General features: G+C 59.7%; 39 protein-coding genes. 15 read left to right on the top strand and 24 right to left on the bottom strand.

Going from position 1 to position 47,499, the window contains the following annotated elements:
• The 15 genes from bshA to PLJ71_13000 all read right to left on the bottom strand — a co-directional run.
• Nucleotides 1–1,076 (bottom strand): N-acetyl-alpha-D-glucosaminyl L-malate synthase BshA (bshA, locus tag PLJ71_13070; protein ID HQM49612.1); only part of this gene is annotated, 1,076 nt, incomplete at its 3' end.
• Nucleotides 1,073–1,795, bottom strand: a complete 723-nt coding sequence (gene bshB1, locus PLJ71_13065) for a bacillithiol biosynthesis deacetylase BshB1 (protein HQM49611.1) — start codon at nucleotides 1,793–1,795, stop codon at nucleotides 1,073–1,075. The genes bshA and bshB1, both read right to left, overlap by 4 nt.
• Nucleotides 1,792–3,342: a bacillithiol biosynthesis cysteine-adding enzyme BshC gene (gene bshC, locus PLJ71_13060; protein ID HQM49610.1), complete on the bottom strand. Its 1,551-nt coding sequence runs from the start codon at nucleotides 3,340–3,342 to the stop codon at nucleotides 1,792–1,794. Before bshC ends, bshB1 begins: the two co-directional genes overlap by 4 nt.
• Nucleotides 3,343–3,346: 4 nt before the next feature.
• Nucleotides 3,347–4,102 (bottom strand): class I SAM-dependent methyltransferase, encoded by a 756-nt coding sequence (locus tag PLJ71_13055; GenBank protein ID HQM49609.1) that lies wholly within the window; start codon nucleotides 4,100–4,102, stop codon nucleotides 3,347–3,349.
• Nucleotides 4,103–4,105: 3 nt separating this feature from the next.
• Nucleotides 4,106–5,554 (bottom strand): pyruvate kinase, encoded by a 1,449-nt coding sequence (gene pyk / locus PLJ71_13050; GenBank protein HQM49608.1) that lies wholly within the window; start codon nucleotides 5,552–5,554, stop codon nucleotides 4,106–4,108.
• Between the two features lie 7 nt (nucleotides 5,555–5,561).
• A complete protein-coding gene (locus PLJ71_13045; GenBank protein HQM49607.1) occupies nucleotides 5,562–6,875 on the bottom strand; it encodes an aspartate kinase in 1,314 nt (437 codons plus the stop codon).
• Between the two features lie 139 nt (nucleotides 6,876–7,014).
• A complete protein-coding gene (locus tag PLJ71_13040; GenBank protein HQM49606.1) occupies nucleotides 7,015–8,706 on the bottom strand; it encodes a site-2 protease family protein in 1,692 nt (563 codons plus the stop codon).
• A 107-nt stretch (nucleotides 8,707–8,813) separates the two neighbouring features.
• Nucleotides 8,814–9,974, bottom strand: a complete 1,161-nt coding sequence (locus tag PLJ71_13035; GenBank protein ID HQM49605.1) for a 1-deoxy-D-xylulose-5-phosphate reductoisomerase — start codon at nucleotides 9,972–9,974, stop codon at nucleotides 8,814–8,816.
• A 62-nt stretch (nucleotides 9,975–10,036) separates the two neighbouring features.
• Nucleotides 10,037–11,803 (bottom strand): phosphoenolpyruvate--protein phosphotransferase, encoded by a 1,767-nt coding sequence (gene ptsP, locus PLJ71_13030; protein HQM49604.1) that lies wholly within the window; start codon nucleotides 11,801–11,803, stop codon nucleotides 10,037–10,039.
• A gap of 4 nt (nucleotides 11,804–11,807) precedes the next feature.
• A complete protein-coding gene (locus PLJ71_13025; GenBank protein HQM49603.1) occupies nucleotides 11,808–12,080 on the bottom strand; it encodes an HPr family phosphocarrier protein in 273 nt (90 codons plus the stop codon).
• Nucleotides 12,081–12,401: 321 nt separating this feature from the next.
• Nucleotides 12,402–13,271: an RNase adapter RapZ gene (gene rapZ / locus PLJ71_13020; GenBank protein ID HQM49602.1), complete on the bottom strand. Its 870-nt coding sequence runs from the start codon at nucleotides 13,269–13,271 to the stop codon at nucleotides 12,402–12,404.
• Nucleotides 13,264–14,232, bottom strand: coding sequence for an HPr(Ser) kinase/phosphatase (gene hprK, locus PLJ71_13015; GenBank protein ID HQM49601.1), 969 nt, complete (start codon nucleotides 14,230–14,232; stop codon nucleotides 13,264–13,266). The genes rapZ and hprK overlap by 8 nt, the downstream gene beginning before the upstream one ends.
• Nucleotides 14,233–14,267: 35 nt before the next feature.
• On the bottom strand, nucleotides 14,268–14,828 hold the full coding sequence (gene raiA / locus PLJ71_13010; GenBank protein ID HQM49600.1) for a ribosome-associated translation inhibitor RaiA: 561 nt from the start codon (nucleotides 14,826–14,828) through the stop codon (nucleotides 14,268–14,270).
• A gap of 159 nt (nucleotides 14,829–14,987) precedes the next feature.
• Nucleotides 14,988–18,257, bottom strand: a complete 3,270-nt coding sequence (locus PLJ71_13005) for a glycoside hydrolase family 2 TIM barrel-domain containing protein (GenBank protein HQM49599.1) — start codon at nucleotides 18,255–18,257, stop codon at nucleotides 14,988–14,990.
• A 96-nt stretch (nucleotides 18,258–18,353) separates the two neighbouring features.
• Nucleotides 18,354–18,866 carry a DUF456 domain-containing protein gene (locus tag PLJ71_13000; GenBank protein ID HQM49598.1) on the bottom strand — a complete coding sequence of 171 codons (513 nt, stop codon included), beginning with the start codon at nucleotides 18,864–18,866 and terminating at the stop codon, nucleotides 18,354–18,356.
• Between the two features lie 120 nt (nucleotides 18,867–18,986).
• On the opposite strand from PLJ71_13000, the gene PLJ71_12995 reads away from it, so the two are divergent.
• Nucleotides 18,987–19,856, top strand: coding sequence for an ARMT1-like domain-containing protein (locus PLJ71_12995; protein ID HQM49597.1), 870 nt, complete (start codon nucleotides 18,987–18,989; stop codon nucleotides 19,854–19,856).
• A gap of 21 nt (nucleotides 19,857–19,877) precedes the next feature.
• Here PLJ71_12995 and PLJ71_12990 read toward each other — a convergent pair whose 3' ends face one another.
• From PLJ71_12990 to uvrC, 3 genes are all read right to left on the bottom strand, one after another.
• Complete coding sequence (locus PLJ71_12990) at nucleotides 19,878–20,798, bottom strand: sugar phosphate isomerase/epimerase family protein (protein HQM49596.1); 921 nt, start codon at nucleotides 20,796–20,798, stop codon at nucleotides 19,878–19,880.
• 176 nt (nucleotides 20,799–20,974) lie between these two features.
• Complete coding sequence (locus PLJ71_12985; GenBank protein HQM49595.1) at nucleotides 20,975–22,279, bottom strand: alpha/beta hydrolase; 1,305 nt, start codon at nucleotides 22,277–22,279, stop codon at nucleotides 20,975–20,977.
• Nucleotides 22,280–22,295: 16 nt separating this feature from the next.
• Nucleotides 22,296–24,203 (bottom strand): excinuclease ABC subunit UvrC, encoded by a 1,908-nt coding sequence (gene uvrC / locus PLJ71_12980; protein HQM49594.1) that lies wholly within the window; start codon nucleotides 24,201–24,203, stop codon nucleotides 22,296–22,298.
• Between the two features lie 139 nt (nucleotides 24,204–24,342).
• On the opposite strand from uvrC, the gene PLJ71_12975 reads away from it, so the two are divergent.
• Nucleotides 24,343–25,086 (top strand): small multi-drug export protein, encoded by a 744-nt coding sequence (locus PLJ71_12975; GenBank protein HQM49593.1) that lies wholly within the window; start codon nucleotides 24,343–24,345, stop codon nucleotides 25,084–25,086.
• 162 nt (nucleotides 25,087–25,248) lie between these two features.
• Here PLJ71_12975 and PLJ71_12970 read toward each other — a convergent pair whose 3' ends face one another.
• On the bottom strand, nucleotides 25,249–26,550 hold the full coding sequence (locus tag PLJ71_12970; GenBank protein HQM49592.1) for a nucleoside permease: 1,302 nt from the start codon (nucleotides 26,548–26,550) through the stop codon (nucleotides 25,249–25,251).
• Between the two features lie 380 nt (nucleotides 26,551–26,930).
• Between PLJ71_12970 and PLJ71_12965 the strand changes: the two genes are divergently transcribed.
• The 3 genes from PLJ71_12965 to PLJ71_12955 all read left to right on the top strand — a co-directional run bounded on the left by PLJ71_12965 (nucleotide 26,931) and on the right by PLJ71_12955 (nucleotide 32,014).
• A complete protein-coding gene (locus PLJ71_12965) occupies nucleotides 26,931–28,334 on the top strand; it encodes a Gfo/Idh/MocA family oxidoreductase (GenBank protein ID HQM49591.1) in 1,404 nt (467 codons plus the stop codon).
• 405 nt (nucleotides 28,335–28,739) lie between these two features.
• Nucleotides 28,740–31,055, top strand: a complete 2,316-nt coding sequence (locus PLJ71_12960; GenBank protein HQM49590.1) for a hypothetical protein — start codon at nucleotides 28,740–28,742, stop codon at nucleotides 31,053–31,055.
• A gap of 35 nt (nucleotides 31,056–31,090) precedes the next feature.
• Nucleotides 31,091–32,014, top strand: a complete 924-nt coding sequence (locus tag PLJ71_12955) for a hypothetical protein (protein HQM49589.1) — start codon at nucleotides 31,091–31,093, stop codon at nucleotides 32,012–32,014.
• Between the two features lie 140 nt (nucleotides 32,015–32,154).
• Here PLJ71_12955 and thiL read toward each other — a convergent pair whose 3' ends face one another.
• Together thiL and PLJ71_12945 are read right to left on the bottom strand one after the other, a co-directional pair.
• A complete protein-coding gene (gene thiL / locus PLJ71_12950; protein HQM49588.1) occupies nucleotides 32,155–33,144 on the bottom strand; it encodes a thiamine-phosphate kinase in 990 nt (329 codons plus the stop codon).
• On the bottom strand, nucleotides 33,141–34,028 hold the full coding sequence (locus PLJ71_12945; GenBank protein HQM49587.1) for an NAD(P)H-hydrate dehydratase: 888 nt from the start codon (nucleotides 34,026–34,028) through the stop codon (nucleotides 33,141–33,143). Before PLJ71_12945 ends, thiL begins: the two co-directional genes overlap by 4 nt.
• A gap of 183 nt (nucleotides 34,029–34,211) precedes the next feature.
• Between PLJ71_12945 and rlmD the strand changes: the two genes are divergently transcribed.
• A complete protein-coding gene (gene rlmD / locus PLJ71_12940; protein HQM49586.1) occupies nucleotides 34,212–35,438 on the top strand; it encodes a 23S rRNA (uracil(1939)-C(5))-methyltransferase RlmD in 1,227 nt (408 codons plus the stop codon).
• A gap of 33 nt (nucleotides 35,439–35,471) precedes the next feature.
• Here the strand turns inward: rlmD and PLJ71_12935 are convergent, their stop codons facing one another.
• Nucleotides 35,472–36,143 (bottom strand): single-stranded DNA-binding protein, encoded by a 672-nt coding sequence (locus tag PLJ71_12935; GenBank protein ID HQM49585.1) that lies wholly within the window; start codon nucleotides 36,141–36,143, stop codon nucleotides 35,472–35,474.
• A gap of 203 nt (nucleotides 36,144–36,346) precedes the next feature.
• Between PLJ71_12935 and PLJ71_12930 the strand changes: the two genes are divergently transcribed.
• The 6 genes from PLJ71_12930 (at nucleotide 36,347) to ispF (ending at nucleotide 40,842) form a co-directional block, all read left to right on the top strand.
• The gene (locus PLJ71_12930; protein ID HQM49584.1) at nucleotides 36,347–37,315 is read left to right on the top strand and encodes an acetyl-CoA carboxylase carboxyltransferase subunit alpha; all 969 of its coding nucleotides are present in this window, start codon (nucleotides 36,347–36,349) and stop codon (nucleotides 37,313–37,315) included.
• Nucleotides 37,300–37,611, top strand: a complete 312-nt coding sequence (locus PLJ71_12925) for a DUF167 domain-containing protein (protein ID HQM49583.1) — start codon at nucleotides 37,300–37,302, stop codon at nucleotides 37,609–37,611. The genes PLJ71_12930 and PLJ71_12925 overlap by 16 nt, the downstream gene beginning before the upstream one ends.
• Nucleotides 37,612–37,652: 41 nt before the next feature.
• The gene (locus tag PLJ71_12920; protein ID HQM49582.1) at nucleotides 37,653–38,483 is read left to right on the top strand and encodes a purine-nucleoside phosphorylase; all 831 of its coding nucleotides are present in this window, start codon (nucleotides 37,653–37,655) and stop codon (nucleotides 38,481–38,483) included.
• A 117-nt stretch (nucleotides 38,484–38,600) separates the two neighbouring features.
• Nucleotides 38,601–39,677, top strand: coding sequence for a hypothetical protein (locus PLJ71_12915; GenBank protein ID HQM49581.1), 1,077 nt, complete (start codon nucleotides 38,601–38,603; stop codon nucleotides 39,675–39,677).
• Nucleotides 39,674–40,363: a 2-C-methyl-D-erythritol 4-phosphate cytidylyltransferase gene (gene ispD / locus PLJ71_12910; protein ID HQM49580.1), complete on the top strand. Its 690-nt coding sequence runs from the start codon at nucleotides 39,674–39,676 to the stop codon at nucleotides 40,361–40,363. Before PLJ71_12915 ends, ispD begins: the two co-directional genes overlap by 4 nt.
• Nucleotides 40,363–40,842, top strand: a complete 480-nt coding sequence (gene ispF / locus PLJ71_12905) for a 2-C-methyl-D-erythritol 2,4-cyclodiphosphate synthase (protein ID HQM49579.1) — start codon at nucleotides 40,363–40,365, stop codon at nucleotides 40,840–40,842. The genes ispD and ispF overlap by 1 nt, the downstream gene beginning before the upstream one ends.
• A 103-nt stretch (nucleotides 40,843–40,945) precedes the next feature.
• Here ispF and PLJ71_12900 read toward each other — a convergent pair whose 3' ends face one another.
• Complete coding sequence (locus tag PLJ71_12900; protein ID HQM49578.1) at nucleotides 40,946–41,836, bottom strand: alpha/beta hydrolase; 891 nt, start codon at nucleotides 41,834–41,836, stop codon at nucleotides 40,946–40,948.
• Between the two features lie 232 nt (nucleotides 41,837–42,068).
• Here PLJ71_12900 and PLJ71_12895 point away from each other — a divergent pair, with 232 nt between their 5' ends.
• Nucleotides 42,069–43,448, top strand: coding sequence for a hypothetical protein (locus PLJ71_12895; protein HQM49577.1), 1,380 nt, complete (start codon nucleotides 42,069–42,071; stop codon nucleotides 43,446–43,448).
• 34 nt (nucleotides 43,449–43,482) lie between these two features.
• Here PLJ71_12895 and PLJ71_12890 read toward each other — a convergent pair whose 3' ends face one another.
• On the bottom strand, nucleotides 43,483–44,892 hold the full coding sequence (locus PLJ71_12890) for a neutral/alkaline non-lysosomal ceramidase N-terminal domain-containing protein (GenBank protein HQM49576.1): 1,410 nt from the start codon (nucleotides 44,890–44,892) through the stop codon (nucleotides 43,483–43,485).
• Nucleotides 44,893–45,672: 780 nt separating this feature from the next.
• Here PLJ71_12890 and PLJ71_12885 point away from each other — a divergent pair.
• A complete protein-coding gene (locus PLJ71_12885) occupies nucleotides 45,673–46,695 on the top strand; it encodes a prepilin-type N-terminal cleavage/methylation domain-containing protein (protein ID HQM49575.1) in 1,023 nt (340 codons plus the stop codon).
• Nucleotides 46,696–46,778: 83 nt separating this feature from the next.
• Nucleotides 46,779–47,150: an ankyrin repeat domain-containing protein gene (locus PLJ71_12880; protein ID HQM49574.1), complete on the top strand. Its 372-nt coding sequence runs from the start codon at nucleotides 46,779–46,781 to the stop codon at nucleotides 47,148–47,150.
• The last annotated feature ends 349 nt before the right edge of the window (nucleotides 47,151–47,499 follow it).

Genomic DNA, 47,499 nt, shown 5'->3' with positions numbered 1-47,499 from the left:
ACGATTTTCTCTTCGGCAAACAGTTCGCGGGCGCGCGCGCGGCCCTTGATGCCCATCTCGCGGGCTTTTGCTTCGTTCTGAAGGACTTCGAGCGCGCACCGTGCCATCGCATCGGTGTCGCCAACCTCGCAGAGGTAGCCCGTTACGCCATGCTCGACTACCTCGCACACGCCCCCGGAGGCCGTCCCCAGGACCGGCACGCCGGAAAGCATGGCTTCGAGCGGCACCAGGCCGAAACTTTCGTGTTCGCTGGGCTGAAACACGAGGTCCGCGAGCGGCAGGATGCTCTCGACCGCTTCGTTGTTGCCCAGGTAGGTGATTTTGTCGCTGACGCCGAGCTGGCGGGCCACGCCAGCGGCCGAAATGCGTTCCGGACCGTCCCCAACCATGATAAGCCGCGCATTTACACGGTCGAGGATCTTCTTGAACGTGCGGACCACGTCCGTGACCCGTTTGACGGGGCGGAAATTCGAGATGTGCATGACGATCTTCTCGTCGTCGCCCGCAAGACTCTGACGGTTCGCCAGGGGCGCGTTAAACCGGTCGAGATTCACGAAATTGTAGATCGTATGGATAGGCTTGGATAGTTCAAAGGCCGCCTGCGTTTCCTTGGCGAGCCAATTTGAAACGGCCGTGATCCGGCAACTGCGCTCCATGGCGAACTTCGTGAGATGGAAGTAGGAGGGGTCGCTCCCCACAAGGGTGATGTCGGTGCCGTGCAAGGTCGTCACGATATGAAAACGCTTGTCCGCGGGCATCATCTCCCGTGCGATGACCGCGCACGCCGCGTAGGGGATGGCATAGTGAACGTGCCAAAGCTCGATATCGTGCTCTTTCGCCACCTCGAACATCTTTGCCGAAATCGCCAGCGTAAAGGGAGGATACCGAAAGAGCGGATACGGCACGACGTTGACCGTGTGCGAGAAGATGTTCCGATAGAATCCGCGAAGGCGGAATGGAGGCTCGGTGGTCACGAAGTGGATGGTGTGGCCCCGTTTCGCCAACGCAATGCCGAGTTCCGTGGCAAGAATCCCACTGCCCCCCGCCGTCGAGTGGCAGGAAATGCCTATTCTCATTCGATCATCTCCAAGTTCGGCAGCGTGTCAATCCCAAGAGGACGGGTGATGTACAGGGGCTCTCCGTACCGCACGCCGATGCGGTTGCCCCAGTAGGCGGCCCGGGTGCGCACAAAGTCCCAGAACTCCGGGCTCGATACGTAAGTCGGGAATCCCCCATACTCGGGGTTATAGAACTGCGACTTGTATTGCTGGAGCGCCGCCATCTTCGCGTCCATGTGCTCCGAGATGTCCATAACCAGTTGCGGAGGCGTGGGATCGCCATAGACCCGGTAGAAATAGCGCCGCATGACGCGATGGGGTTCCCGCTGGGCGTCCGGGTCCATATGGCGCAAGCCTGCAAAATAGTTCGCATCGCGAATGAGCTCGTGGGCCGCGCCGTGGTCCGGATGACGGTCATCGGTCATGGGAGCAATGAGAACCTTGGGCCTGAAAGAGCGTAAATAGGGTATCAGCTTCTTTTGTTGCTCGTTGGTGTTGGCGACCTTGCCGTCTTTAAGCTTTGCGGACTCGCGCCGCGCGACTCCAAGGATTTCAGCCGCCGCCGCGGCTTCCTGCGCCCGCTCCGCGGGGGAGCCGCGCGATGCCAGTTCTCCTTCCGTGAGGTCCAGAATTCCTACTGAGTACCCCTTCGAGGCCATCTTGTGGATGAGCCCCCCCATTCCGACCTCGGCATCGTCAGGGTGTGCGCCTACGACCAGAATATCGACCGCTGTCATAGTTCCACCTCCTGCAGTTGGAAAGACCCGATGTCGATTTCTTTGAGCAGGCGCGCCGCCAAGCCCCAGCCGTGCTCAAACATGAACGAGAACACAGTATACACACGTTCCTGGGGTTTTCGCCATGGCACGAGACACTGCTGCAGGCGGACTACCTGTCTGCGCACAGCCTCGACCCGTTCCTCGTCCCGGCGGGTCAGCACATCCCTGATACGGTCAAACTCCGAATCCACTCGCAGACCCATCGACTCCGTCATCTCACGTGCAACGGGATCCGTTTGCTCCAGAATGGCAAGAAGCTCTCGAAAACGGTTTCGAACATCCTTTTGCGCCACGGTAATCGCCCCATACGAGGGCTCTTCGGCGATATGGCGGAACACTTTCTGTTCCAACTGTTCCAGTGGCCGTTCCAGGTCCCGCGGCGACAGCGATAACTTCTCCATCAGCTTCCTGATTCGCGTCGTCACCAAGGCGCACTGTGCTCTCGGATACACTGCGGGGAAGGACTGGCCGAATTGCTCGAAGACCCCCTTAATTTGTCCCCAATAGCCAAGTTCTGCTGGTCCAGCCACATACGCCACCGCATTGAAGAGCCGTTGCTGGACCACGGGCCGCAGGGCGACGTTGGCACTGAACCGCCCGGGCTCCTGGGCAAGGAGTGCGAGCAACTCATCTCCGGTATAGGTTATGCCTTCTTCTGGGACGTGGAACCTGGCGTCCTCATAGGTAACTCCGCGGCGCCGCCCTCCGACTTCCAGAAAGAAGTTGCACATGTTGTCCGATTTCGTGACTTGGGGTTGGAAGCCTAGTTTTGCCAATGAGTTACCCGCATCGTTCAACCTGCGTGTCGATTCAAGGGGGTTTTGGATTTCAACAGCCATCAGCTCGGACTGAAGCGCTCGTGCCGCTGAAAGATGCGGAACGAATAGGACCAGAGAGGTATCTCTGAACATCCGGGAAAGCAATCGTGTAAACCATTCGCACAGCGTCCGGGACTGTTCGGCGGACTCGTGCAGAAACGCGGTAACGCTATCCGTCAGTTCAGACTTTCGCATCTCCTGGGCGGCAGTGTCGATTGCCTCGTGAACCGAGTCCTCGACCGGCACCCGGTACAGGGGAAGGTCGGTGATGTCCTGCTTCGGTTTGTACGTGAGGCTGAGGGGCTCGTCCCTCTTCGTGAGAAAATGCGCTGTGGCAGCCTCCTCGAAATCGTGGTCCTCGCTTGCGGCCCAGAAAACCGGGATGCACCGCCTGCCCGAACGCGCTTCGATTTGTTGGGCCAACTTGATAGCCGTAATTGCCTTATAAATGGTGTACAGGGGTCCGGTAAACAACCCCGGCTGCTGTCCGGTGACCACCACAAGTTCCGTTCCGTCCAATGTCGCGCGTGTCCCTATGCGTTCGTTATAGGCCCGCATTTCTTCCACCAGAGGCTTTGGCCAGGAAACGGGGCCCGGAAGCCGCGCATACAACGCGGATAGGGGACATGCGTAGAACGGCATCAAGTCGGCCGCTTCGTTCAGGTACTCTTTGGAGAGGTCCCGCACCGTATCACTCCTTGAGGCCCGCCGCAATCATGCGCGGCGTCACGGAATCAAGCCCGGCCCCTGTGTAATCCCCGTAGAGCGCCTCCACCTTCAGGCCTCCCTCACGCAACAGGTCTTCAAACTCACTGGGGCTGTAAAGCCGAACGGATTCCTCGACTTCCCGGATGGCCTCGCCCCTGTAAATGACTGTTGTAAGCTTGTTTAGCCGATTCTTAACCGTATCGATCCAGCGCTGGTCACGAATCTCGTAATCCTCATGTTTCCGGATGCTCTCAGGAACCAAGCGAGTGATTGCGCTTTCCCTGTTCACATAGTCGATGAAAAACCGGCCGCCAGGTTTCAGAGCTCCAGCCAGCCCGAAGACTACCTTGAAATTGTCCTCGACCTCAACAAAATATCCAAACGAGGTGAAGAAATTGGTCACCGCATCGAAAACGCCCACGAACGGAATCGCCCGCATATCCGCCCGTACCAGAGCACAATCCCGGCCGACCATACCGCGGGCAATCCGCAGAAGCGCTTCCGAATAATCCAGACCCGTCAAGGAGGCGCACCGGTGGCGCAAGTGTTTCATGTGCCGGCCGTTACCGCAACAGAGGTCCAATACGCGCTCGTTCCCGGCCAGTCTCAACTGAGCCGCCGCGAAGTCTGCTTCCGGCTCCGCCGCTTCGACCGTCCGATGGGCATAGAGAAGAGGGTAAAGGTCGTCAAAGGCGCGGACATACCAGTCCGGCGCAATATCTCTGGGACAGTCGCTCATGAATCACCGCCCGGTCTCCGACTCACCAACCTGATGGATCTTGATAAAGTCTGTACGGCCCCCGACCAGAAGCGGGGTGCCCGCAACGATCACGACCGTATCGCCATGCTGGGCGAGTCCCTCACGGCTCAGAATATCGTCTACCTGGCCAACCATGGCGGTAAGGTCTCGGGTTTCGGCTCCCGGCAGAGTCTGAACCCCCCACAAAAGAGCGCAGCGCCTCCGGGCCTCGTCGTTGACTGTCACGGCAACTATCGGTTTGCGAGGGCGGTGGCGCGAAATCATGCGCGCACTATAGCCGGACATGGTGAAGCACGTAATGCACACGGCATTCACGTCTTCAGCGGCCTGGCTTGCCGCCAGGCCGATGGCATGTGCAAACGCGGTTTCATGACGGCTGGCATTTTCGGGCGCCACCAGGGCGCAGCGCGGGGACTGCTCGATAATTTCATCAGTCTTCAGAGCTACCTGGGCCATTGTGGCCACGGACTCGATGGGATAACGCCCGGAAGCCGTCTCGCCGCTGAGCATCAATGCGTCCGTGCCGTCGTGAATCGCGTTCGCTATGTCCGCCACCTCGGCACGGGTGGGCCGGGCGCTGGCCATCATCGATTCGAGCATCTGGGTCGCGGTAATCACGGGGAGCCCGTTCCGGTTACATTTCCGAATGATGTCCTTCTGAATTTGCGGAACCTCGTCGAGATCCATTTCCACTCCCAGGTCGCCTCTGGCAACCATCACGGCGTCCGCTACCCGGATTATCTCGTCAATGTTCGCAACCGCCTCGGGGCGCTCGATCTTGGCAACCACCGAGGCCCTGTGCCCCCCCTCTGCAATAAGCTCTTTCAGGTGGCATATGTCTTGCCCCGACCGAACGAACGAAAGTGCCACAAAATCGACGCCGAGGTCCAGAGCAAATTCCAAATCCTCGATATCCTTCTCCGTCAACGGAGCGGCGCTTACGGCTACCCTTGGCATATTGATGCCCTTGTGTTCCCCCAGCTTGCCGCCGCGCACCACTGTGCAATGGACATCCGGGCCTTTCACCTCGAGAACACGCAATTCGAGCATGCCGTCCGCGAGCAGGAGGCGGCTCCCGGGCTGTACGTCCTGCGGGAGGGATTCATAGGTCGTCGAGACGCACCGGGCATTCCCAGGCACGTCCCGGGCAGTAATGCAGAAAGAAGCGCCCGGGGACAGATTGACCGGGCGTCCGTCTTCCAAACGCCCGGTCCGGATCTTCGGTCCCTGAAGGTCGGCCATCACGGCGACAGCCCTGCCCGTTTCGCTGGCCGCGCGCCGCACCGTCTCGAATACGTTGCGATGATCGTCGTGGCTGCCGTGCGAGAAATTGAGGCGTGCGACGTCCATGCCCTCCGTCATGAGGCGCTCGATCGTTTGATAGTCGCGCGAACTGGGTCCCAGCGTACAGACGATCTTGGTCCGGCGCATAGCCTGGTTAACCCTCCGAGTGAGTGAAAACACCGTAAATTGCGCGCACTGCCGTCTCCATGTCTTTATCTTCGACGCCTACGATGATGTTGTTTTCCGAAGAGCCCTGGTCGATAACGCGTATGTTCACGCGGGCCTCCGCGAGCGCGCCCATCAGTTTCGCGGCAATACCGATGTGACCCGCCATGCCCTGGCCTACCGTTGCGATCAGCGCAAGCCCCGGCGACAACTCCACGCGGTCGGGATCGCACCGGCGCTCGATCTTCTTGATCACCGCGGGACCGTGGCTGCCCAGCAAGTCGTCCCTGACTATCACCGAAACCGTGTCGATACTCGACGGCATATGCTCGAAACTGATCCCGAACTCTTCGAGGATCATCAGCAAGCGGCGGCCAAACCCCAATTCGCGGTTCATCAGCGCTTTTTCGATTGTGATCATGGAGAAACCCTTGCGCGCCGCAATGCCGCACACGGGTTCGGTGCTCTCGCGTTTAGACACGATCATCGTTCCCGGCACCTCAGGCTTGTGTGTATTGCGGATGTTGACCGGGATGCCTGTTTCACGGACGGGGAAGATCGCCTCCTCATGCAGCACCTTTGCGCCCATGTACGAAAGTTCGCGCAGTTCCTTGTACGTCACTTCTTGGATGCGCCTGGCATGGGGCACCACTCTCGGATCGGCCATACGGAAGCCCGAAACGTCGGTCCAGTTTTCGTACAGGACGGAGTGGGTTGCCCGGGCTACGATTGCCCCGGTCACATCGCTGCCGCCCCGTGAAAACGTCCTGACCCGGCCGTCGGGCATCACTCCGTAGAAACCCGGCACAACAAACAGGCCGTCTCCTGCCATGCGTTTTGCCAAAGCACTGTAGGTCTTTTTGTCGAGCCCCCCTTCATCATCGAAGAAAACGCACTCGGCAGGGTCGATAAACGTGGCTCCCAGAAGCTCCGCCATCAGCAGGCCGTTGAGATATTCCCCGCGGGAAGCCATGTAATCCGGTTCAGCATGCTGCTCTCCCTCGGCGGCGATCCGTTCCATGTGTGCGCCCACGTCGAAGGGGATACCCAGCTCCCTCGCCAACTCCCCGAAACGTTCCGCGATGATGCCCTTCGGCTGGGACACATCCAGCCCCTGCTTAGCCAGGCTGTGCCACGCATACAACAGGTCTGTGATTTTCTTGTCCTCTTCCGTGCGTTTGCCTGGCGCCGACGGCACGATATACCGCCGCTGCGGATCGGACCGGATAATCGCTTCCGCTTTGCGGACACATGCCGCGTCTGCCAGCGACGATCCCCCAAATTTGCACGTGATGAATCCCATAACGCTCTCGGCTTCTCCTTCCCGTTGCAGGTCTATTGGGCCTGCCCGTCGTCTTGTTTCTCACGCAGCTCCGGAGGTGATTCGCCGCCCTTGGCGGTCCCACTGCCCCTCAATGTCCCCAGCTTCCCGGCCTCGAATCCTAAAGCGTGGACGTCACCCACCGGAGTATGTCGTTATATGTCACGAAAAGCAGCAGACTGATGATGATGACCAAACCCACTTGCTGGATGCGCTCCAGGGCTTTCTCGGGCAGGGGCTTCCTGCGAATGCCCTCCCAGGAAAGCAAGAGCAGGAGACCGCCGTCCAGCACTGGCAACGGCAGCAGATTGAATACACAGAGATTGACGCTGATGAACGCCGTTATCTTGAACAGCCACATCAAACCCATACTGGCCGCGGTCGTCGTCACCTGGTAAATCAGCACCGGACCGCCCAAGTCGCTCGGGCTTACCGTGCCCGTGAAGAGCATGGCGAGCGTTTTAATTGTGCGCGACAACGCCTTGAACCCTTGACGAAACGCCTCGGGAACCACCTCGCGTGCAGCGGCCCGGTGGAAAACCATCTTTTCACCCCAGACAATGCCGATGGCCGCCGACGGCACCGGAGTGATTTCGACGGTTTGTGTTTCTTCCGCTCCGGCGAGCCCGAACAGGCGCGCTTTGTGCCGAACTTTGAGCGTCAGGCTCTTGCCAGCGCTGTCCCGCTCCGCCTCGCGAAGGTTCACAGCCGTTGCCGGCTTGCCGTTCACTTCGAGAACTTCGTCCCCCCGAGCGAGGCCCGTGTCCTCTTTCACTTGGTCCGAGACATATCCGATGGTCGGCGGCCCCTCTCCCTCTTCCTCGCTGTAAAGGGAGGGTGAGAACACAACGCCTTCGAACCGTCCAATCGTTGCCGGCTTGAGCGTCACGTCGAACACCGCATTTTCGCGCTCGACCTCGAGGCTCACCGTGCCGTTGTCCCCCATGTTTTCCAGGAACTTGGTAAAGCTTGTGCTGTCAATGATTTGGCCATTCGCGGTTTGCAGAATATCGCCATCTTTGAGGCCCGATTCACAAGCAGGTAATCCAGGCAGGATCCGGCCTATCAGCGCCGTCCTGAATGGCTCGATGCCAAACTGTGTATGCTTGCTGTCTTCAACGTGTTGGGGTTCAATTCGAGACAGGTACCGGACCGTTTCCCCCTCTTCGGAACGCTCGAGCAGCACATCCAAGACTCTGCCGGCCCCCAGAATCGCCGCAAAGCCGACGTCCGAGAAGCTGCGCATGGCTTCGCCGTCAACAGAGATGATCAGGTCACCCGTCCGCCAGCCCGTTGTATCCGGTTCGCCGGCGGTTGCCGTGTTCTCCGCGGTATCGGGTATTCGGTACATCGGCGCCGTGGCCGCGGGAGACTCGGGTTTCACAAATCCTACTCGGGCGGTGACCTCGCTTTCAGGAACTTCGGTGCCGACCGCCGCCACTATTCCGTATAACAAGACCCCCAGCACAACGTTCATGACCGGCCCGGCTGTGATAACAATCATCCGCTGCCACACGGGCCTGTTGTTGAACCAGCGTTCCGGAGGGACCTCGCCGTACTGTTTCTGACGCTCCTCTTCGGTAAGGGGGGTGTCCTCTTGTCCTGCCATTTTCACGTAACCACCGATAGGCAAGGCACCTACACAGTAGTCCGTTTCTCCGAGCTTGATCCCGAACAGCCGGGGAGGCATTCCGAGGCTGAACCGGTCGACATAGATATGGCATGCCTTAGCCGCGATAAAGTGTCCCATTTCGTGAAAGAAAATGAGCACTCCCAATACGATAATAAACACAAATACGCCGCCAAAAACCATTACTTTGCACTCCGTGACCTCGCCGGACCTCTTCTTCGGCCAGCCCGTCGATCACCATATTGTAAATCAAACATGGGGGGGAAGTTCCATATTCGCGATTCTTGTGCTCATACTGTCTGAAATCTGGCCTCAATATAGCGTTCCGCCCGCTCTCGGGCGCATCCATCGGCAGCCAGAACGGACTCGAGCGACACCTCGTTCTCGATAGGGGAACTCGCCAAAACATGCTCCACCAGGGCCGGGATTTCCAGAAACGGGATTCGCTTCCGGCAGAAAGCCTGGACCGCCACCTCATTCGCTGCGTTCAACACCGTCGGCGCGGTCCCACCCTTTCTGGCGGATTTGAGAGCGAGGTGCAGGCACGGGAATTCGCTGAAATCGGGTTTGGCGAAGGTAAGCTTCTCAACCTGGGTCAGGTCAAGACGGCCCATGGGCTCTCGGACGCGCTCAGGCCATGTCAACGCGAACAGGATGGGGAATTTCATGTCCGTTGGACCCATCTGTGCCAAGATACTGCCGTCGGTGAATTCCACCATGCTGTGGACAATGCTCTGGGGATGGATGATCACGCCGATCTTATCGAGCGGCATGCCGAAAAGCCACATGGCTTCGATGACTTCCAATCCCTTGTTCATCAAGGTAGCCGAATCCACGCTGATCTTCTTGCCCATGTCCCACGTGGGATGGTTTGCCGCCTCTTCAGGGGTAACGTTGCGGCGCGCTTCGCACGGTTTGCCGTAAAAGGGCCCGCCCGACGCCGTGAGATGAATCCGGTGAACATCGTCCCTGGAATGCCCTTGCAGGCATTGGAAGACGGCGTTGTGCTCGCTGTCCACCGGCAGCACGTCCACGCGCCTGCGCCTGGCTGTCTCCATAATCAACGGGCCAGCCATGACCAGGGGCTCCTTGTTGGCCAGCGCTATGCGGTTGCCCGCTTCGATCGCCCGCAGTACCGGCTTGAGACCCGCCGCGCCCACGACAGCGCACAGCGCAACGTCCACGCTCATGGCGGCAATCTCCTCCAAACCGTTGCTGCCGCGCCACAAACGCGTATTCAGGCCCGAGAGGTCCAATCGGGCGGCGGCCGCTTCATCCGCTACCGCCACATGGGGAGGGCGAAACTCGCGCAGCTGTTCGGCCAGCAAATCGGTATTCGAGAACGCGCCGAGCGCGACTACCTCAAACATGCCGGGGTAGTGTCGCACCACGTCAAGGGCGCTTCGGCCAATCGAGCCCGTCGAGCCCAATATGGAAAGGCGTATCGGCACAACCGGATCCCTGTATCTCGAGATTCCGCGCCTACTTCAAACTTTCGGCGCCCTGCATGCGTTTATTCATTGTTATTCTGGCGGCCCAATACCCGGGAAAGTGTGTGACGGCTCTTGTACCGCTTGTAGAGCAGTTTCTTGATGGCCGATTCAGACCCCATCTTCAGTACGCGGCGGGCAAACCGCCGGGCGACGCGCATCCGGATGTTGGCGACTTCGACCCGCACAACCGGGATGGCTACCGCCGACATGCTCAGCGAGTCGATGCCCAAGCCCACAAGAATCTCCGTGAAAACCGGGTCGCCCGCCATCTCGCCGCACAGCCCGCACGGGATTCGAGCCGCCCGTGCAGCACGCACGACCTGCCGGATCAACCGCAACACCGCCGGATGGGCCGGCTCGTACATGTGAGCAATCTTTTCGTTGGCCCGGTCTACCGCCAGACCGTACTGAATGAGGTCGTTCGTGCCGATGCTGAAGAAATCCGATTCCGCCGCCAACAGATCGGCAATGACTACCGCGGACGGCACCTCAATCATTGTGCCTATCTGCACGTTCGGGTCGAACGGCACACCGCGGCGTTCGAGGTCGGCGCGCACCTCCTGGACCATATTCTTTACGCGGCGAAACTCGTCCAGGCCGCTTACGAGCGGAAACATAATCCGCACGTTCCCGTGAACGCTGGCGCGAAACATCGCCCGCAATTGAGCTTTGAAGATGTCCGGGCGTTCGAGGCAGAACCGGATGGCCCGCCAGCCCAGTTGCGGGTTGATTTCGTCCGCCAATTGAAGGTGCGAGACGAACTTGTCGCCGCCGAGGTCCAAGGTGCGCAAGGTTACCGAGGCGGGGTTCATGGCCTCGGCGACCGTGGCGTACGCATCGAATTGTTCCTGCTCGGAAGGAAGCGACGCACGATTCATGAACAAGTATTCCGTGCGGTACAACCCAATGCCCTGGGCCTTGGTCGTCTTGCTGTGCGAGATCTCCACCGGCAACTCGATGTTGGCCATGGTCGGGATCTCAAAACCGTCCAGAGTAACGCTGCGGATATCCTTCTCGGCCATCAGCAAGGCTTGGCGTTCCTCTTCGAGGCGTTTCTTCTCCGCCACGTAACGCCCGAGGGTTGTTTCCGTGGGCCTGAGAATGACGTCGCCGTGGCCGCCGTCTACGATGACGGTGTCTCCTGCGAGCGCCTGGGTCCCTACAGTCCCCAGCGCCACCACGGCAGGGATTTCAAAGGCGCGCGCGAGGATAGCCGTATGCGACGTCGGGCCGCTCAGGTCGGTCACCACCCCCAGCGTGTTTTCCAGGTCCATCTTCGCTGTGTCCGAAGGCGACAGGTCGTGGGCGACAACGACGCAAGGATGCTCAAGGTGTTCGAGACTTTCCATCTCGGCCTTCAGCAATCGCCCTTGAATACGCCGCAACACATCCACTACATCCTGGGTGCGTTCCCGGAATTTCGCATCGTCCACCGAGTCCAGCATCTGCGAGTAGCGCCCAATGAATTCCTCGACCAGCTGCTCAACGTTCCAGCCTTCGGTGCGTAAACGCTTTTCGATTTCCTCATGGAACGTGACGTCATCGAGCACCATCAAATGCGCCTCGAATATTTCCGCATGCTTGGGACCGAGATCCTGGGCGGTCTTCTGATGGAGACGTTGCAGGTCGACGCGCACGCATTCCATCGCATCGTGGAACCGCCGCAGTTCCGCCTCTTTGTCTTCAACCTGGTACTTGGGGACTTCCAGGCCGGTGAGTCCAAAAGGCAAGACGGGGCCAATAGCGATTCCGGGTGACACTCCTATGCCGCGCAGTGAAATCTCCACCTGGTCACTCTTCCCCGAAACCCGATGCCACAAGCTGCCGCACCGCGTTAATCGCCTGTTCGGCGTCGGGTCCTTGCGCCGTCACGATCATCTGGGTCCCTTGTGCTGCAGCAAGAGTCAGCAATCCCATAATACTCTTGGCGTTGACCCTTTGGCCATTTACGTTTATCTGCACGTCACTCTCGTATTGAAGGACGGTCTGCACGAGTTTTGCGGCGGGGCGCGCGTGCAGCCCCATTGAGTTCACAATGACCATTTGTTCGGTCAAGTCCGGCATTTATCATTATCCTAAAGTCCGTAACGGTGCAATCAAAACGCGGCGGTTTCTCCGGAAGCCTGTCAGGCGAATGGCCTCTCAGGGGACATGATCTTACCTACCTTGGATTCGGCCATGTCTCTTGCCTGATGCGTTCGAACCCACTGTGTTGAGCGCGCATAAAATATAGTGGATTGCGTGGGCATTTTTCAAAAGACGCCATTCTGAACCGCGTTCCGTGAGGAGCGATATGTCGAGACCACGCGGTTGCCCAAGTTCCAACCCGAGAGAAACTTATACAGGAACCGGCGGGATTGGTCGATGCCATGACGACGGGGCCGCTTATCCAGGCAGTTCCCGGTGCCGCAAACGCGCATCGTAGTTCATTTCGCGCAGCATAACCAGGATAGCGTGGGCGACCGCCACGGAACGGTGTTGGCCGCCGGTGCATCCCACTCCGATCGTAAGGTACGATTTGGGTTCAGCCGCATAGCGCGGTATCAGAAACTTGAGCAGGCCTTTCAAGCGGTCCAGGAATTCACGGCCGTCCGGGTTGGCAAGCACGAAATCATGCACGTCGGGCTCGCATCCCGTCTTGGGCCCCAGCTCGGGGTCATAGTGCGGATTGGGGAGAAACCGCACGTCAAATACCAAGTCGGCTTCCGGCGGAACACCTTTCTTGAACCCGAACGACATCACCGTGATGACCAGCCCTCGCGCTTCTCTGGGCCCTACGAACATGGACGCGATGCGCTCGCGCAGCTCCGCCACGGATGTGGAACTGGTGTCAATCACGAGGTCCGCCCGCGATCGCATCGGGGCCATCAGCTCACGCTCGCGCTGAATGCCTTCTTCAACGCTTCCCGCCGGCGAGCATGGGTGTCTCCTGCGCGTCTCACTATAGCGGTGAATCAAAACCTCGTCGGTGCTGTCGAGAAAAAGGGTCTCGACCGGAATGCCCATTTCCTCGATTTCCTGGACATAGCCCGGCAACCGCGAAAGGCCTTCGCCCGCCCGCGCGTCAAGACACACCGCCACCTTGCGCCGCGTAGATTCCGTGCTGCCCTGAACCAGTTCGGCAAACGTCGGAAGCAGCGATGCAGGAAGATTGTCGACGCAGTAATACCCCACGTCCTCGAGGAATCTCAGCGCCAGCGACAGCCCGGCGCCAGACAACCCCGTGACCAGCACGAATCTTCGTCCGCTAGGCATCGTCCGCGCTCATGAGATTCAAAAGCTTCTGATTGAGTTGCTGCGCAGGATAAATCCCGAGTTCTTTCAGGCGGTGATTCAATGCAGCAACCTCGAGGATGATCGCGATATTGCGGCCCGGCCGCACCGGAATGAGCAGGTAGGGAATCCGCGTGCGCAAAATGTCCACATACTCGTCCACAAGCCCCGTCCGGTCGTATTGGGCTTGCTCATTCCACATCTCGAGCTCCGCCACGAGGCCGATGCGTTTCGAGTTGCGCACGCAGCCCACCCCGTAGACGCTCTTGATGTCAATGATGCCCACGCCGCGGATTTCCATGTGGTGCTCGATGACGGGCGACGCCAAGGCAAAAATGATGCCCTCGCGCCCGCGCCGCATGGTCACCACGTCGTCCGCCACCATGCGGTGCCCTCGTTCGATGAGCTCGAGCGCGGTTTCGCTTTTCCCGATACCCGGCGCTCCCGTGATCAGGATGCCCACACCGTAGCAGTCGACGGCAGTCCCGTGCACGACTGTTTCCGGAGAGAATTCCTCGGCGAGAAACAGAATGATGCTGCTGATGACTTCGTCGGTGCTGCGACGCGAGCGCAAGACCGGTATTCCCCGTCGATTGCACATGTCGAGGAAGATATTCCGGGGGCGGAGACTGCGCGATAACACAAACGACGGGATTTCGAACGAAAACATCGCTTCCAGGCGATGTTCGAGCTCCGAGGTCGAGAGCTTCTCCATGAAATGGATTTCGGTGTTGCCCAGAATCTGGATGCGGTCGTTGGCGAAGTACTCGAGATACCCGCTGAGCGCGAGCCCGGGCCGATTGATGTCTGAAATGAATACAGGCCGCCCGATACCTTGAAACCCGCCGATCAGTTCCAACTCCAGGGATTCGGTGAGCTGGTCTATAAGGCGTGCGACAGCGATGCTCTCTTTTCGGTTGATCGGGAGGTTCTTGGTGTCCATTGTCTCTCCGTCTTCGCGCGAGACCTCCCGGAAACCTAGAACTGAGGCTCGATCAAGCCGAAAGTTCCATCGCTCCGGGCATATATCACGTTGATTTGCTGGGTTTCGACATTCGAGAACACGATAAACGGCTCTTCGGCCAGTTCCAGCTGCATCGACGCTTCCTCGATGGTCATGGGTTTCATCGGCAGCTTCTCGCGACGGATGATCCGGTGCCGTACCGCCTGTTCGCTATTGCTGTCCTCTTCATCCGATATTTGGCCGAAATCGAACAACTCGAGTTCAGTGGCGAGCTCTTCTCCGCCCTTGCGCGGCGAATGCCGGTTGACCCGGTCCCTGTATTTGCGAATTTGCTTCTCCAACTTTTCAACAACGGCATCAACCGAGGAATACATGTCAGGCGAGGATTCTTTGCCGTGAATGCGGATACCATTGGCCCGGAGCGTCACTTCAGCCACATGACGATGCTTTTCCACGCTGAGGACCACATTGGCGTCGAGAACGCGGTCAAAATGACCCCGAAGCTTCTCGAGCCGGGTGGTCACGTGGGACCTGAGAGCATCCGTAATCTCCATATGGCGCGCTGAAATTTCCATTTGCATAATCCGTTGACCCTCCAATACTTAGACAACAACCCGCTAGCTTTAGATCCTACCACCGAACGCCTCAGCCTGTCAATCCGGCGAACCCCTACCCGCGCTAATTTCCATACAATCAGACGCTTAGCCGCACTCACAAGTTTCAGGAAGACCCGATCACCGCCACCATTTGAAGTCCAGAGGGCTGCCTTTGGCCGATTCGATGTCGAGGCCGAAGCGGAACTCGCCGGGGACCTTCGACACCTTGACGAGTAGCGTATTGCGGCCCTGGCGGAGCAACACCCCTGTCTCGCACTCTTCAAACTCCTTATGAGGCAAGTGAATCCGCTTTTCGAACACGAGGTTTCCGTTGAGCCACACCTTGGTGGCATCCTGGACCTTCAGACGGAATACCGCTTCCTGGCGCGCGTCGCACGTGGCTTCCGCGTACGCATAGGCGGTCCCGTGATCAAATCGAGGATAATACTCGTAGACGGGGGTGAGCGCCGCCTGCAGGTCCACCACGTGTTTATCCCGGGAATGCGAATACCAGTCACGCCACGTGATCGGTTTATACCACCCAAGGTAGTCCCCGCGAAAGTCGATTTCGCGCTCCGGGGGATAGACATGGTCGTGCCCGGCGTCTCCCCAGTTTGGGAACATGCCCAGGACTTTCCAATGACGAACTTCCTGTTGGCGTTGCCGTGCCAGCCAGTCGTATGCGGCGCGGGGGAGCGTGCATGGCTCCGAGGACGGAACACTGCGCCGGACGAAGTGGCGGATCAGGTTGACGAACAGGCGGTCGGCCACCGGGTCCCATCCGAGGTTCTCAAGGATGCGAAGATGAGTGAACACGAGGCGGCCCGCCCCAAAACGACGCACGAGGATGTCGTTTCCCCACCAGGATGACTCCTCCATCATGTAATTGCCCGCGGCAATCGGCGCGGTGTCAAAACAGCCGCAAATGTCCTCATCCGTGGTTTCCAGAAATGTTTTTGGCGGCACAATATTGCGGTACGCCTGCCGCATCAGGCACCGGGCAGGCAGTTTCTCGAAGACCGGGTGCAGCTTTGCATAATGGTACACGCCGAGAAAAGCGCCAACAGCATCTTTGCTTGTCGCTGAAACATCGCCTTCCAATCGTTGCGCGAAATCGTTCCAGTCATCGGGCGGGCCGAATACCAGCGCAACCGCTCCCTCGCGCACCTCACCCAGAACGGAACACAGTTCCTCGGCGGGATAGGCGTGAATCGTGTTGGCCAGGGGCGGCACGATGTGCACCGGGGCCCGCGGACGGATTTGCCTTGCGAGGTTCGATACGAGGCTTTCCCATTCGCCGGAGGGATCGACCACGTGGACCTCCTCAGTACAAGGTTCCGCTGGAGGAAAAACGTGGAACTCGAGCGCCGTCTCCCCCAGAATTTTCATGCCCTGCATAAGGCGGACCACGAACTTGTGCGCCCCCGGCGAACCTGATGCGGATATGGTGCCGTTCCACAGTTCCTTGCCCGAGCGCGGCAGTTTTATGTTGCGCTTCTTCTTCCAGAGCACTTGGTTCGTTGGACCAACAACCTGGAGCGAAAGGTCCGCCCGGCCTTCCACACGCGGCAGGTTCACCATCAGCACGCGCACCTTGACTTCCTGGCGCGGGACCAGATTCGTCCGCTCGACACGGATCAGGGGGCGCACTTCCTGTTGTACGTTCTTGAGCGTCGCCATAACAGGTTTGGGGCGGCGCCAGCGGTCCAGTACGCCGGCGCAGAATTCATGCCCCGCGTCACAGAGCTGGGTGTAGCAATAGCCCACAAGTTTCGGGTTTGCCATCAGCGAATTGATTTGATGCTCCGCGGCGTCGCACTGAAGCTCCTGGGCCGCTTGGGCAAACCCGGAGAAAGACCCGAAGATCCGGTCCAACTCGCGGCTCTCGAACCCGCCCCGGGCCGCTTCCATCATCTGGCGGACGAGTCGCGCATCCTTGAGATGATTGCCGTCCGCCCCGTACTGCGCCAGAACATCGGGCAAGTCCTCCATGCCGCCGAAACCGAATTCCGAGAGGAAGTACAGCTTGTCCGGGTCGCCATTATGCTCGTAATACAGCTCGATCTCGCGATCTACCGGCGCCCGCTGATATATATGAAGGTCGTCGTAGGCCTCAAACTCGTCGCGGTACGGCCGAAGCAGGCGCGACGGCTCACGAGTGCTGTTGATGCCCCCCGAGTCGTCGATGATTACCCGGCTGGGATCTAGGCTGCGCGCGAGTCTGGCCAAATCATCCTTGATCAGTTGAGCGCCGCCGTTGACGTGATAGCCCGCGTTACCTGATTCGTTCAATATGCCCCACATCACTACGCTGGGATGATTGCGATCGCGCAAGACCATTTCCCGGACTTCGCGTTCGCAGCGCTCGCGCATCCAGCGCGAATTGGCTATCCAACCGATCGGAGGCTCCTCGTAGACCAGCAGGCCCAGCTCGTCGGCGATATCGAGCGATACGCGCGGCGGGGTCTTGATATGCATGCGCACCATGTTAAAGCCAGCCTCGCGCGCCAGGGTGAGTTCACGGCGCGCCAGCTCCTCGCTCTCAGGTCCCGCGAGCGTGCGCGCATAATCCGGTTGGTGCAAGACGCCCTTCAGAAATATGGGCTGACTGTTGAGGAAGAAGCGGCCTTCCTTTACTGTAAACTCCCGCATGCCGAAACGCACGGCCGTTTCATCCACCACTCGGCCGTCGTCCAGCAACTGGCAGCGCATCTCGTAAAGCGCGGGATTCTCCGGAGACCAGTATTCGAAATCCGGAAAATCGACCACAAGGGCGCCTGGCTCTCCTTCGGAGAGATACGGGGTGCCGGCAACGGTCAAACGGACCTTGCCGGGCTGTGACGCCGTCACCGTGGCGGTTACCCGTTTCCGGCGCGGGTCGGGCTCGAGGAACACGTCTGTAATATGCGCTGGATTTCGCCCAAGCAGCCGGACGCTGCCCCAGATGCCGGCAAACGAAAAGTACCCCTGTTCTTTGGCGCAGGGAATCTGTTGCGGACCAAAGTCGCCGTAGCCGTTCGGGCCATGCGGGTCGACGACACGCACAACCAGCAGGTTCTTTCCTATTCGCAGAGCACTGCTGGCCGGAAGGGAGAACGGCGTGTACCCCCCCTCATGCGAACCCACAGGCTGCCCGTTGAGCCATGCTTCCGCAAAATAGTCTACCGCCTCGAATTCCAGCGAAGCATAACGCTCCCGCCATTCCTCGCCGACCTCGAATTCGCGGTAGTACCACCCCACGCCGTCGTAGTCGGGAAACCACAAATCCCACACGCTGGGAACCGTGACTCCCCGCGCCCCGGAGGGGACGCCTTTCGCAAACCACCGCTCGTTGAGCCCCACGTCTTCCGGGTCCAGTACGAGCGGCCACTCTCCGTCCAGCACCACCCCCAAGCGAATCGAATCCATACTACCACCCTGCATGTATGCGCGTCTCTCGGCAATGAGTCCACGAAAAACAATGGCCGCCAGTCAGATCCGGAGCCCTATACACATCACTAATACCTAGTAAGTTACAAGCGCCACAATCAGCATGACAACTCCCACGAGGGTCTTGGCAATCAGGCCGGCGATTTTGCCGGCCGCGGCGCCCGTGCCTGTCCATACGGCCTCGCTTACGGTGCGCTTCATGTTAAGGTACTCGTGGAGCGCGGCTCCGGCAAAAGCCCCAATACACGCGCCCGCCAGTGTTCCAACCACCGGAAACAACGGGGTTCCTGCCACAGCCCCGAGCAGACACCCGATAATCGCCGCAAACATCGAGCCTTTGCTGCCGCCGAACCGCGAAGCGCCGAATCCCGCGGCGGCGCCCTCGAGCAGTTCTCCCAGGATGGCAAGGCCAAGCATGATCGCGAGCGCCACCGGACCAAAATGCTCGAACCCGGTTACCAGCCAGGCGATCGTGACGGCAACCAGAATGATCCAGTTGCCAAACAGCCCCACAAGATTCAGCGCAAGACCAACGATAATGGCTGCGGCAAACAGCGTCCAGCCCAGTATGGTCAGGAATAGGGTCATTTTAACACTGCCTCACCCGAAAGGTCTCCGCTTCCGAGTCTACATGAAATGCTGCTCGATATGCTATTATCCGCCCTCATTTTCTCTCTCCTACTACAAAACAGAAGGGAACTTGATTCAGTGAAAGCGACGTTGGATTGTCTCGAGTGTATCGCGGCGCAAGCACTGCGCGTAGCCCGGGTGGCCACGGATGACCCCGGGAAGCAACACCTCATTTTCCGTGAAACCGTGATGCAGATTCCCGGCATGGACCTGAACGAGTCTCCCGCGGCGTTGTCGCAGGCCGCCTACCGTATCGCGAAAGAAATAAGCGGCCAAGAGGACCCCTATGCGGCCCTTAAACATGCCCAGAATGAACAGGCTCTTGCGTTAGAACCTGAATTGCGGGCGTATCTGGCCGAAGCCGCCGACCCGCTGGAAACGGCACTGCATCTCTCGGCGGCCGGGAACGTTATCGACCTGGGCGTGCACCATGCCGGCGGCATCGATATCCACGCCGCCATTCGAGACGCGTTGCATGAACGGTTCGCGGTCGATCATACCCCGCAGTTCCGCAAATCCCTGGCCTCCTGCTCCGACCTGCTGTTCCTGCTCGACAACGCTGGAGAAATTGTGTTCGACAAACTCCTGCTCGAACGCCTTCGTGAGTATACCAATGTCACTGCGGTCGTAAAGAAGGAGCCCATTATCAACGACGCCACCATGGAGGACGCGATCCAGGTGGGCCTGACCGAGATGTGTCCGGTCATCGACAACGGCGGACCCTTCATCGGTTCGCCCCTCTCACAAGTCCCCGAATCCTTCCGCAAACGAATGGAAGCGGCGGACATCATTGTGGGTAAAGGGCAGGGAAACTACGAGACCGTAGACGAGCTTCCCGCAGATGTGTTTCTCATCCTCAAGGCGAAATGCGAGATCATCGCGCGGCATATGGGTGTCAAGAAAGGACAGGTCGCGCTCATATCGACGCGGGCGCGAGCGGCGCGATAGGCTGGGGCAGGTTCAACTGGTTCAGGCGTACCCGCCTTCTTTCAGAGCCGCGCGCAGGATTACGCCCGACTTGCGGATTTCCTCGAGGAGTGTTTCATTGGATGCCGTCTGGTACTCGAAATGCATCGAGATCGGTCCCGCGAAACCAGCGGCGCGAAATATCTTGAGAAACTCCACCAACTGGACCTGGCCCTCTCCCAGAGTGAGCCATCGCACCCGCTTGTTCTCCCAGAGAAAGTCTTTTACAGCCATCATCTTGGTATAGGAAGCGAGCAGACGCGCGTTGATCTGCCAGACGCCCAAGCCCCCTTCAACCATCGCATGGCCCACGTCAAAATTGGAGCCCATCGCATTCGAGCCGATGTCCTGCAATATCCAATGCAGGTCCCAAAGCGCCGCGCCCACGTAATTCTGGCCCGAGTGGTTGTGGTACCCGCCAACCATGTTGAACTCGGCCGCAAGGGATGCCAGGCCGCGCAGCTCTTCCGTGAACCCACGCAGTTCCTCGACGATCTTCCCGTCTTTCGAGTATCCGAAAGGGCCGCACCTGAAGTAATGGATTCCCAGTTTTGACGCCGCCTCAAGAATTGGACGCGCCTCGGGCTCCCCGCCGTTTTTCAGACCGGTGGTGATCATGGGCACCTCGAGTCCCTCGCCGCGGATCGCTTCAACCGCGCGCGGGAGGTCGGCCGCGACGTTCTCCGGCAGAACATGCCCCCCTTCGCGCACCGTGAGGTCGACGCCATCGAGCCGCAACTCTTTGCACGTTTTTGCGAGCGCCGTGTAGTCCAGGAATTGAAGATGCTTTGAGAACACGCACACGGGAGGCGCTGCAAGCGGTTTCTCCTCGGTCCATCCGTTGCTTTGGTTCAGGAGCGCGGCGCTGCCTGCCGCCGCTACGGCGGTCAAGAAACCCCGGCGCGTTGCCCAAGATTGCTTCATTTGGTACTCCTTCGCATCACGCGCAAGGGCGCATCCGCGCCGAGTGTGCCTTGTCGCGCCGCTCTTTACGGTATTCCACCCAAACCACAGCACGCCCCTCTTCTCGCGCGACGACTGAGGACGCCGTCCGCTCAGGAACCATCAACCATTACGCACTGCTACGGGGCAGTTTTCTCTCAGGAAGCGCTCTTTTTCCTGCTACGGGCCTTTTTCTTTGGAGCGGCCGTCTTTTTCGCCACGGACTTCCTTTGGGCGTCCGCCTCAGTCTTGGATGGCGCCTGACGGGAGACGGTCTTTTTTGTTGCGGCGGCCTTCCTGGCGGGAGCTTTCTTTTCGGCCTTTCGGGCAGTGGCGGCCCCAGTGGGTGCTGCCGCCGTCACGCTTTTCCGGCTTCGGCGGATTCCCTTGACGTAATGCTCCTGAATCCACTCCAGTACAGGTCCGTACACTTCTTTTGTGCTCTCTACGCCAAATGCGAGATCGGCGTGACCGTAATCCGCCACGAATCCGTTCTTCTTTGAGAGGAACACGAGCTTCTTGTCTCTGCCCGGAAGAGCGTCGAAGAATTGTCTTATCTTGGGCTCCGGCGTGAGGGGGTCTTGCTTTCCGCAGACCACCAGCAAGGGCACGTCGATTTTCGACACGTTCGCGCTTACATCCAGTTGTCCGCGATTGACTTTCCAGTCGCCCGTAGAAAGCCATCCGTCGATCTCGGCCGCCACCAGCGGCGGGACGGCCTCGACCATATTGAACAGCGCACGCGCGTCGACGCCGGGGTGAACATTGTCCCAATTTACGGGGAACCCGATGAACGCCGGCCGAAGAGAACGGGCAAACGGCGTGAACGATTTCAGAATGGTCCTGGTCAGGTTGGGCGCAATCGCGGTCAGGCGAAAGAGCAGCGAAGGGGGTTTGTAGAAGACATTCTTGAAGCCCGCTGGAGCGCCCAGAGAAATGCCGGATGCCAGGTATTCGCTCCCGAAGGCCACGTTATAGGCATACAGGAGCATGCCTCCCATCGAATGCCCCACCCAATGCACCTTCCCGTGGCCGGTAGCTTCGCGGATATAGGCAATCGCCGCCGGCAAATCCTTGAATAGATAGTCGTCGAAACTGATGTCGCCGATACCGCGGCCCTCGGGAGCGGCGGCGCTTTCACAACACCGAAGGTCGAGAGACCAGCAGTCGTACCCTTCCGCGCTAAGCACATCCACAAGAGACAGACCCGCGGGCGTCTCAAAATTCAAATGGTTTGCCGTCAGAGCGTGGACGAGCAGAACCGGCTCGCCCGGGGCCTCGCTCGTCTTGCGCCGAAACAGCTGAATGTTCCAATCATCGTCTGTTCTTATGGTGTGGACTTCGTTCCCCATCTGCGGCTTTGGATAGCGCAGCACCAACAGAATCATGTAACCGTTCAACAGAAGCGAACCCAGTACAGCAAGAACCAGAACCCAGAAGATGAAGGTGAGTAGTGTAGCCATGCCAATCCCCCATGCCTTATTCAGTGTTTTCTTGAGCAGCCAAATGTTTCTTGATCGTGCGAGCTGCCTTCTCGCTGAAACCCGGAAGGGCCGCAATGACCTCTACCGGCGCCTCGCGTATTCTGGACAAAGAACCCAGCCGGTTCAAGAGCAAGCGCGCCCGCTTTTCGCCTATCCCCGGGATTTGCGTCAACTGCGTGCTCAACGCAGCCTTCTTGCGGCGCTTTCGATGGTACGTGACCGCGAACCGGTGCGCCTCATCGCGCACACGCGCCAGCAGGTGAACCATAGGACTATCCTGGCGCGGAATGACCGGATTGGCTCGCCCGGGTATGAAGAAACGTTCGGGCGAACGGCCGCCGTCCTGGGAACGCGCCTTCGCAATGCTGGCGACATCCAGGTCCTCGATGCCGAGGTCGCGTAACGCAGTCACAGCGACATTCAACTGGCCTTTCCCGCCATCGATCAAAACGAGGTCGGGCAGGTCGTGCTCTTCGATTGCGCGCCGGTATCTGCGAAGCAGCACTTCGCGCATCATGGCGAAGTCGTCCTGTCCCTCGACTTGCTTGATCGCAAACCGCCGGTACCGGTCTTTTGCCGGGGCGCCGTTCTCGAACACCGCCATGGAACCCACTGGCTTATCGCCTTGTTGCGTCGAAATATCGAAACACTCGATGCGGCTTGGCGTGCGCTCAAGATGCAGGTGCGTTTTGATCTGTTCCAACAGGTCGCGATTGGCTCTTTCCCCTAAACGCTTCTCTTCGAAACTGCTCCGGGCGTTTCGGTTGGCCAAGTCCACCAGGGCGCGCTTCTCGCCGCGTTTCGGCGAAAGCACGACGACCTTGCTTCCTCGCTGTTCCGACAGGATCTCGGACAGCGTCTCGGCGTCTTCCATCTCAATAGGGGCCAAGACTTCGGAGGGGATGGTGGGCGAGTCGGCGTAGTATTGCAGAAGGAAGGAGGCGAACAACTCGTCCAGCGGCATTTCCCGAAGATTGAACGAGAACGAGCGTCCTCCCGCCATTTTGCCGCCGCGAAAGTAAAGCACCTGAATCTCGCTGTACCGGCCCTCGGTATGAAGACCGAATACATCGCGGTCCTCGGCGCCTTGCACGGCGACGGTCCGTTGGCGCTCCATCGTCATCCGCACGGCGTACAGCCGGTCCCGCAGCGCGGCAGCCTTCTCAAACTCGAGGTTCTCAGCGCATCGCGCGATCCGGTCCAGCAAACGCTTCTCGAGTTCCTGGCTTCGTCCACCCAGGATGAGCAGAACCTGTTCTACAATCTCCCGGTAGTCGGCCCTGTCGATGTACCCGACACACGGCGCCGCGCATTGTTTCATCTGGTGGTACAGGCAGGGCCGTGTGCGGTTGCCAAGCACCGAATCAGAACAGGTTCGCAGAGGGAAGATACGCTGGAGCTGGCGAAGCGTATCGCGCACGGCCGCGGCGCTCGAGTAGGGACCAAAATACCGGGAACCATCCTTGCAACGTTTTCGCGTGACAGTCACCCGCGGAAAATCACGTTCGACGTTTACGCGCACGCTCACGTAGGTCTTGTCGTCCTTAAGACGAAAGTTGTAGCGCGGTTTGTGGTGTTTGATGAGACTGTTTTCGAGAAGCAGAGCCTCCTTTTCGTTAGTCGTCACCAGAAAGTCCAGGTGCGCCACCCGTCCCATGAGAAACCGCACGGTGTACCGGTTATCGCTTTCGTTGATGTACGAACGGATACGAGCCCGCAAGCTCTTTGCTTTACCGACATAGATCACGGCGCCCTTCGAGTCGCGCATGAGATAACATCCCGGGTTCGAGGGGACGGCCGTGATGTCAAAGGTTGCCTGGAATTCTTCCGGCGAGGCCTGCGGCTTCTGGGAAACCTCGAGAGAGTATCTGTCGATTGCACCTGTAGTCAGCGTCTCATCCATACACCAAAATCATAACATATGCGCCTGGAAGCCGTCGCGCGCGCGTTGAAGCCCGTAATTCCCCCGCGTATACTAACTTTTTTGACCTTCTTCCATGCCGTGCGGGGGGCTTTCTGGCCCGCCAGCCAGGGTACGCAGCATGACGGACCAGTACATAAGAGACGTGCGGGCGTTCGGACTCATGATCCGCCGCGTCGAGCGGACGGGCCAAGCGCTGCTTACGCTGTGGATAGCGGCGTTGGTGGCCTTGGGAATCACCTGGCCCAAGCCGTACGCGGGCGCGTGGCAACTCGTACTGCTCCAGGTCGTCGCGGGCCGCGCCGCAAGCGTGAGCAAGGGCGTGGCGGCCGGCTTCCCAAAACTGTTCCTCTTGGTGCACTGCACCCTTCAGGATATTATCGTTCTGCTGCTTCTATATCCCCTCTTGGTTGCAGGGTATCGGTACGCCGTTGAGTGGCGATTCGTGGGACCGGCGATTGCCGATATTCGCGCCACGGCTGAACGTCACAAGAGCAAGGTGGCTCCCTTGGGCGCGGTGGGACTCATGCTGTTCGTGTTGTTCCCGTTCTGGAGCACCGGGGCCCTTGCCGGAGGCGTCGTGGGCTATCTTCTGGGCCTTCGCACCCGTTGGGTGTTTACCTCCGTCATCGTTGGCGATTTTCTCGCTGTGGCGCTGTGGATCTGGTTCTTTGACTGGATGAACCAATTCGCCGAAACCCTTGGCAGTAGAATGTGGGTGCTCATTCTGGTGACGGTCATCTTTGCCGCCGCTGTTGGCCGGGCCCTCGCCATCCGCAGACGCATGAAGACGCTCGAACCGGTACAGGAGAAAAGCGAAACGCCGCCCCGGAAGACAACGCTGGCCGAGCCTCCGTCAGAGTGAAAGAGCCCGCCTGCGGGCTGCCTTCCATCTCCCCTGCACGGATGGCCGGTCGTTACCCTCTGGCCGAACGGACTGACGAAAATGAACGGCCCGGTCCCCCCACGGGACCGGGCCGGACGGCACGTCGTCGACGACGAGAGACTATGCAGCTCAGGGGGCCGACTACTCTTTCGTGGCGGCCTCAGCCTTGGGCTTTTCCTTGAACAGGATGGCGAAGATAACGGACACCACAAAAGCCATGATGGTCATGACCATCCACACACGAGACCACGTGACGCCCTCGATAGCCTGGAAATGCTCGACGATCTTGCCCGACAGGATATAGCCGACGTACATGCCCACTCCGTATGTGATCATGCCAATGAAGCCCTGCGCGTTGGCCCGTATCTCCTTGGGCGCCTGGTTATCCACATAGATTTGCCCGGTCACGAAGAAGAAGTCGTAGCAGATCCCGTGCAGCAGAATGGCTCCATAGAACATGAATGCCAGCGATTCGTTATTGCCGTATGCGAAAAGGAGATACCGGCCGACCCATGCCAGCATGCCCACCAGCAGCATCTTCTTCACTCCCAGCCGCGCGAAAAAGAACGGCATGACCAGCATGAAGAAAAACTCCGACATCTGGCCCAGCGTCAATTTCGCCGTCGCGTTTTCCATGCCCATCTCGACAAGGAACGGGTTGGCGAACGTGTAGTACGCCGACAACGGAATGCAGATCAGAAACGAGCTGATCGCGAATATCGCAAATGACCGGTCTTTAAGCAGTCCAAGCGCGTCCAACCCGAGAATGTCGCGGACTTTCACGGCCTGCCCCTTCGCCTTGGGCGGCGTGTGCGGCAGGAAGAAACTGTAAATGCCCAGGATGATCGCCGCGATGGCGGCAATTATCATGGGAATGGACGTCGCGGACGCTGAAACCCAGTCCCCTTCACCCCCGGCCAGCGTGATGGCGAAATTCACGGGGATCAGGAAGGGTTCAACGAAATTCCACCGCGCGCCGCCGGTGTTTACCTCAAGGAACCCAATCAGCAGCCCCGCCACAATCCAGCCGAGAGTCCCGAAGACACGAATCGCGGGAAACTGCTTCTCGATGCTATCCAATTGCTGGAACGCCACCGCGTTGACCAGCGCCAGCGTAGGCGTGTACGTGAGCGTGTAAAGCAACAGCACCCAGAAGAAGAAACCCGGCTCGACAAGGCGCGACACGGCAAGCAGTGCAATGCCTCCGAGAAGGTGCATGATGCCGAGCACGCGTTCCGCGGCGAAGAACCGGTCGGCGATCATCCCCACAAAGAACGGCGAGACTATTGCCGCCAGCGCAACCGTGCTATACGCATTAGCGATGGCTGATGGCGAGAAATCGATCGCGCCGAGGTACACGCCCATGGGGACATACCAGGCCCCCCACACGAAGAATTCGAGAAACATCATAATGCACAGGTTAATCCGGGTCCCCGTTTTCATGTTAGATTGCCTCCTTCCGCGATTGTGCCGGGTTCGAGTGCGTATGGGGGAGGGGCAGGCGGGTCAGACCCGTTCGGTGCAGAAGAACCCCCATCGAAGCAGCCAACCCTTCAAGTTCCAGCCATTCTGAACGCATCCTAGTGGAAAGAGCAAAATCAGGTCAAGTCTGGAACAACATCTCAACGCGAGAATGCGTAGAAAAGTTGACCTAGGACAGGCGGGAGGCTATGCTTCTCCTCTGTAACCGCATTCCCGTCAAACGGCGGTGTCTTGCTGAGGAACGGTACACGTCCCGTCTTTGTGGTTGGCGCGAGTGTCCTGCCGAATCGCGAGACCCACCCGCGCGGGGCGAAGCAACCATCTGTAAAAGGAAGCAAACCATGAGCGAAAAGAACCACAGACACATCTCGCGACGCACCTTCTTCTTCATGTCGGGCGCCGCGGCCTTGGCGGGGTGCGCCACAACCGCCAAGAAACCATCGATCCGCATCTCGGCCAACGAGCGCCTTAACATCGCGGGCGTCGGGTGCGGCGGCCAGGCGTTCGGTGATTTGAACGACATCATCCGCAACCAGGAAAACTGCGTGGCTTTGTGCGACCCCGATTGGGAACAGGGCAAGAACGGTTTCCAGAAGTGGTCCGGCGCCGCCAAGTACCGTGACTACCGCGAAATGCTTGATAAGGAGCACAACAACATCGACGCGGTCGTTGTCGCATGTCCCGATCACATGCATGCGCCCGCGGCATTGGCGGCCATGGAACTCGGCAAGCACGTGTATGTCGAGAAACCCCTCACCCGGACCATTTACGAGGCGGACGTACTTTTGAAGGCCGCGCGCCGTTACAAAGTGGCCACCCAGATGGGCAACCAGGGGCACTCGGGCGACGGCGTCCGCCGCATGTGCGAAGCCGTTTGGGCCGGTCTCGCCGGCGATATCACCGAAGTCCACATCTGGACCGATCGCCCGATTTGGCCACAAGGTATTCCCGAGCCCCTTCCCGAACAGCCTGTGCCAGATACGATGGCCTGGGATGTCTGGATTGGCGTGGCGCCCATGCGTCCGTATAATAAGGGGTACGCCCCGTTCAATTGGCGCGGCTGGTGGGATTTCGGCTGCGGCGCGCTCGGCGATATGGCCTGCCACATCATGGACCCGGCCTATTGGGCACTCGACTTGAGCACCCCCACCAGCGTCGAGTGCTTGAAGCAGGAAAACGCCAACAAGCAAACCGGTCCGACCAAAGCCCTGGTCAAGTACGAGTTCCCGCAACGCGTCAACCAATACGCGTCGAAGTATCTCGGCAAAGATATCACGATGCCGCCGGTGGTGGTCTACTGGTATGAGGGGGGATGGCAACCTGAACGGCCGGCCGGCGTGCCCGCCGACGAGAAACTCGGTGATGGCGACAACGGCTCGCTCTTTGTCGGAACCAAAGGCCTGCTAACCACCGGGTGCTATGGCGACGATACCCGCCTGGTGCCTGCTTCCGTCATGGAATCCAACAAGGAAGCGTTCCAGAAGCTCGAGAAGATTATCCCGCGCGTCGAAACGCCCGGTGGACACCGACGCGACTGGGTACGGGCGTGCAAGGAAGGGACTCCTTCCGCCTCGAATTTCGAGTATGCGGTGCCGCTTACGAAAACCGTCCTGCTCGGAAATCTGGCCATGCAGACCGGGCAAAAGGTCTATTGGGATGCTGCGAACGACCGTGTCACGAATAACGTGCCCGGCGTCGAAGCGCTCATCAAGCCCGACTACCGCGCACCGTATAAGCTTGGCTAATCTCTGTTCGCTTCATACCGGGGACCTCGAGAGTAGGGTCGAGGTCCCCTTTTTCGTTGTCCGGCCTTAACCTACTCGTTTTGCATGCTCCAGCCGGGTCGAATTGACCGTTCAGGCGGTATAATTCATGTACGAGCACATATCCTCGGAAAAACGTTTTGACCGTGCCACCGGTCTGCTGAGAAGGGCCTTATCATACTCAGTAAGTTCTTACGAAATAATGAGATAAGGCGCTGTATTCCGGTCCCCGTCCCGGGCTTGCCGTGTCCGCGGGCTCTGCTGATGTCCCAGAACTATCGGGTCAGCACCGTTTTTCCGGCTGCCATGTCCGCTGCCTATGAATGTTCGCTCACCGTGTTCGTCTAATTGAGCAGAGCGAAGTGAACTCTTAAGGAGGTTCAAATCATGAGAGCCCACAAGACTGCATACCTTATCGCCGCCGTAGCGCTGGCTATGAGTTGGGCCGCTCCTGACGCCATAGCCGAGACCGCCATGCACGCGCGCATCAGTTACGAGTCCGGCGGCGCGATGGTTCAAGGTACGGCCGATGCCGACTGGAGCTACGCCACCACCAACACCCTCATCCTGCCCGGTGACCAGCTCTGGGCCGACAAGGGCGGGACCATGGAAGTTGAAATGGCCGGCGGCAGCTTCCTTAGAATGGCGGACGGCAGTAAGGTAGAGGTCATCGACCTCCCCCCGAGTGCTTCCATAAGAGGTTGGACTGGGGCGTTTTACGTTCAGCGCATCGCACGCAGCACGGGGGATTTCCTGTTTATCACGCCCGCATGCCGGGTGGAAATCTCGCCCGAGACCCACGTGCGCATAGACGTCCTGGATGAGGGTTCGACTACTATCACCGTTCGCTGGGGCGATGTCGAGGTCCGCACGGATGTTGGAGCTCCGCTTAAGGTTACGACGGGCAAGCGCGTCTTTGTGGACCCCGGTTACCTTCCTTCCGCGCCTGTGGTGTTCGATAGAAACGTCGAAGACGATTTTGATGCATGGAGCCGCGAGCGCGCGGAAAACCTCGCGACAGGATACGAGAAACTGCCAGCCAAAGTTATTGAGACGCCCGTGGTAGGGGCCGCCTCTCTTGCTTCTTATGGCGATTGGGTTTATGTCGATAGTAGTTACTATTGGCGGCCTACGGTGGTTGTCGACTACGTGCCGTACCGCTACGGTTACTGGAGTTACGTCCCGGTCTATGGGTACTGTTGGGTTGATGACTATCCGTTTGCCTATGTGACGTCGCATTACGGCCGCTGGCACCACCATGCCAGGTACGGCTGGCTGTGGTCGTACTCTCCGGGCTGGGGTCCCGCATGGGTAGCCTCGGTGCGCTATGGCAACAACTTCGTCTGGTGCCCGCTTAGCCCCTACAACCAGCCGGTCATCTACGGCGACCTGCACTATACGGTCGGCGGAGCGCGTTTCAGCCTGTATGCCAGCTCCTATTGCGTGGCCGATAGTCTGCTCTATGGTCCGGCCTATGTCGGCGCCTGCTACCCCGGCATCATTCGGATAGGCCATCACGACGACGTCCAGATCTGGAATATTTACGCCGGCGATGTGACGATTAACACGGGTCGGTGGTATCACGGGGGCGCCAACCTGCGTACCCGCGATTACTCGCCACGCCGTGTCATTCGCGGGCCGGATACCATCGGTCCCCGCAGCATGACCGCATCGGCCCGGAGCGCCGAATTGCAGTCCGGCATTACCCGCACAAGTTTTTCGTCGGTAGAACGCACGGGCAGCCGCATGTTGCGCACGCCCATGACGGCGTCGTCGCGCAATGCTAACCTGCGCTCCGTGGCTGTGGACCGTTCGGCGGCACCGACGACCTCCGCGGCCATGAACACCGCCGCTGGCGGCCGGGTCGAGCCAGTTCGGTCCGGAGTGGAGCGCACGCTCAGCAGTGCACGCACAGTTCCTGAGACCGGGGATTCCGCGGCGGAGACTGCCACCGGCACATCGCGCGGCATACGGAACCCCTTGACCGCCCCCGGCGTGAATCTTAATCGCACCGCCCCGAGCACCAGTTCCGGGGTGCCTGCTACGCCCCGTACGCGTGTCATCGATCCGGACACCCGGGCCGTAACGAGAAGCGGGTCGGAGCCTGCGCAGATTACCGCGCCCAGAACATCGCTTCCGTCCGCTGAAATCGGCAGCCGCGCGCGCACTATAACGGATGCCTACCGGCCTGCCGAGACGCCCCAGGGCAGCGCTCCGCCGAGCCGTTCGATCACGCGCTCGGGCCTATCCTCGAGGACGGCCGCTCCCAGCAGTTCCGCAACGTCTTCGACAACGATGCGGACGCCGTTGCGAAGCGCTCCCGCGAGCCGCTCCCTAACGATCGGGGAATCGTCTTCGCCAACGTCTTCCCCGCGGAGCTATAGAACCGCGCCAAGCAGCAGTTCTTCGTATTCGGCGCCTTCGCGTTCCATGTCTTCGTTCCGTGCGCCGAGCATCTCGAGCAGCGGTCCCAGCACGAGCACGATGCGGAGTGCCCCATCGATATCGCGCTCGCTCCCCAGCACGAGCACGATGCGCGTGGCCCCGTCCGCCCCGGCGCCGGTCCGGTCGAGCGCGCCGTCGTTCAGGCCTTCGATAAGTGCGCCGTCGTCATCCGGCTCGAGTCGGTCCTTTTCGGCTCCGGCCCGTTCGGCGCCTTCTATCTCCAGTTCGCCGAGATCGATGTCTCCGCGGAGCCGCTAATGCATCGGCAGTCTCAAGAAAGAGAGGTTAGTCTCATGCTAACGAAGATGAATCAGACGCTCCGAGCCGCACGCTGGGTGGCGCTGAGCCTGGGCTCCGCCCTGTTGGTACTCGGATGTCCGGGCTACGTGATTCCGGACGATGGAACACTGCCGGACGGAGACTCGATCGACTACGAACTCGGCTTCAACAAGGGCTTCGCCCGCGATGACTGGTACTGGCAGGGCTACGACGACGGATACGATACCCTCGATTTCGTGCCCATTTATTATCAGGGCGATACCATTCCCTATGTCGAGAGTCCGGCGTATGACGCGGGATTCTGGGACGGTGTCTGGTGGGCATACAACGATGGCTACTTCGTCGACTACCGGTATGCTTTCATCCTGGGATTCAGCGAAGGGTACGACAACGCCTTCTGGCCCGACTACCTGGATTTCCTGGCCAGCGACGAGCATGTCGAATACCTGCACGGAGGATGGATTGACGGCTACAACGACGGTTTCTCCGAAGGCCGCGTCTTCGGCGCCAATGACTACGAGCAGGGCCTCGAATTCGACTGGGAGGACGCCCTGCGTGATTACGAGGATGGTACGGACCTGTATTTCGAGGAAGTCGATGTGGGCACGGGCATCTATGGTCCGGTGTTCCTGTATGAATATGGAACCGATCCGCACACGTTAAAGGCGGATACGTTCCGTGGTGACCGCCTCCTTGGTCCTGCGCGCGCCATCCGCGGCGCCTCAACCAAGGAGATAGACATGGGCAGTCTGGAGCTTTATCGCTCGCTCACTGCGGAGGCACGGGAACGATACGGTGTGACTCCCGAGAAAAGCCTTCGGAATCAACGCGAACTCCAGCTCGAGACCACGTGGCTCGAGCGCATAGAAAGCTATCTCTCAGCCGCGAAATCGGCTGACGAGAGGCGCGAACGGGTCCGGCGAGTCAGCGACGACTAAGCCATGGCCTGGTTCTCCTCCCCCCAAAAGGCAAGGCCCCGGGACTTCACCGGGGCCTTGTCGTTCCTCGCCTCAACGGGGACGAATCTCATGTGGATGTGGGCGTGGCCGCTGCCGGCCTCGAAAGGCGGATACTGCTCTTACGCGCCGGAAGCGCTCCTGAAATGGTCGTAACCTCTTATATCGAGCGGTTCGCCGGCGAGCCGCCCCCCCGACCATTCCGTGGTGAATTCCCCCACCACGTGCATCTCGGTGCGGAATTCGTTGCTGAACGCCTCGGCCGCCTTGTCGGCGTGCTCACCTTCCATGGCAAACGCCAGTTCATAGTCTTCGCCGCCATGAAGAATGAACGCGAGCGGATCCAGGGAGTTCTCGTCACAATAAACCCTGAGTTCAGGCGCCACGGGGAGTTTTCCGGGCTCGATGTTGACGCCAATATGGCTCGCGTCGGCGATATGCTGCGCATCCTGCGCCAGCCCATCGCTGATGTCAATCATCGCATGCGCGAAGGGTTGGCTGCACAGCCACTGGCCCTCGGGAACCCGAGGCCGGGGGGTGGTATGGGCATGACGCAGCGTGGGAGCGTCGAGGCCATGTTGTAGTGCGTGAAGACCGGCCGCCGCCAGTCCCAATGGCCCGGTAACGGCCAGAACATCTCCCGGACGCGCACCTTTACGAGTGAGACAGCGGTTGCCTATTGCCTGGCCGATCACTGTCAGGTCGAGCACAATGGCGTCGCGGCTCATCGATGTGTCGCCGCCCACGATTACCGTGCCAAAACGCGATGCCAGCGCCGATATCCCTCGGTACAGCATTTGAACGTAGTTCATTTCCGTTTCGGGGGGACATGCGAGCGCAGTCAGCACAAACATCGGCTGGCCGCCCATGGCCGCAACATCGCTCAGGCACGAGGCCGCCGCCTTCCACCCAATCTCCTCCGCCGTGGCGTATTCGCGGCGAAAATGCACGTTCTCCACAAAAAGGTCGCACGAAACCAACATGAGGCGCTCGCAGACGCGCAATACGGCGCAATCGTCGCCCACGCCCGTAACAACCGTTGGAGATGTCTGCAGGGCCCGCGAAACGCGTTCGATCAGGCCAAATTCGCCTATGTCGCCAACCGTAGTCATGACGCGGCTTCCTGCTCCAACTGTTTCCAGGCCTCAGGAATAGCCTCAACCAGGTCGCCGGCAATCATGCCGCGGCGGGTCTTGTGTCCGGCGGCGATGTCCCCCGCCAGGCCGTGCACGTACACGCCCACAACGGCAGCGTCGGCGCATGTCAGGCCTTGCGCCATCAATCCGCCTATCAATCCCGCCAGGACGTCTCCGGTGCCTCCCGTACCCATCCCTTCGTTCCCGGTCGGGTTGACATATGTATCCGCTGTTGGAGACGCGATGATTGTTCCAGCCCCTTTCAAAACCACCGTGCATCCGTAATCCGATGCGAATTTCCGGGCAGTGTTCGGCCGGTCAGACTGCACATCGGATATCGACGTGCCCGCCAAACGCGCCATCTCGCCAGGATGCGGCGTCACGAGGACCGGCGCCTGCGCCTGATTCAGTGCGGCCGCGTCCGTTGACAGGTTGTTCAGGCCGTCCGCATCGATGAGAAGGGGGACTGGGCACTTGCGTACAAAGGCGAGCACGAATTCCCGGGTATCGGGGTGGCGGGAGCACCCGGGGCCCAGCACCACGGCATCTTTGCCTGCGGCAAACTCCAGGGCGGCCTCGAGCCCGTTCGTCCCGAGGCTGCGAGAGGGGCTCTCACCGACAGCAAAGGTCATGCACTCGAGCATCTGGGCGCCCACGATGGTCATGAGTGATTCGGGCACGCCCAGGGTCACCAGACCGGCGCCGGCGCGCGCCGCTCCGAGCCCCGCGAGTTTCATGGCGCCCGTGAAGCCCAGGGAACCGCCCACGATGAACACATGGCCAAAGGTCCCTTTGTGACCCGTGTCAGGACGCCCGGGCAGCCGTTCTATCACCAGTTTCTTGGTTAGTTCGATAAGCATTGCCGTTCTCGTCGCACATGGCTCCATCTCTTACCTGACACCACGCCCGATTCTATCATGTTATGCAGCCCGATTTATCCTCTCGTGCCGGTTCTTGACCTGTGCCCGCTATTCTCTTAAGGTATCCGAATGCTGTCAGGATGGCTCTCGTTGTGGAACCCCGGCTGAATCTCGGCACTATTCATGCAAGATAGTCAGCATCGCATACAACCTCGATGTCCCCACTTCGGGGCCTGCGGAGGCTGTCAGACCCAGGATATCGCGTACGGGCAGCAACTCCGCGACAAGGGAACTGCGCTTCAGGAACTCTTCGGATTCTGCTGGCCGGGTCCTGTCCCCGTTGAAGGGTCTCCCGACATCTGGCACTACCGAAACAAGGTGGACCCCAACTTTGGCGGGAAACACTATGACGAGCCCCCGCCAAAAGGATTTCAGCGCGAAACCGCCCTTGGATTCAAGCCCCGCGGCCGCTGGTACGGTCCCCTCGAAATCGACGAATGCCATATTGCCCCCAATGGATTTCCGGAACTGCTCGGAGCCGTGCGCGGGTGGCTGCGCGAACGGGGTTACCAGGCATTTCACTCCAGGTCAGAAACGGGGTTCCTGCGTGTTCTCCTGGTACGCGACGCCAAACACACCGGCCAGCGCATGGTGGTGCTGGTCACCGCCGACGGAGAATTGGATGTCCAAGGATTCCTCGAATGCGTGCAGTCCGTATTTCCTTCGGACAGCATCCAGCACGCGCTCTTTCGCGGCAAAGCCCAGGTAGCCGCCGCGGACGAGTTGCGGCTTCTTCACGGCGTGCCCGGCATAACGGAGGAGCTGCATATCCCTGACGAGGAGGCGTCCTCCGCCCGAAAACTGTCGTTTCGCATATCTCCCTTCAGCTTCTTCCAGACCAATACCCTCGCGGCAGAGAGGCTTTATGGAAAGATCCGCGCCTGGGTGAAGCAGACGGCCGCAACGACGCTCTATGACCTGTACGGGGGCATGGGGTCGATAGCTTTGGCGTGTGCGGACCTTGTCGAACAGGTGTATTCCGTCGAGAATGTGCCCGAGGCCTCGGAAGACGGACGCCACAACGCCCAACTGAACGGCATCGACAACGTCACGTTCCACACGGAACGCGTAGAGGATTATCTGCACGAATTCCTGTTGAAGCAGGAGGCCTTGCCGGAGAGCGCCGCGGTGGTTGTCGATCCGCCCCGTGCGGGGCTTCATCCAAAGGCCTTGCGGCGCTTACTGGACCTTTCGCCCCCGCGAATCCTGTATGTCTCATGCAAGCCAACCGTATTGGCGGGCGAGATCGAAGCCTTGCTCGAGAAGTATACGGTCGTGGACATGAAAGCCGTCGACATGTTCCCTCACACGCGGCACGTGGAGCTCGTCGCCCAGTTTGAACGGCGCTGAAACTCCCCCGACATTCTCTGCACAATAGGCATCCTAAAGCCGGATGCCCAGGGAACGCAGAGTCCTTTCGACGGATTCGTCCCATCCGCGGTTTGCCGCTGGGCTGGCTGGACTGGGATGCAGTATGCGGCCGACCTGGATATCGCGGTGCTCGAGGGCGCTCCGGATACGGCTTTCCGCAAAAGCGCCGATCCCGAGCACGTACTTCGGCTGGAAATACTCGACTTGAGAAGCCAGTGCGTTGTCGCAAGCCAGGTAGAGATGCGCGCGCTCGCCGGCCTTCAGCTTGTCGGGCGTACGGTTCCGGCCCGACTCCTCCAAGAAGCACAGGGGGCAGTAATTAAGGACGAAGAAGCGTTCGAAGAAATGCTTTGCGCGCCCGAATCGTTTCTCGGCCCACCCCCAGAGCCGCTGACCGCTGATCTCGCGGCGGCCGCACAAGAAACCCTTGACCGGCCGCCGCGGATGTTCGTGCGCCGGCGTATGTATTTCCGCCTCGATACCCATCCAGTCGCGCACGGAGGGCACATCGCCAAACGGGACACCGGTCTGGGCCATGCCAAACGGGCCCGGGTTCATGCCGACAAGCAGGATTTCTCGGGGCCCTTCACCAAAAGCCCGTACGTAGGCAGCCCATCCTTCGTGTGCGTATTTCAATGGATTGTATACGCACGCGACCGGCGGCCCGAAAACCAGTTCATCCATTTCTCTGCACAACCGATCTGTTATCTCGAGTATGTCCATGCGCCGAGTATACCAAACGGCAGCGCACCGCCAGCCCTGCGAATCCGTTCTGCCTCTTCGCCGGCAGGGCCGCCGTTGGCAAATATGGAGTGCCCGCGGAAGTCGTGTTAGAATAGCGCCGGCAGCGTGGAGATTGCAGAACGACAACCCAGGGGTAGGGTGGTATGCAGCACAGTCCGATCGAGTTGGTCGATAGCGCCAGATCCGCATTAGATCCTTGGCTTCCTTTCGAGAAACACAGCGTCGAACTCGAAATCAAGTTGCGTATGGCCGGCAGCGCCGAGGAACGGGAAGGTCTCCAGCGTGAACTGGATGCCGAGCTGAAACGCGTTTTTTCCGATATTACCCCCTGGCAACGGGTCCAGCTTGCGCGGCATCCGTTACGTCCTCGCATGCTGGATTACACATCGCGCGTTCTCGACGACTTCCTCGAGTTGCATGGCGACCGGGCCGTGGGCGATGACCCCGCGCTCATTGGGGGACTCGGGCGTTTCGAAGGCCGTACCGTTGTGGTTGTTGGCCATCAAAAGGGCGTCTCGACCGACGAACGGCTTCGCAGAAACTTCGGCATGGCGCATCCCGAGGGTTATCGTAAGGCATTGCGGCTATTCAATTTGGCCGAACGCTTCGGGTATCCGGTCATAACGTTTGTAGACACCCCTGCGGCCCACCCCGGCATCGAGGCCGAGCAGCGGGGACAAGGGCCTGCCATTGCCGAAAACCTACGGGCTATGCTCGCCCTGAAAGTCCCGGTCTTTTCGGCAGTGCTTGCCGAAGGCGGAAGCGGCGGCGCATTGGGAATCGCTCTGGGAGACGTCGTGGCCATGTTCGAGTGGGCGATCTATGTCATCTGTCCCCCGGAACGGTGCGCCGAAATCCTGTGGCGCGATGCCGAGCGCAAAGAACTGGCCGCATCCGCACTGAGGATTACCGCCGGCGAGCTGCTGAACCTGGGCGTAATAGACCAAGTGCTCCCTGAACCTCCCGGCGGGGCGCATCGGGATCCTGACGGTGCCGCGAACACGCTTCGGTGCCACATTCGGCAGTTCCTTCAGGGCTGCGATGAAAACCGGTGGTCTCCCCGGAAGCGTCAGGAAAAGTTCCGCGCCATGGGGAAATGGCTCGAGGGGTGACGGTGCTCGTGGATGCCATCACGGAGAAGAATGGCAAGGTCTATCTTGCCGTGCGTGTGCAGCCGAAGGCATCCCGTGACGACGTCCGGTGGGAGTCCGATGGCCGCATCCGGATCGCGTTGACGGCACCGCCGGTCGAGGGAGAGGCCAACAAGGCGTTGCAGGTGTTTCTCTCGAAGAAGCTGGGGCTCCCCAAGCGGGCGATTGAGATCGTAGGAGGCGAGAAGTCCCGCGAAAAACGGCTCTCGCTCGAAGGAGTTACACGGGAATACGTGGAGAAGTCCCTGAGAGCGTAGTGACATCCGCACACGTTCCGTTCTCCAGCAGAAGGGGAAGTATGGTGTCTGAGTTGCGACAGCAGATTGAGGAAAGCGTCCAGGTTATCCGAGCAAAGTGTTCGTTGATGCCCAAGGTCGGTGTAATTCTGGGGACCGGCCTGAACGGGTTGACGGATCGGCTCGAGCTCGAAGCGCGTTTGAGCTATGAAGTTCTTCCGCATTTCGCCGTCTCGACGGTGGAATCGCACGCTGGCGAGTTGTTGCTCGGCCATCTGGGAGGGAAACCCGTGGCTGCCATGTCGGGCCGGTTTCACCGGTACGAGGGCTACTCCCTCAAGCAGGTAACGTTTCCGGTCCGCGTCATGCGTGCGCTCGGCGCGCAAGTGCTTGTGGCTTTCAACGCTGCCGGCGGCCTGAACCCTCAGTTCCGCGCTGGGGACCTCATGGTGATTGAAGACCACATCAATTTCATGGGAGACAACCCTCTTATTGGCCCCAATGACGATACTCTGGGCCCGCGGTTTCCGGATATGTCCGAACCCTACACCCGTGAGTTGATCGAATTAGCGGAAACCGTGGCCATGGAGAAGGGGATAAGACTACAAAAAGGAGTATACTTAGCTTGCCCGGGGCCTAGTCTCGAAACCCGGGCCGAATACCGTATGATGCGCGGTATGGGCGCCGATGTAGTCGGCATGAGCACCGTTCCGGAGGTTATCGTCGCGGTGCACGGAGGTATGAAGGTACTGGCGTTTTCGGTGGTCACGGACGAATGTTTTCCCGATGCGCTCAAACCGGTTGAAATAGAAAGGATTATCGCGATCGCGTCCGAGGCCGAACCCAAATTGACCCAGATCGTGAGCGCATGCGTCGAACGAATGCCTGTGTGATGTAGGGGTCCCTGTATGGTTGTTTCCCCCATGTCCGCATGTTATAAGAGTGGTGTTTATTCAGTTGACGGGTCCCGGCAAGATCGGTCAATGCCGAAAGAGTAGGGTGGCAGACACATGATAAAAGCAATCCGTATCATCTTTGTATTGGCCTGCATTCTCATGGGCACGCTGTGGGCCGTGCTGCTCGTCGATAACTACAACGACTATGTAAACGCACAGAACGAGCGAATTGGCGAGGAGATCATGCATACGCAGGACCAGGTGCCCTGGGGCATTTTCGGCGGTTTGATGGGCGCCGCCATTTCGGTCGGCGTGATCCTGCTGCTCCGTTTCGTCACCCAGGACCTCTTTGAGAAAATCGCTCCCGCGGTTCTCTGCATCATTCTCGGCATGGTGGTGGGGTATGGGCTGGTCAAATACATGACTCATTTCGAAATCTTGAGACCGGAAGACCCCAACATAACGATTTTCCTGTACACCTCGGTGGTCCTGATATTTGGTTTCGTGGGCATTTCTCTGGGGCTTACCATGGCGTCGAATTGGGAAGCGCTCAGGAACGCCATGCATCGCCGCCAATTCGGTTTTACCCAGGCAAAGGTCGTCGATACGAGCGTGATCATCGACGGGCGTATTGCTGATGTTTGCAGGACCGGATTCGTGGAGGGTCCATTGTTGATTCCCCGGTTTGTTCTTAAGGAATTGCAGAACATCGCGGATTCGCCGGATGTGTTGCGTCGCGCGCGCGGCCGCCGGGGCCTTGACATCATCAAGGAAATGCAGGAGAGCAACCATCTGGTCGAGATCAAGGTCGTCGAAGATGATCCCGAAGATATCGCCGAGGTCGATGGGAAACTCGTGCGGGTCGCCCGCGATTATGGAGGCAAGATCCTCACCAACGACCTGAATCTCAACAAGGTCGCCCAGATCGAAGGCGTGCAGGTGCTCAACATCAACGACCTTGCAAATGCGCTGAAACCGGCGGTTCTTCCGGACGAACAGATGCAGGTGCGCATCGTGAAAGAGGGCAAGGAAGCCTTCCAGGGCGTCGGCTATCTGGATGACGGCACGATGATCGTTGTGGACGGCGGAAAGGACCACGTAGGCAAGGATGTCTCCGTCATCGTAACCAGTGTGCTCCAGACCACCGCCGGCCGCATGATATTTACGAAGCTTCAAAGCGTATTGTCGTGAACGTGAGACTCATCGTTCCCGCAGCGGGCATGGGCCTTCGGCTGGGACTTGCACAGCCGAAGGCGCTTGTGCTTTGCGGGGGTAAACCCCTTTTAGTACGCACGTTGGAACGATTCCAGCCTCTGGGGCTGCTTCCCGGCGCAATCATCACGGTTCCCCCGGGCACTCAAACGGATTTCGAGGCGCTTCTGGGTGACGCTTTTCCGGACACGGCCTTCTTCCTTGTCGATGGCGGCCGGGAACGCCAGGAATCTGTCGAGAACGCGCTCGAAACCATCGACAATGCCGCCGAAATTGTTGTAATTCATGATGCCGCAAGGCCTTTCATCTCTCAGACATCTGTTCAGGCCTCGATCGACGCTGCCGAGGAGTTTGGTGCGGCAACGGTGGCGATTCCCTGCTCCGACACCATCCTCGTGGCAGGAGCGGATGATATTCTCGCGGACACTCCCGACAGGAGTTGCCTCTGGGCGTGTCAGACCCCCCAGACCTTCCGCGTAGACGTGATTCGGCAGGCCCATCAACATGCTCGCGCACAATGCTTTGCAGCAACCGACGATGCTACGCTCGTTCGACAGATGGGGGGGACCGTGAAACTGGTCATGGGTTCGCCGTTCAATTTCAAGGTTACCACGCCGGAGGACCTGATGCTCGCAGAAGCAATTATCGCTAAAGGGTTTGTGTAATGCGTATCGGACAAGGCTACGACCTGCACCGGCTCGAAACGGGCCGCCCGCTAATCCTGGGAGGCGTGAAAATCCCTTACGATAAAGGACTTACAGGACATTCAGACGCGGACGTCCTCGCCCATGCGATTACCGATGCCCTGCTTGGGGCCGCAGCCTTGGGAAGCATCGGTGAGCATTTTCCAGACACCGACCCCGCCTACAAAGGCGCTGATAGCCTGCAACTCCTTGCAAAAGCGTATGTTATGGTAAAGGAGGCCGGTTGTCGCTTGGCCAATATCGATGCGACCGTGATTGCCCAGGAACCCAAACTGAATCCGCATATCCCCGCGATTCGCAAGTCTCTGGCCGAATGCCTGAGCGTTCCGGTAGAAAGCATTTCCGTAAAGGCCAAGACCAACGAAGGCCTTGGCCCCGAAGGACGGCGAGAGGCCATCAGCGTCCATGCGGCCGTACTGATTGTTCCCGTCGAAGGGTGATCACTCAAGGCCATGCCGTTTCCCTATCGAGGAGCGTTCGCGCGACACTGTGAGAAGTGGCCTTGCGCTCGGGCCGCTCGCCTGTCCGTGAGTCCCGAAAGAGCTATTTTGCCAGAATTCCCCGAACACGCAACCAGTTGATGCAGAGGCCGGGCCAGGTTGCCAACTCAGGCATGTCGGGTGCGAGGCCCACTCCGTGGCGCCCGTGCTCGTACACGTGCAGTTCGGCGGGCACGTTGTGTTCGCGCAACGCGCTGAAGTAGAGCAGGCTGTTCTGAACCGGGACGCCCGGATCGTCCGCCGTGTGGAAGAGAAACGTCGGGGGCGTCTGCTCCGTCACTTGGGTGTGGTTGCACAGGCTCTGAACCAGTTCCTCCGGCGCATCCTCGCCGAGGAGGTTATTTCGTGAGCCCATGTGGGCGTACGGCGGCTGGAAAGTAATGACCGGATAACACAGGATCGCGAAATCGGGGCGTGAACTCTGGCGGTCAACCGGGTCTTGCGCTGACGCATCGCCCAAATCGAAACGGGTCGAGACGGTCGACGCCAGGTGCCCGCCCGCGGAGAACCCCATGATACCCAGGCATGCCGGGTCGACCTTCCACGCAGCGGCGTTCGCGCGGACCAGCCGCATGGCGCGTTTGGCGTCGTTGAGCGGCAGAGGATGGCGATACGGCGAAACGCGGTATGTGAGCACGAAAGCTGCGAGTCCGTTCTTGTTGAGCCATTGCGCGATCTGTTCGCCCTCGTGATCCATGGCGAGACCGCTATACCCGCCACCCGGGCATACCAGCACCGCAGGCCCCGCCGCGTCTTGCTCGAGCGGGTAGAGGCCCAGAGTGGGGATATCCGCGGCTTCCGACCCCTTGGCTTCGGGCGGGGTGCCGTTCCATATCGGGATCACTTGCCGCGGTTCGGCGAACGCGTTACGTTGAAGTCCCAGGGCCAGCAACGCCAGCGCCAGGAATAGAATCGCTCCGTGGCGGATTTCCATGGTTAGCTCCCCTTGCATTGGCTGAGTTCAGGTGAAGGATGCGGCAGAACTATACCCTCAGTGCGACCGGTGTTCAATGATCACCTTTGTGGTCTCGGGGAATTTTGAAGCCCTGAATGCCTGTTGATCCTCCGCGAGAAACCCGTTACTATCCCAACGAGTTCGCAGGTATGACCACAGATAAAACCGCAAAACAGGACCCCCTGGAATGAGCAAAATACGAGGAACAAAGATGAATAGACGGGGTTTCTTGCACGGCGCATCGGTGTTGACCGCGGGGGCGTTGGTTTCGAGTCGCCGGACGAGGGCCGGGGAGTCACCATCGCCGGAAACCCCTATGCGGCTGGCCACGTTCGCATGTGATGTTACGGTGCCGCTGGGCACGCCAATCTACTCGAGCTACAATCCGCTCGAGACGATTGAATATCCGCTCCTGGCCAAGGGCGTGGTCATCGAGCAAGGTGATGCGCGCTATGTCTTGTGCGCCGTGGACTGGTGCGAACTGCGCAATTCAACGTATGACTCGTTCCGAGAGGCGGTGGCCCGGGGCGCGGATACCAGCGTGTCGCGCGTGGCCGTGCAGACCGTTCACCAGCACACTGCGCCCATGGGAGATGCCGACGCGTGGCCATTCCTGAAAACGCTCGATACGCCGCCGGCATATCCCGCAACCGAGGTGTTCGAATCGGCCGCGGCAACACTCGGAGAGGCCGTCCGGCGCTCCATCGAGAACCTGACGCCTTGCGATGCGGTCGGGACCAGCCAGGCCCCGGTCGAGCGGGTCGCCTCGAACCGCCGCACACCCGCGGGAGAAGGCAAGGTCGGTTTCCGGGGGAGTTCGTGCCGCGACGAGAAGTTGCGGGCCATGCCCGAAGGACTGATTGACCCGGTATTGCAGACCATCACTTTTGCCCAGGGTGGCCGCCCGCTGGCGCGTCTTCATTATTACGCTACGCATCCGCAGAGTTTCTACGGCGATCCCCGTGCGAGCTACGATTTTGTAGGCATGGCCCGCGAACGCCTCGAACAGGAGGAGGGGGTATGCCAGGTGTATTTCACCGGGTGCGCGGGCAACGTCGCCGCGGGAAAATACAACGACGGCACGCCCGAGGCGCGGCAGGGCTTGTACGAACGCCTTTATGCCGCGATGAAGGCTTCGAGTGCCGCGCCAAACTTCGTGCCTGTTCCCGCAATCGAGTGGACGACAGCCAATTTCCCCTTGACCGTTCGCGATGACGCAGGCTACGCGGAAGCTGACTGTCAGGCTCAGATGGCCGACGCGAAAAAGGTAGACAGCGTGCGCACGGGCGCCGCGATGTCGCTGGCGTATCGCCTTCGGAGCGCCCGCCCGATCGAGCTCAGCGCAATGCACATGGGAAATGTGCATGTCCTGCATCTGCCCGGCGAACCGATGATCGAGTATCAGCTTCTTGCCAAGGAACTGCGGAAAGACGATTTCGTGGCGGTTTCAGGGTATGGCGATTGCGCACCGGGATATGTCTGCACGGCCCGCGCGTACGAGGAGGGCGGCTACGAACCCACGGCATCTCACCTCCGGCCCGAGTCCGAAACCGCGTTCCGCGACGTGATACGCCAATTGCTCCGTGTTTGACAGGCGAAATGGCCGCGCCCCGCGTTTACCGCTGCTATTCCTCTTTCCAGGGGGAAACGGGCAGGTCGAGCGCCGTGGCGGCTTCGGTAGCGCCGTTCATGATGCGTTCTTCAACCCCGGGCGCCCAGGGCGCTGGCAGACCATAGTAAAGCTGTGCCGTGGCGCCTTCGTAGCCGCCTTCGGCAAGCACCCGCTCCGAGGGGATGTAGCTTGGAATATGATGGGCATAGGCCATGACGAATGTGTCGTTGCCCAGCATTCGTTTCAGAAAGATTGAGTAGTCCACCACGACCTCGCCCGCCAAGGCCACAATGGTCTGTTTGCCCAATTGCCAAAACTGGACCGGATACGAATAGATGGAGGGGAGGGGCTGGCCCGCATCCAGCGTTTGGATAAGGCGGTTGAGACATCGCTGCTGGTAGCCGGGGGCGTTCACGGCCTGCGCGGCCAGCTCTTCGCGGCTGGGGGCCGGGGCAAGGGCCAGCTCGACCTCCGTGTAATGTGCTCGGAACGCGGGTTCCAGCGGCGTCATGGGCTCGGCGAGCACGCGTTCCACGGCTATGGCCAGTTCGCGGCCGTATTGCTGCGCCCGCTCGATGGTTCGCCGGGGCAGCGGGTTCTGATCGGCGCCGCAGCCGGCGAAGAACATGGCCATGGCGCCCGGGTATTCGGCTTCCAGTTCGATTTGCGCGAAGCCGGGGTAGTCGCCTGACCACTTGTAAATATCCAGGGTCGTCGCATGACAGGCGTATCCGAATACGATGGCAAGCATCGTGCCGTCTTCTCGTGACACCCGCAAAACCGGCGCCGCATGGTCCACCGGGCCCTTGAAATCGTGCGTTGCGGTAATCCGGGACTCGGTGTTGTTGCGGCGGTTTACGGCAAAGCGCGTGACGCCGTTGCCCGATTCAAGCCGCACGGGCGCCAAGCCGCTCAAGGCAGCGTCCACGGCCCCGAGAATCCGATCCACGAGGGCGTTCGAGTACTGTTCGATGAGGGTTTTGTCGGCCGCTTCCAGCGGGTAGATCTCGAAGAGCATGTTCGACACAACCGGGCCGGAATGGGTGTGGGAACTGCTCAGAATCACGTGGCTGCCTGGCAGCCCGTGCTTCGATTCGATGCGTGCAAGGAGCGTCTCTGCCATGTCGCGTGGAAATCCGAGCAGGTCGCTCGTAACCAACAGGGCGCGTTGCCCTGAGGCATCTTCGAGCGCGAGGGCCTTCACCCACAACGGATGGAGGACACCTTCCGCGGCATGACTCCGTGCGGCATATCCCGCAAGCCACAGGGGCGCCTCGGGCGTGATGTCAACACGGGCAACGCCTGCGCGCCACCCGTTTCCTGCGGAGGATTCCTCCGCGGCGGATGCGCCCAACGCGCACAGGCCAACGCACAGAGCAACCGCGATGCAAAGGAGAATCGTGGGTATACGGTTGGAGAGCATACAGATACGTCCTTCTGGCTGACAAGCCTCTATCATGATCCAACGTCGCGCATCACGAACCCATTCCGGGACGCGCTGGAATGTCGCCGGGAGCCAGCATGAAGGAGGGTATCACGACAGAGCGCAAGATAAAAGCGGCGCACTGCGGAGTCCGACAGCGCACCTTGGTGTGGTCTTGAAGAAGATCTGCGAAGTCTCCCTCAATCGAGACCATCCCGCACAGCACGAAATTCTCCCGGGTCGCGGAGGCCAACGAGAGAAACCCGTTCAAACCCCGGGCTCCCCCACGAGCCTGGAAGGCCAGTGCGGGCGCGGCGGAGGGGAGGGCAAGACCTGCCGGGGAAGCCTGCAAGGGCGCGGATTGCGCGGACCGACCGGAACTCCAACGGTCGCCGCCGGAAAGGGTTACCGCAGGGGGCATGCCACCGACTACTCGCGTTTGGCCTTTTCGCGCAACCTGTTGCCGTTCCATATCTTTGGTCGATTCCTTACAATAATTAGGCTAATAATTAGGCTAATTATTGCAAAAACCTTTTTTCTGGATTATCATGGATTTAATTTTATTCGTATTTGAGGTTTACGGGAGTGTTTGTCTCTCGGACGGTGCGAACAAGAAGGAGGTGAGGAACGGGTTCCCGTGTTCTTTTGGATTCAATCATAGTTAGAGAGGGAGCTATGAGATATGGTGTACTCCTCGTGTGTGAAGCTGAACTTAAGCAGTCAGAGTTGCACAATTCCGGAGATGTAACCGGAAGCCCTCACGAGGGCGGGAGGTAATGAATGAAAAAGCACGGGTTTACGTTGATTGAACTGCTGGTGGTCATTGCCATCATCGGCATACTCGCGGCCATTCTCTTGCCAGCGCTTTCCCGCGCGAGAGAAGCGGCGCGGCGGGCGAGTTGCCAGAACAATCTGAAACAGTTCGGGCTGATCCACAAGATGTTTGCTGCGGAACACCGTGATCGGTGGGTGTGCCGTACGGTGCGGTACGACAACACTCCCACCGAGGCGATACGCGGCGACAATGTCCGGGTGTGGCACGGCCTGAACGTGCCCGAACTGTATCCTGAATATGCGACGGACCTCGCCATCTGGTTCTGCCCCTCGGATGTGGATTCCGGTCCGGGGAAGTATTGGCCCGAGTCGAGCGAATGGCCCTATGACATGCCACCGGGCCAACCCACTAACGGTGTATGGCGCCGGGTAGGCGACAATTGGAAATTGCCGGTCATGCAGCCCAATCCTGTTTCCAGTCTGCCCTACCCGGTTGTTGGGACAGATTGCACCCCAACGACCTGCTATCCGTACATGCCCGACTGGTCGTATGCCTACTGGGCCGTGGCAATTCCGCCGGATGCTCTGGTAGCGCGCGAAGATTGTGCCGCCATCTTCCTGTACCTGCACAACGGGTACAACAGCGGCACGCCGAGCCTGTCCGGGATGGGGTGCTACATGATGGCCTACGAAGACGGAAGCATCACGTTGCCTTCCAATGGCCGGACCATCACCTTGTACCACCTGCGGGAAGGCATTGAACGGTTCTTCATCACCGACATCAACAACCCAGCGGGCAGCAGCCGGGCACAATCCCAGATCATTACCATGTGGGACACGATCCGCACGATGGGTCCCGGCGGCGGCATCTCGGAAGGCGGCAAAGACTTCTGCCACGTACCGGGCGGCGCCAATGTGTTATGCATGGACGGCCACGTCGAGTGGGCCAGGTATCCACAGTCGACCGGTTCCTGGCTGTATTGCTGCACGCAAGAGATTCTCAGCGACGGCTACCAGTATTCGCCGTGATGAACGCGACTGTTCCGTGGGGCCGCTTCGCGCGGCCCCACGCCTTTCATGAATGACTGGCATCAGTTATAGAGAGGAAGATCATGAAGGGATTGCGATGGAGTATGTGCGGTCTCGCCGGGTGCATGCTGCTCATCTGCGCAGCGTGCGGCCGCGGCACACCAGAAGCACTCGAAGCGGATGGGATTTCGGTCTATGACGCCGCGGCTCAGGGAAACATGGAAAAGGTGGGGGCATACCTGCGCCGGGGGGGCGATGTGAACGCGCCGGACGAATATGGAATGGCGCTGTTGCATTACGCCGCCGCCTGCAATCAGGTGCAGACCGTGGAAATGCTGCTGGAAGATTTCTCGGCCGATCCCCAGGTGACGGACGCGGATGGGAACACGCCGCTGGACCTGGCGCGGAAAGTGGGTGCCAATGAAGCGGTGCGCTACCTGACGGGGGAAATGTAAGAACCTCCGTCCCGAACAGGGCCTCGTGGCCGCGCCAGGCTTGTTCAGGACGGTTTGGTTTTCTGCTTCGAGCATGTTTCTCGCCGTTGGCGCTCCGGAGACGCGCGCGATGTGGACAAGACATTGTCCCTTCCGGAGCGCCAATGGCGCGCGGACATACCAGCCCAGCCCGGAGGGCTGGGTAGAAGGAATTCTCCGCATTTCCCGGGCTGAAGGCCCGGGGTGGTATGGTTTGCGCCGTTGGCGCTCCGGAGATGCCCGCGGCGCAGACAAGGCATTCGTACCGCGCCCACCATGCCCGGGGATTCAAGGTGTTTCCTCCAGTTATCTGGTTATCGGGCGTCTGGAC

Source organism: Candidatus Hydrogenedentota bacterium (assembly GCA_035416745.1).
In the GTDB taxonomy this organism is placed as follows: Bacteria; Hydrogenedentota; Hydrogenedentia; order Hydrogenedentales; family SLHB01; genus UBA2224.
The sequence above is the reverse complement of the archived record's forward strand: the minus strand, read 5'-3'. Positions and strand labels throughout refer to the sequence as shown.

Coding starts and splice junctions, on each gene's coding strand:
- bshB1 (HQM49611.1), bottom strand. CDS start 1,795: ATGACAGCGGTCGATATTCTGGTCGTAGGCGCACACCCTGACGATGCC.
- PLJ71_13055 (HQM49609.1), bottom strand. CDS start 4,102: ATGAGCGACTGTCCCAGAGATATTGCGCCGGACTGGTATGTCCGCGCC.
- pyk (HQM49608.1), bottom strand. CDS start 5,554: ATGCGCCGGACCAAGATCGTCTGTACGCTGGGACCCAGTTCGCGCGAC.
- PLJ71_13045 (HQM49607.1), bottom strand. CDS start 6,875: ATGGGATTCATCACGTGCAAATTTGGGGGATCGTCGCTGGCAGACGCG.
- PLJ71_13040 (HQM49606.1), bottom strand. CDS start 8,706: ATGGTTTTTGGCGGCGTATTTGTGTTTATTATCGTATTGGGAGTGCTC.
- PLJ71_13025 (HQM49603.1), bottom strand. CDS start 12,080: ATGCCGGACTTGACCGAACAAATGGTCATTGTGAACTCAATGGGGCTG.
- rapZ (HQM49602.1), bottom strand. CDS start 13,271: ATGCCTAGCGGACGAAGATTCGTGCTGGTCACGGGGTTGTCTGGCGCC.
- hprK (HQM49601.1), bottom strand. CDS start 14,232: ATGGACACCAAGAACCTCCCGATCAACCGAAAAGAGAGCATCGCTGTC.
- raiA (HQM49600.1), bottom strand. CDS start 14,828: ATGGAAATTTCAGCGCGCCATATGGAGATTACGGATGCTCTCAGGTCC.
- PLJ71_13005 (HQM49599.1), bottom strand. CDS start 18,257: ATGGATTCGATTCGCTTGGGGGTGGTGCTGGACGGAGAGTGGCCGCTC.
- PLJ71_13000 (HQM49598.1), bottom strand. CDS start 18,866: ATGACCCTATTCCTGACCATACTGGGCTGGACGCTGTTTGCCGCAGCC.
- PLJ71_12990 (HQM49596.1), bottom strand. CDS start 20,798: ATGAAGCAATCTTGGGCAACGCGCCGGGGTTTCTTGACCGCCGTAGCG.
- PLJ71_12985 (HQM49595.1), bottom strand. CDS start 22,279: ATGGCTACACTACTCACCTTCATCTTCTGGGTTCTGGTTCTTGCTGTA.
- uvrC (HQM49594.1), bottom strand. CDS start 24,203: ATGGATGAGACGCTGACTACAGGTGCAATCGACAGATACTCTCTCGAG.
- PLJ71_12975 (HQM49593.1), top strand. CDS start 24,343: ATGACGGACCAGTACATAAGAGACGTGCGGGCGTTCGGACTCATGATC.
- PLJ71_12970 (HQM49592.1), bottom strand. CDS start 26,550: ATGAAAACGGGGACCCGGATTAACCTGTGCATTATGATGTTTCTCGAA.
- PLJ71_12965 (HQM49591.1), top strand. CDS start 26,931: ATGAGCGAAAAGAACCACAGACACATCTCGCGACGCACCTTCTTCTTC.
- PLJ71_12960 (HQM49590.1), top strand. CDS start 28,740: ATGAGAGCCCACAAGACTGCATACCTTATCGCCGCCGTAGCGCTGGCT.
- PLJ71_12955 (HQM49589.1), top strand. CDS start 31,091: ATGCTAACGAAGATGAATCAGACGCTCCGAGCCGCACGCTGGGTGGCG.
- thiL (HQM49588.1), bottom strand. CDS start 33,144: ATGACTACGGTTGGCGACATAGGCGAATTTGGCCTGATCGAACGCGTT.
- PLJ71_12945 (HQM49587.1), bottom strand. CDS start 34,028: ATGCTTATCGAACTAACCAAGAAACTGGTGATAGAACGGCTGCCCGGG.
- rlmD (HQM49586.1), top strand. CDS start 34,212: ATGCAAGATAGTCAGCATCGCATACAACCTCGATGTCCCCACTTCGGG.
- PLJ71_12935 (HQM49585.1), bottom strand. CDS start 36,143: ATGGATGAACTGGTTTTCGGGCCGCCGGTCGCGTGCGTATACAATCCA.
- PLJ71_12930 (HQM49584.1), top strand. CDS start 36,347: ATGCAGCACAGTCCGATCGAGTTGGTCGATAGCGCCAGATCCGCATTA.
- PLJ71_12925 (HQM49583.1), top strand. CDS start 37,300: ATGGCTCGAGGGGTGACGGTGCTCGTGGATGCCATCACGGAGAAGAAT.
- PLJ71_12920 (HQM49582.1), top strand. CDS start 37,653: ATGGTGTCTGAGTTGCGACAGCAGATTGAGGAAAGCGTCCAGGTTATC.
- PLJ71_12915 (HQM49581.1), top strand. CDS start 38,601: ATGATAAAAGCAATCCGTATCATCTTTGTATTGGCCTGCATTCTCATG.
- ispF (HQM49579.1), top strand. CDS start 40,363: ATGCGTATCGGACAAGGCTACGACCTGCACCGGCTCGAAACGGGCCGC.
- PLJ71_12900 (HQM49578.1), bottom strand. CDS start 41,836: ATGGAAATCCGCCACGGAGCGATTCTATTCCTGGCGCTGGCGTTGCTG.
- PLJ71_12895 (HQM49577.1), top strand. CDS start 42,069: ATGAATAGACGGGGTTTCTTGCACGGCGCATCGGTGTTGACCGCGGGG.
- PLJ71_12890 (HQM49576.1), bottom strand. CDS start 44,892: ATGCTCTCCAACCGTATACCCACGATTCTCCTTTGCATCGCGGTTGCT.
- PLJ71_12885 (HQM49575.1), top strand. CDS start 45,673: ATGAAAAAGCACGGGTTTACGTTGATTGAACTGCTGGTGGTCATTGCC.
- PLJ71_12880 (HQM49574.1), top strand. CDS start 46,779: ATGAAGGGATTGCGATGGAGTATGTGCGGTCTCGCCGGGTGCATGCTG.